General features: G+C 46.8%; 41 protein-coding genes and 1 pseudogene (1 of these 42 running past the window's edge). 31 read left to right on the top strand and 11 right to left on the bottom strand.

The features are described 5' to 3' along the window. From BHV83_RS18390 to BHV83_RS18370, 5 genes are all read left to right on the top strand, one after another. Window positions 1–1,723, top strand: the 3' portion of a protein-coding gene (locus tag BHV83_RS18390) for a RagB/SusD family nutrient uptake outer membrane protein (RefSeq protein WP_286757878.1). 119 nt of this gene lie to the left of the window's left edge; only the last 1,723 of its 1,842 coding nucleotides appear in the window; the start codon falls outside the window, past its left edge; it ends in the stop codon at window positions 1,721–1,723. 86 nt (window positions 1,724–1,809) lie between these two features. Beyond that, a complete protein-coding gene (locus BHV83_RS18385; protein WP_046452157.1) occupies window positions 1,810–2,874 on the top strand; it encodes a family 43 glycosylhydrolase in 1,065 nt (354 codons plus the stop codon). Between the two features lie 16 nt (window positions 2,875–2,890). Further along, the gene (locus tag BHV83_RS18380) at window positions 2,891–3,886 is read left to right on the top strand and encodes a glycoside hydrolase family 43 protein (protein WP_005651025.1); all 996 of its coding nucleotides are present in this window, start codon (window positions 2,891–2,893) and stop codon (window positions 3,884–3,886) included. Between the two features lie 565 nt (window positions 3,887–4,451). Continuing rightward, window positions 4,452–6,995, top strand: a complete 2,544-nt coding sequence (locus BHV83_RS18375; protein ID WP_046452156.1) for a GH116 family glycosyl-hydrolase — start codon at window positions 4,452–4,454, stop codon at window positions 6,993–6,995. Further along, window positions 6,992–7,939 (top strand): alkaline phosphatase family protein, encoded by a 948-nt coding sequence (locus tag BHV83_RS18370; protein ID WP_005636246.1) that lies wholly within the window; start codon window positions 6,992–6,994, stop codon window positions 7,937–7,939. The genes BHV83_RS18375 and BHV83_RS18370 overlap by 4 nt, the downstream gene beginning before the upstream one ends. A gap of 79 nt (window positions 7,940–8,018) precedes the next feature. On the opposite strand, the gene BHV83_RS18365 is transcribed toward BHV83_RS18370, so the two are convergent. Further along, window positions 8,019–9,512, bottom strand: coding sequence for an IMP dehydrogenase (locus tag BHV83_RS18365; RefSeq protein ID WP_005646461.1), 1,494 nt, complete (start codon window positions 9,510–9,512; stop codon window positions 8,019–8,021). A gap of 219 nt (window positions 9,513–9,731) precedes the next feature. Between BHV83_RS18365 and BHV83_RS18360 the strand changes: the two genes are divergently transcribed. The 5 genes and pseudogenes from BHV83_RS18360 to BHV83_RS18335 all read left to right on the top strand — a co-directional run bounded on the left by BHV83_RS18360 (window position 9,732) and on the right by BHV83_RS18335 (window position 19,721). Beyond that, on the top strand, window positions 9,732–10,439 hold the full coding sequence (locus BHV83_RS18360; RefSeq protein WP_286757877.1) for a pirin family protein: 708 nt from the start codon (window positions 9,732–9,734) through the stop codon (window positions 10,437–10,439). Between the two features lie 1,200 nt (window positions 10,440–11,639). Then, window positions 11,640–14,678: a SusC/RagA family TonB-linked outer membrane protein gene (locus tag BHV83_RS18355; RefSeq protein WP_005636258.1), complete on the top strand. Its 3,039-nt coding sequence runs from the start codon at window positions 11,640–11,642 to the stop codon at window positions 14,676–14,678. Window positions 14,679–14,692: 14 nt separating this feature from the next. Next, entirely contained in the window at window positions 14,693–16,414 is a 1,722-nt protein-coding gene (locus BHV83_RS18350) for a RagB/SusD family nutrient uptake outer membrane protein (RefSeq protein WP_122205788.1), read from the top strand. A gap of 125 nt (window positions 16,415–16,539) precedes the next feature. Then, window positions 16,540–18,266: pseudogene (locus tag BHV83_RS18340) on the top strand (DUF6057 family protein). A gap of 3 nt (window positions 18,267–18,269) precedes the next feature. Then, the gene (locus BHV83_RS18335) at window positions 18,270–19,721 is read left to right on the top strand and encodes a TolB family protein (RefSeq protein ID WP_005646467.1); all 1,452 of its coding nucleotides are present in this window, start codon (window positions 18,270–18,272) and stop codon (window positions 19,719–19,721) included. Between the two features lie 214 nt (window positions 19,722–19,935). Here BHV83_RS18335 and BHV83_RS18330 read toward each other — a convergent pair whose 3' ends face one another. Then, window positions 19,936–21,216 (bottom strand): M64 family metallopeptidase, encoded by a 1,281-nt coding sequence (locus tag BHV83_RS18330; RefSeq protein ID WP_286757874.1) that lies wholly within the window; start codon window positions 21,214–21,216, stop codon window positions 19,936–19,938. A gap of 191 nt (window positions 21,217–21,407) precedes the next feature. Between BHV83_RS18330 and BHV83_RS18325 the strand changes: the two genes are divergently transcribed. From BHV83_RS18325 to BHV83_RS18295, 7 genes are all read left to right on the top strand, one after another. After that, entirely contained in the window at window positions 21,408–24,071 is a 2,664-nt protein-coding gene (locus BHV83_RS18325) for a TonB-dependent receptor (RefSeq protein WP_122298137.1), read from the top strand. A 40-nt stretch (window positions 24,072–24,111) separates the two neighbouring features. Further along, window positions 24,112–25,491, top strand: a complete 1,380-nt coding sequence (locus BHV83_RS18320; protein WP_119215493.1) for a hypothetical protein — start codon at window positions 24,112–24,114, stop codon at window positions 25,489–25,491. Window positions 25,492–25,497: 6 nt separating this feature from the next. Next, window positions 25,498–26,514 (top strand): metallophosphoesterase, encoded by a 1,017-nt coding sequence (locus BHV83_RS18315; protein WP_119215492.1) that lies wholly within the window; start codon window positions 25,498–25,500, stop codon window positions 26,512–26,514. A 293-nt stretch (window positions 26,515–26,807) separates the two neighbouring features. Further along, complete coding sequence (locus BHV83_RS18310) at window positions 26,808–28,034, top strand: quaternary amine ABC transporter ATP-binding protein (RefSeq protein ID WP_286757871.1); 1,227 nt, start codon at window positions 26,808–26,810, stop codon at window positions 28,032–28,034. Next, the gene (locus BHV83_RS18305) at window positions 28,031–28,846 is read left to right on the top strand and encodes an ABC transporter permease (protein WP_122115871.1); all 816 of its coding nucleotides are present in this window, start codon (window positions 28,031–28,033) and stop codon (window positions 28,844–28,846) included. Before BHV83_RS18310 ends, BHV83_RS18305 begins: the two co-directional genes overlap by 4 nt. Window positions 28,847–28,869: 23 nt before the next feature. Continuing rightward, window positions 28,870–29,739, top strand: coding sequence for a glycine betaine ABC transporter substrate-binding protein (locus tag BHV83_RS18300; protein WP_122205784.1), 870 nt, complete (start codon window positions 28,870–28,872; stop codon window positions 29,737–29,739). Between the two features lie 69 nt (window positions 29,740–29,808). After that, window positions 29,809–30,528, top strand: coding sequence for an SGNH/GDSL hydrolase family protein (locus BHV83_RS18295; RefSeq protein WP_005636280.1), 720 nt, complete (start codon window positions 29,809–29,811; stop codon window positions 30,526–30,528). Between the two features lie 52 nt (window positions 30,529–30,580). Here BHV83_RS18295 and BHV83_RS18290 read toward each other — a convergent pair whose 3' ends face one another. After that, entirely contained in the window at window positions 30,581–31,063 is a 483-nt protein-coding gene (locus BHV83_RS18290) for a ferritin (protein ID WP_022322741.1), read from the bottom strand. Window positions 31,064–31,217: 154 nt separating this feature from the next. Then, window positions 31,218–31,646 carry an Hsp20/alpha crystallin family protein gene (locus tag BHV83_RS18285; RefSeq protein ID WP_005636284.1) on the bottom strand — a complete coding sequence of 143 codons (429 nt, stop codon included), beginning with the start codon at window positions 31,644–31,646 and terminating at the stop codon, window positions 31,218–31,220. A 338-nt stretch (window positions 31,647–31,984) separates the two neighbouring features. Between BHV83_RS18285 and BHV83_RS18280 the strand changes: the two genes are divergently transcribed. Further along, window positions 31,985–33,478 carry a DUF4153 domain-containing protein gene (locus BHV83_RS18280; RefSeq protein WP_122205783.1) on the top strand — a complete coding sequence of 498 codons (1,494 nt, stop codon included), beginning with the start codon at window positions 31,985–31,987 and terminating at the stop codon, window positions 33,476–33,478. A gap of 5 nt (window positions 33,479–33,483) precedes the next feature. After that, a complete protein-coding gene (locus BHV83_RS18275) occupies window positions 33,484–34,716 on the top strand; it encodes a sugar MFS transporter (protein ID WP_122203781.1) in 1,233 nt (410 codons plus the stop codon). A 370-nt stretch (window positions 34,717–35,086) separates the two neighbouring features. Here the strand turns inward: BHV83_RS18275 and BHV83_RS18270 are convergent, their stop codons facing one another. After that, window positions 35,087–35,923, bottom strand: a complete 837-nt coding sequence (locus tag BHV83_RS18270) for an OmpA/MotB family protein (RefSeq protein ID WP_005636289.1) — start codon at window positions 35,921–35,923, stop codon at window positions 35,087–35,089. A gap of 166 nt (window positions 35,924–36,089) precedes the next feature. On the opposite strand from BHV83_RS18270, the gene BHV83_RS18265 reads away from it, so the two are divergent. Next, window positions 36,090–37,418, top strand: coding sequence for a sigma-54-dependent transcriptional regulator (locus BHV83_RS18265; RefSeq protein ID WP_122203782.1), 1,329 nt, complete (start codon window positions 36,090–36,092; stop codon window positions 37,416–37,418). Window positions 37,419–37,638: 220 nt separating this feature from the next. Continuing rightward, entirely contained in the window at window positions 37,639–39,369 is a 1,731-nt protein-coding gene (locus tag BHV83_RS18260; protein WP_286757870.1) for a sensor histidine kinase, read from the top strand. A 31-nt stretch (window positions 39,370–39,400) separates the two neighbouring features. On the opposite strand, the gene BHV83_RS18255 is transcribed toward BHV83_RS18260, so the two are convergent. Then, window positions 39,401–40,714 (bottom strand): anaerobic C4-dicarboxylate transporter family protein, encoded by a 1,314-nt coding sequence (locus BHV83_RS18255; protein ID WP_122115876.1) that lies wholly within the window; start codon window positions 40,712–40,714, stop codon window positions 39,401–39,403. Between the two features lie 87 nt (window positions 40,715–40,801). Here BHV83_RS18255 and galB point away from each other — a divergent pair, with 87 nt between their 5' ends. Further along, window positions 40,802–43,306, top strand: a complete 2,505-nt coding sequence (gene galB / locus BHV83_RS18250) for a beta-galactosidase GalB (protein WP_022322746.1) — start codon at window positions 40,802–40,804, stop codon at window positions 43,304–43,306. A gap of 91 nt (window positions 43,307–43,397) precedes the next feature. On the opposite strand, the gene BHV83_RS18245 is transcribed toward galB, so the two are convergent. Then, a complete protein-coding gene (locus BHV83_RS18245) occupies window positions 43,398–44,246 on the bottom strand; it encodes a PepSY-like domain-containing protein (RefSeq protein ID WP_005636303.1) in 849 nt (282 codons plus the stop codon). A gap of 205 nt (window positions 44,247–44,451) precedes the next feature. Between BHV83_RS18245 and BHV83_RS18240 the strand changes: the two genes are divergently transcribed. The 6 genes from BHV83_RS18240 (at window position 44,452) to BHV83_RS18215 (ending at window position 51,747) form a co-directional block, all read left to right on the top strand. Beyond that, on the top strand, window positions 44,452–45,699 hold the full coding sequence (locus tag BHV83_RS18240; protein ID WP_005651030.1) for an efflux RND transporter periplasmic adaptor subunit: 1,248 nt from the start codon (window positions 44,452–44,454) through the stop codon (window positions 45,697–45,699). Window positions 45,700–45,717: 18 nt separating this feature from the next. After that, complete coding sequence (locus tag BHV83_RS18235; protein WP_022322749.1) at window positions 45,718–46,977, top strand: ABC transporter permease; 1,260 nt, start codon at window positions 45,718–45,720, stop codon at window positions 46,975–46,977. A gap of 24 nt (window positions 46,978–47,001) precedes the next feature. Beyond that, window positions 47,002–48,270, top strand: a complete 1,269-nt coding sequence (locus tag BHV83_RS18230; protein WP_286757869.1) for an ABC transporter permease — start codon at window positions 47,002–47,004, stop codon at window positions 48,268–48,270. Between the two features lie 73 nt (window positions 48,271–48,343). After that, the gene (locus BHV83_RS18225) at window positions 48,344–49,606 is read left to right on the top strand and encodes an ABC transporter permease (RefSeq protein WP_005646494.1); all 1,263 of its coding nucleotides are present in this window, start codon (window positions 48,344–48,346) and stop codon (window positions 49,604–49,606) included. A gap of 10 nt (window positions 49,607–49,616) precedes the next feature. Continuing rightward, window positions 49,617–50,978 (top strand): ABC transporter permease, encoded by a 1,362-nt coding sequence (locus BHV83_RS18220; protein WP_286757868.1) that lies wholly within the window; start codon window positions 49,617–49,619, stop codon window positions 50,976–50,978. A gap of 103 nt (window positions 50,979–51,081) precedes the next feature. Further along, the gene (locus BHV83_RS18215) at window positions 51,082–51,747 is read left to right on the top strand and encodes an ABC transporter ATP-binding protein (protein ID WP_005636316.1); all 666 of its coding nucleotides are present in this window, start codon (window positions 51,082–51,084) and stop codon (window positions 51,745–51,747) included. A gap of 187 nt (window positions 51,748–51,934) precedes the next feature. Here BHV83_RS18215 and BHV83_RS18210 read toward each other — a convergent pair whose 3' ends face one another. The 4 genes from BHV83_RS18210 to BHV83_RS18195 form a co-directional block, all read right to left on the bottom strand. Next, on the bottom strand, window positions 51,935–52,717 hold the full coding sequence (locus BHV83_RS18210; RefSeq protein WP_005636317.1) for a DNA-binding domain-containing protein: 783 nt from the start codon (window positions 52,715–52,717) through the stop codon (window positions 51,935–51,937). Window positions 52,718–52,813: 96 nt separating this feature from the next. Beyond that, window positions 52,814–53,371, bottom strand: coding sequence for a phosphatase PAP2 family protein (locus BHV83_RS18205; RefSeq protein WP_005636323.1), 558 nt, complete (start codon window positions 53,369–53,371; stop codon window positions 52,814–52,816). 62 nt (window positions 53,372–53,433) lie between these two features. Next, the gene (locus tag BHV83_RS18200; RefSeq protein ID WP_286757867.1) at window positions 53,434–53,604 is read right to left on the bottom strand and encodes a hypothetical protein; all 171 of its coding nucleotides are present in this window, start codon (window positions 53,602–53,604) and stop codon (window positions 53,434–53,436) included. A 96-nt stretch (window positions 53,605–53,700) separates the two neighbouring features. Continuing rightward, entirely contained in the window at window positions 53,701–54,072 is a 372-nt protein-coding gene (locus BHV83_RS18195) for a diacylglycerol kinase family protein (protein WP_005636326.1), read from the bottom strand. 164 nt (window positions 54,073–54,236) lie between these two features. Here BHV83_RS18195 and BHV83_RS18190 point away from each other — a divergent pair, with 164 nt between their 5' ends. From BHV83_RS18190 to BHV83_RS18180, 3 genes are all read left to right on the top strand, one after another. Then, entirely contained in the window at window positions 54,237–55,718 is a 1,482-nt protein-coding gene (locus BHV83_RS18190; RefSeq protein ID WP_005636328.1) for a TolC family protein, read from the top strand. A 78-nt stretch (window positions 55,719–55,796) separates the two neighbouring features. Beyond that, on the top strand, window positions 55,797–57,170 hold the full coding sequence (locus tag BHV83_RS18185) for a sigma-54-dependent transcriptional regulator (protein ID WP_022322754.1): 1,374 nt from the start codon (window positions 55,797–55,799) through the stop codon (window positions 57,168–57,170). 13 nt (window positions 57,171–57,183) lie between these two features. Next, a partial coding sequence (locus BHV83_RS18180) for a PAS domain-containing protein (RefSeq protein WP_286757866.1) occupies window positions 57,184–57,671 on the top strand: 488 nt, incomplete at its 3' end.

Genomic DNA, 57,671 nt, shown 5'->3' with positions numbered 1-57,671 from the left:
GAGTGAAGGAGAGGTATGGGCAGATGCCACGATGGCTGAACAGACTGTTACCGGCTTATACAATGGATTGAACCATTTGTATAATGATAACTATAATATGTGGTTCGATTGCTTTTCGGCAGTGATGGATCGCGATGCGAACTGGCGTAACTTTGGTATGCTGTTTGGCAACCAGACGACATCAGGAGATGGTCCGAGTTGGATTTGGCATGACAACTATAAGTTTATCATCCGTTGCAATGATGTGATTGCTAATATGCCGGATGTGGTAGGGCTTCCGGAAGCGAAGAAAGCACGTTTGATTGCTGAAGCCAAATTTCTCCGTAGCTATTGGTATTATGAATTGAACTTGCTGTTTGGTGGTGTTCCTTATTATACAGAGCCAATCAAGAACATCGAAGAAGCGAAGGGTAGCCGTCTTTCTATGACGGATCTCTGGAATGAGTTGATTAAGGATTTGACTGATTGCATCAACGAGCCAAATTTGCCGGATAAATACAACAGCGGCGACAATGATTATGGTCACATTACGAAAGGTGCAGCGTATGCGCTCAGAGGCAAGATATACCTGTGGTTGGAGAACTGGGGGGCTGCTGAAGCTGACTTCAAAAAGGTCGGTGATTGTGGTTATCGCCTGTTTACTTCCGGTGCGAATGCCTATAAGATGTTGTTCAAGGAGGTCAATGAGCAGTGTGATGAGATGATCTTCTCTGTCCAGTGCATCGAAGAGGATGGTTATTGGAATTCTAAGAACCGGGGATTTGGTAATCGTTGTACTTATGGTTCCATGTGGAATAACTATTTGGTCAATCCGGATTTCGTTGATACCTATGAGTGTGCGGATGGAAGCAAGTTCGACTGGGCGAAGATCATTCCCGAGTATTATAAGTTGACGGTCAATGAACGCCGTGTCTTTTTCTTGCGTGATAACTTGACGGAATCAGAAATCGCAAATGCGAAAGAGCAGGGGGCCAATATGGATTATTATCTGCCGAGTGGCAATGAAGCTCGTATTCGCAAGGCCTACGAACAGCGTGATCCGCGTTTAGAAATGAGTGTCATTACGCCGTATGCCACCTATTTAGGAGGTGACGGAGGTGCTGATAATTACTTTACAAACCGCTATCCGTTCCGTAGCCAGTGGATAGAAACACAAAATGCGGATGGTACGATTACGCGTGAAGCGAGTGATTTGCGTACTGATACGCAGGCGATGTTTTATTATCTGAACCGTAAATTCGTGACGGAAGGAGTCGGTGAAGGTAGCCAAAAAGGTACTGGTATTGATATGCCGAAAATCCGGTATGCTGATGTTCTGTTGAACCTTGCTGAGGCATTGAACGAACAGGGCAAGATAGACGAAGCGGTTACTGTTGTCAATCAGGTACGTGCTCGTGCCGGTGCCCAATTGCTCAACTCCAATGTCCCAACGACCGTGATGGGCCAAGCTGATATGCGTGAACGTATCCGGAACGAACGGTATTGGGAATTGCTTGGTGAAGACCTGATTTACTTTGACGAACTTCGTTGGAAGACTTGGAAGGACAAAAAGTTTGCCACATATGACGACAACGGCAAACAGGTGGTGAACGGTCTGCGACAGGTTTGGGGACAGGCAACTTATCATTATGCGTGGGGGGGAGACCATTATTGGTTATATCCGATTCCGTATAACGAAACGCAGATGAACCCGAATATGGAACAGAATCCGGGTTGGAAGTAATGATTTTGTAAAGAAGAAGCTGTTGCAAAAGTTTATATTTTTGATATGTACTATTGTAATAGCTTCTTCATAAAAATAGATAGAAAATGAAGAATGTAAAAAAATTTTTCTTGTTGTCTTGTGCTATTTATTGCACTGCTTGTAGTGGAAATGGTAATACTGGAAATTCGGATGGGCAGGATATTCCGAAAGTTGATGATTCACAACTAGCTTATCATAATCCGGTGATACGGATTGCTGCACCTGATCCGACTGCCATGCGAGCAAAAGATGGTTATTTTTATTTATATGCGACTGAAGATATCCGTAACTTGCCGATTTTTCGATCAAGAGATATGGTGGAATGGGAAGAGATAGGAACTGCCTTCACTGATGAGACTCGTCCAGACTTCTTGCCCGACAACAAGGATGTCAAAGAACGTGCTCATCTTTGGGCCCCGGAGATTCGCTATGTGAAAGGCAAATATGTTCTTTTCTATTCTTTGGCGCAATGGGGTAATCATTGGGTTAGCACCGTTGGTTATGCCGTTTCCGATTCTCCCGAAGGTCCGTTCACACCGAAAGGCAAAGTATTTGACAGCCGTGAAGTGAATGTAGAGAACTCCATCGACCAGTATTTCTATGAGGAAGACGGCAAGTATTATATGCTTTGGGGGAGCTTCTTCGGAATTTATATCATGGAACTGGATGTGACAGATGATGTGATGATCACGCCTAAACTTGACACCAAGCGCCAGATCGCTGGCAACGCTTACGAAGGAATCAACCTGTGGAAACGCGACGGGTACTACTACCTCATCGGCTCTATCGGCTCTTGTTGCGAAGGACAGAAAAGCACCTACACCACAGTTGTGGCGCGTTCGAAAGACCTTTTCGGCCCGTATGTCGATAAACAGGGAGGACAAATGTTGGATAACAAGCATGAAGTAATCCTGCATAAGAATGACCGCTTTGTTGGGACCGGCCACAATTCCACCCTTCTCGAAGATGACGAAAAGAACACGTGGATGCTTTACCATGCTTTTGAACTGGAACGTTTGGATGCGCAACGGCAAGTTTTGTTGGACCGCATTTTGTGGGATGAAGACGGCTGGCCTTACGTTGATAAATTGGAGCCTTCTTACGGTGCGTTTCGTCCTGTTATTAAATAATTAAACTGATGATTTTATGAATAAGAAATGGATTACTTTATTGTTTTCGTTCTCCCTTTGTTTTTGCATGAGTTGTTCGGATTCCGAATCCGATAAAAAGGAAGAAGGAAAAGTAGAAGAAGAAAAGCCGGTAACTGTCTTGTCCAAGACGGTCCCTCTGGCTGATCCTTACATCTTGGTACATGACAGCCTCTACTATATTTACGGGACGAATGTCGGAACCGGTTTTGACGTCTATTACTCCAAAGACCTCGAATACTGGGAACGTGCCTCGGCTTTGTCGCTTAGCCATGCGAACTCGTACGGCGAATCGATGTTCTGGGCGCCGGAAGTCTATTATGTTGAAAAAGATAAGAAGTTCTACATGTTCTATTCGACGGAAGAGCATATTTGTGTTGCTACGGCAGATTCTCCTTTGGGTCCGTTCAAGCAGGACGAGCATAAGCCGATCCGCGAGGAAAAGAGCATCGATACTTCCGTCTTTTTTGACGAAGACGGAAAAGCCTATCTATATTTCGTTCGTTTCAACGACGGCAATGTCATCTGGTGCGCAGAGCTGAAAGAGAACCTGAAAGAGATCAAGGAAGAAACATTGACACAATGTTTCAAGGCCGAAGAACCGTGGGAATTGGTTCTTCCCAAAGTAGTGGAAGGTCCTTCCGTCTTTAAACAGAATGGCGTCTATTATCTGATTTATTCGGCAAACGGCTATACAAGCCAGGACTATGCGGTAGGCTTTGCCACATCGGATTCGCCTTTCGGCCCGTGGAAAAAGTACGAAGGCAATCCCGTGTTGCATAAGTGCGATGGGCTAGTTGGCGTCGGTCACGGTGCTCCTTTTGTTGATATGGAAGGTAAGATGCGCTATGTTTTCCATGCGCACAAAAGTGAGTCTGAGATACATCCTCGCAATTCGTTTGTCGTAGATATGTTTGTCAAGGATAGTATTGTTTCGTTAGGAGGAAATATTGTTCGTCCGATGGTGGTAGACAGGCTGCCATCCGGTAAATAAGGTATAGAAAGTAAGGCATCGCTTTACAAGTGCTAACCCTATGAGTTACGATGGCTAATGCATAAGGTTAGCCATCGTAATGCAATTGATACAAAATCCGGGTTATAATTCCCTTCTTATCCTGATCTGGGAAGGGAGTTATTGTATAACATTGTTTCATTAACAACAAAACACATTCGTTTACTATAGGCAATTCTCCGGGAGTTCAGCTTTTCCACAATGTCAGGTTATTCTGTTTTTTGAGCATAAAGGGATTTTGTTTTTCGATTTCCTGCCGTGCTCGTTTTGCTGGTTGCTTATTAATTTGGGTATAAAAGAGAAAAATGTCAGACACGGATTGCTTGGGGTTTCAATCCAAACAGTAAAACGTCCCAATAAGGGTTGTTGTTTGTTTTGCTAACATAGCTTATCCTCTTTGGCAAGCTTTTGAACCTTTCAAGATTATAACTCTCCGATGTAATAATGGGTATATCGGATATCTTTTCCGTTAAAAAAGGCCGAAATGGATAATATTTAAGTATATTAGCCCTTTGAGCATTGTATGCCTTGAACTAATTTTGGAGTTATGAATAGATTAAAGCTGTTAACGATTTGTATGTTTGTTTCCGGAGCCGTCTTTTCCCAAGAATGGAAGCCGCAAACATGGCCGGTTTTGAAACAATATGACCGGGAACATCTTTACCAGGTGGCATTGCCTTTGGGAGGAATCGGGACTGGAACGGTCTCTTTGGGAGGCCGGGGAGAGTTGCGGGATTGGGAGATTATGAATGTCCCTGGTAAGAAATATAGTACGGTGACGACCGGCAATAATGCACCTTTTTTTGCAATTTATGCAAAACCGCAGACGGGAGAGGCTATGACTACCCTGCTTGCAGGCCCTTTATATCCGCAGGAGTATTTGCATTATGAGGGGCGGCCGGTGAACCATCACGGTATGCCGCGTTTTGCCGATGCTACTTTCGAGGCGGCTTATCCGTTCGGACAAGTGCATCTTTCCGACCGGCAATTGCCGGTGAAAGTGACGGTCAAAGGATTCAATCCGTTGGTACCGGGAGACGCAGATGCCAGTGGCATGCCGATTGCCGTGTTGGCTTATGAGGTGACAAATACGACCGACCGTCCTTTGGAGGTAGCCGTTTGTGGTTCGATGCGCAATTTTATCGGGAAGGACGGCAGTAAGTTCAGGACTGACTGGAAAGGAGATTACATTCCGACAGGCGCGAAAGACAATAAAAACCAGTTTCGTAAAAAGAACGGCTTGCAAGGCCTCTACCTATATTCGGACGGGGTAGATAAGAATGATCCGGCTTATGGAACGGTGGCCTTGACCACTCAGGCAGTAGAAGGGGTCACCTACCGGACTTCTTCGCGGGCGGATAATTGGAATAATGGTATTCTTAACTTTTGGGATGATTTTAGTGCTGATGGCGAACTGACGGAGCGGGACAGACAGGAGGATGAAGACCCGATGGCTTCGCTGGCGGTAAAGAAGACAGTGGGACCTGGCAGTACGGAAACGTTTACTTTCTACCTGACTTGGAATTTCCCGAACCGGAAAGCTTGGTCGGAAACAATTGTCGGGAACTATTACAGCACTCGGTTCCCGGATGCCTGGGAAGCGGCCGAGGCAATCGTACCTCAGATTCCGGAAATGGAAAGGCAGACGCTCTCTTTTGTGCATGCCTTCCTGAAATCGACTTATCCTGATGTTGTCAAAGAGGCTGCTTTGTTTAATCTGGCAACATTGCGTTCGCAAACGGTCTTTCGTTTACCTAGCGGACATTTGATGGGATGGGAAGGCGTGATGGATCGTTTCGGTTCTTGTGCCGGCAGCTGCACGCATGTTTGGAACTACGAGGTGGCGACACCGTTTCTTTTCGGTGAATTGGCAAAGACGATGCGTGATGTGGAATTCAACTATGCGACGAAAGAAAACGGGCTGATGAATTTCCGGGCTTCCTTGCCTTTATCGGAAGCAGCGAAAGGTAATTCGGCTGCGGCGGACGGCCAGATGGGATGTGTCATGAAGATTTACCGGGATTGGCAGTTGTCGGGAGACGATGAGTTCCTGCAAAAGAATTGGGGGCAAGTAAAGAAAGTGCTTGCTTATGCCTGGACCGACAAAGGTTGGGATGGCAATCAGGACGGCATCATGGAAGGTTCGCAGCATAACACGATGGATGTGAACTATTTCGGTCCGAATCCTCAAATGGGCTTCTGGTATATGGGAGCCTTAAAGGCGGCTGAGAAAATGGCTTTAGCCATGAAGGATAAGACGTTTGCCAAGAAATGCAATACTTTGTTCCGGCAGGGAAGCATCTGGATGGATGCCAATCTGTTTAACGGGGAATATTATGAACATAAGATAACCGATCCCGAAACATTTGAATATCTGGATATGCGGAATCCGGACGTGAAGGTTCCGCCGTTTCAATTGGGAAAAGGTTGCCTGGTCGATCAGTTGGTCGGACAGTATATGGCCCATATATGCGGTTTGGGATATCTGGGAGATAAGGAGCATATCCGTACGACATTGGGAAGTATCATGAAATATAATTATGTGAAGGATTTCAGCCGTTACTTTAATAATATGCGTTCGTATGTGATGGGAGATGAGTCCGGTCTGCTGATGGCCTCCTGGCCGAAAGGACGACTGGAAGTCCCTTTCCCTTACTTTGCCGAAGTGATGACCGGTTTCGAATATTGTGCCGCTGTCGGCATGATATACGAAAGTATGGAAAAGGAGGCCTTGACTTGCATCCGTGCGATTCGTGACCGTCATGACGGGGCGAAGCGGAATCCGTTCAGCGAGGCGGAGTGCGGACATCACTATGCCCGTTCGATGGCAAGTTGGGCAGCAGTAATCGCGTTGAGCGATTTCCAATATTCAGGAGTGGATCGACGGATGCATTTCACGGACCGGCCGGGATGTTATTTCTGGAGCAACGGTTATGCCTGGGGTACTTGTACCGTTACAGATGATACTGCTACGATCGAAGTCCTGAAAGGTTCTTTACAGTTGGACAAGTTGGTTATTGGAGATAAAGAGAAGCGGTTGAAGAATTTCAGACTTGCTTCAGGGGAAAATCGTATAATAAAATTATCATGAAAAATTCAAGAAGAACATTTTTCAAGCAAGGGCTTGCAGGTGCGTTGGCTTTAGGTTCGGCATCTCTTCCCGTTTCTGCTGCTGCTATGACGGATGGGGTTGGCAAAGCGAAAGCCAAGCGTGTAGTCCTGATATCTCTCGATGGTATCTGTGTGGAAGGATTTCTGAAAGCAAGAACTCCGAATTTGGAAGCCTTGCTGGCTGATGGTTCCCTTTCGCTTGATACGCGGGTGGTTATGCCTTCGGTGACTTTGCCCAATTGGACAAGCCATTTGACGGGAAGTGGTCCGGAACAGCATGGAGTTGTTGACAACAGTTGGGAAATATCCAAATTCAAGCTGCCTGCCATCCATACGGACAGTGATGGTTATTATCCATCGGTATTTAAAATCCTTAAGGATGCAGTTCCGCAGATGAAGACGGCTTTTTATTATAACTGGATAAATCTGTTCTATCCGTATAACAAGAAGTATTTGGATGAAGTCAGCTATTTGGAACAGGATGCTTATGTCCCGAATTATGAAAAGGCATTTTCTTTTCTGAAGGCTAATGAAGGTAATCCCACTTTGGTATTCCTTTATTCCGTGCATACCGATCATGCCGGGCATAAACATAAATGGATGTCTCCGGAATATATCAAGTCTATTGAAGAAGCGGATGTCGAGATCGGGAAATTTCTTGAAAAGATGAAACGGGACGGCTTGTATAAAGACACTCATTTTATGTTCCTGACGGATCACGGAGGTATTGAATACGGACATGGCGGAGTCAGCACGAATGAGATGATTGTTCCCTGGGGGATCACCGGTCCCGGAATACGCAAAGGGTTCAAGATCACGGAACCCAATAATACTGTGAATACGGCAGCTACGATCCTCCGTTTGTTTGATGTGGAGAAACCTTTACCTTGGACAGGGGAGGTATTAAGCTCTATATTCAAGTAAGTTGTATCTGTAAGTAAACCTAAATAAAAAAGAGTATCCGACTTTCCCGGATACTCTTTTTTTATGAATAGTCTGTCTCTTAGTTCTGTTCCTTCAAGATCACGTCATGCGCTCCGCCTTCCACGATACTGGTTGAGGAAACCAATGTGATTTTGGCGTTCTTCTGCAAATCGGGAATGGTGATAGCTCCGCAGCTGCACATCGTGGCGATTATTTTGCCCAATGTGAGGTTGAGGTTGTCTTTCATCTTTCCAGCGTATGGCACATAGCTGTCGACACCTTCTTCGAACTTAAGTGCTTCGCTGCCGCCCATGTCGTAACGCTGCCAGTTCTTGGCGCGGTTCGAACCTTCGCCCCAGTATTCCTTTACGAAATTGTTACCGATTTTCATCTTCTTCGTCGGAGATTCGTCGAAGCGGGCGAAATAACGTCCCATCATCAGGAAGTCCGCACCCATCGCCAAAGCAAGAACCATGTGATAGTCATGCACCAGACCGCCGTCGCTGCAAATGGGCACATAGATACCTGTCTTTTTCATATATTCGTCGCGTGCCTGTGCCACGTCGATCAATGCGGTAGCCTGTCCGCGGCCGATACCTTTCTGTTCACGGGTGATACAGATGGAACCGCCACCGATACCCACCTTGATGAAATCGGCTCCGGCTTCGACCAGGTAGTCGAAACCTTCCTTATCGACAACATTTCCGGCACCGACCAGCACTTTGTCACCATACGTTTTCTTGATCCATTGCAGTGTTGCCTGCTGCCATTCGGAATAGCCGTCGGACGAGTCGATACACAATACGTCGACACCCGCTTCAACCAGCGCAGGAACACGTTCCATATAGTCGCGTGTGTTGATCCCCGCGCCTACGAGCAGTTTCTTATCGCTGCCGGACAACTCTTTCGGATTGTCGCGGTGGCTGTCGTAGTCTTTGCGGAAGACGAAATATTGCAAGTTCTGTTCCTTGTCGATGATCGGCAACGTGTTCAGTTTGTGATCCCAGATGATTTGGTTGGCTTCACTCAATGTCATGCCCAGTTCGCCGACGATCAGTTTGGAGAACGGAGTCATGAATTCTTTCACCTTCTTGTCGGGAGAATCCTTTTCGGCACGATAGTCGCGACTGGTCACCATACCCAGCAATTTACCGTTAGGAGTACCGTCGTCCGTCACACCGATCGTAGAGTGTTCGGTGCGCTGTACCAGAGCGATTACATCTGCCAACGTATTTTCAGGCGTCAGATTGGAGTCGCTGATTACAAAACCGGCTTTGAACTTCTTTACTTTCCGGACCATTTCGGCTTGGCTGTCGATAGGTTGTGAACCGAAGATGAAAGACAGTCCTCCGTTGCGGGCCAGTTCGATGGCCAACTTGGGACCGGACACGGATTGCATGATCGCTGAAACAAAAGGAATGTTTAGTTCGATCGCAGGCTTTTCGCCCACTTTGTGTTTCACAAGCGGAGTTTTCAGCGAAACGTTGGTTGGCACACATTGTTTGGTTGTTAAACCTGGAATAAGCAAGTATTCGCCGAATGTTCTTGATACATCGTTTAAGTAAACTGCCATAGTGTTTATATTTACGGGATGATTTTATTAGGGTACAAAAGTACTCAATTCTCTTGTATCATGTATTGTCGAGACTAAAGAAAATTATGTTTTTGCCTATTTTCTCTCTTTCGTGTATGGGGAAGCCAAGAATATCCGGACATCGGTGCCAGCCCGTATCAGCAACTTTTCCATAATCCGGAGTGTTATATGGATGAAATTAACAAAGGAGGATTATTTATGAAAACAGTAGTGGATAAAGCCAATACTCGCGGGTATGCAAATCATGGATGGCTGAAGACCCATCACACTTTTGGTTTTGCCAATTACTACAACCCGAAGCGAGTACATTTTGGCATGCTTCGGGTCCTGAATGACGACTCTGTCGCTCCGGGGGAAGGGTTCGATACACATCCACACAAGAATATGGAAGTCATCTCTATTCCGTTGAAAGGATATTTGCGTCACGGCGACAGTATCCGGAACAGCGAAGTGATTACTCCGGGCGATATCCAAGTGATGAGTGCAGGTACGGGGATTTTCCATAGCGAGTTCAATGATAGCGGTGAAGAGCAGCTGGATTTCCTCCAGATCTGGGTGTTCCCGCGCGAGGAGAATACAGCACCTCATTATAAAAGCTATGATATCCGCCCCGTTTTGAAGAAGAATGAGTTGGGAGTGATGATTGCGCCGGACGGCTCCGCCCCGGCTTCCATCAACCAGGATGCCTGGTTCTCGATGGGTACGTTGGATGCGGGACTGGTGAAGGAATACAAACTGCATGGCAAGAAGAACGGCGTTTACCTGTTCGTGATCGAAGGCGAAGTGGAGGTTGCCAACACAGTCCTTTCCAAACGTGACGGCGCCGGTTTCTGGGACACCGACAGCATTGCCATAGAGGTATTGAAACATGCGACCGTACTTTTGATGGAAGTTCCGATGGAATGATCTTTGTCAAAATGACAAAACGTCAAACAGGCTCCGGTTTCTATTGGCTGTAGCCGGGATAAGGATCGGACGGCTGTGTTTATCGTATTCTCGCGGAGATAAGGATTTCCGTTCTGCCACCGGAATGGAGTCATATGAATCTTTTTGTCTGCTGAAAGGATGCCGATCAGCTTATGTCTGCCGGCCGTGATAGAAATAGTCGAGGATAGCAGGCAAAATGATTATCCGGAACCGTCCGTCCGACGGATGCTTCCAGACAAAATAGAACGTTTCCGGCAATGTTTTTTCTCAAAATAGGGGACCGGATCTTATAAAAGTGCCGACTTTCTTGCATGAAGGTCGGCACTTTTGTCGTAAAAGGTCCTTATCTTTCTGTCTGTATGTGCCTATGTATGCTCGAATACATGCTTATGAAACCTGGAACATATGCCTATGGAGCAGGGAATACATGCAAATGTAGCTTGATTTACCTTGCGGGAGAGTCTGTAAGGGCGGACTTGCTATATTGAAGTGTCAGCCTAATTGTTTGATCGGTAATAAAATGTCCGGTAAGATAGAGACGGGGTGTTATTTTGATTTATCAGAATACTTGTGCTGGCAGAAGTACAGAAAAGCCTTTTCATCCCTTTATAAAAAATCAATCGGGGAAACTTCTTGTTGGAAAGAAAAGAACTACAGTCTTAATAGAACTACGGTATTTTTACAAACCTACCGTGTATTGTAATTGAAAATTCATTAAAAACACATTACCAAACTCTTACCTCGGATATGTTTTAACAATACCATTCAGTTGGGCGTAAAATTAAACAAAAATATCCAAATAAAAAGATTGATTTCCAAAAAGTTTCAAAGGAAGAGACATTGGAAAGTTCTCAAACTGCTTATAATGTACTACTGCAGATATACTTATTTATTTGAAAAACTTCGTTTGAGGGGATGAAAAGTAAGACCTATATCCGCTTCTGTTAATATTCAAACCATATCATAAAATCCGAAAACAAATACCGTAGTTCTATTAAGACTATAGTCATTTTAACTGCCTGTATTAATTAAAAATAGTTTATATGGACAACTTAAATATATAGGCCTATGAGATAGGAATAGAGAAAACTGACAGAAAGACTTTAAGTCTTGTTTAGAGTGTGATAAGCCTCAGGCTTAGATCGATTTATTATTAACCTTTTTATAATAATACAGAAAATGCAACAAAAACAGAATTGTGGCCATCCTCTAAGAAGGAAAGGTTCAATATCTCGAGTATCGAAAGTCACTTGCGGACTGCTCTTTTGTCTGACGACAGGAGTATTTGCGGCTGGTGAGAATGTTGAATTGTTAACCTCGGATCGGATAGAGAATGCAGTGCCTGATCAAGTAGGAAAGACCGTGACGATTATGGTTCAGGATGAAATGGGACCGGTAGCGGGAGCTAATGTTGTTGTGAAAGGAACTACGAACGGAAATATCTCGGATATGGACGGAAAGGTCGTTTTGCAGAATGTTCCCAACAACTCGACTTTAGTGATTTCCTTTATCGGTTATACAACTCAGGAAGTGAAGGTCAGCAACCAGGCAACCATCCATGTGAAGCTGGTTGAAGATGCCAAAGCATTGGAAGAAGTTGTGGTGATCGGCTATGGTTCTTTGGACAAGAAGCAGGTGACCAGCGCCATCACCTCGTTGAAGGCCGATGACCTGATGGTCGGTGTGAGCGGGGCGGATATCTCGGCGTCCTTGCAAGGCAAGATCGGCGGTTTGGTGATGAACAACTTGGGAAGTGCCAATTCCGGTACGACATTCCAGCTTCGCGGTATGACTTCCATCAATTCAGGAAAGGCTCCTCTTATCGTGATAGATGGTTTTCCTGGTGGCGATATCCGTTCGTTGACGCAGGATGATATCAAGTCTATCGATGTGTTGAAAGATGCTTCTGCCGGTGCTATCTACGGAACACGTGCAGCCGCCGGTGTGATCCTGATTACGACCAAGAGCGGCTCGGATACGAACGGGAAAGTGAGACTCACGTACAGCAACGAGTTTACGAAAAAACAAAACTACAATGCTCCCGAAATGTTGTCCGGCCGTGAATATGCCGAACATAATATCGGTACGGATTACGGTTCCGATACAAACTGGTGGGATGAGTTGATTAATAAGGGCAACTTCTCCCAAAAACACCATCTTGCATTGGAAATGGGTACGGAAAAGGCACAGGTTTATACTTCTTTCTTCTATGAAAAGAACCAGGGTATCGCGTTGCAGGACGAACGTCAGGATTATGGCGGACGTGTGAACGCATCTTTCAAGTTGTTCGATGATTGGCTGGAAGTCCGTCCGGCCGTGGATTATCGCCAGGCTGCCCGTAACAACCACTATCCGAATTTCCAGCAAGCCATGCGTAACAACCCGACCCGCTCGCCGTACGATCCGGATAGCGAAACAGGCTATAACGTATGGATCAACGAATCGTTGGACTATAACGTCGTTGCGGATGCCATGCTGGAAGATTACTACGGATTGGATAAATGGTTCAAGCCGGAAGTAAACCTGAAGTTGAATATCAAGCCTATTCCGGGTTTGAATTACCAGCAGGTTGTCGGGTATGAAAACCGTCAATGGGAATTGCACCAATATTGGCCCAGCACACACCGAAGCGAAATTGACAATTCGCGTAAGGGGCATGCCCACCTGGCTTTCAGCAAGACGGAAAACCTGACTTCGGAAGGATATTTCTCCTATGTAAAAGACTTTAAAGGAGGACATAATCTGAATGCAACGGCCGGTTATTCTTATTTTGAGGTCAACGGGGAAAACTTCGGTATGGACAACTATAATTTCTCGGTCGATGGCATCAAGTACTGGGATATAGGCCAGGGCAGCTACCTGACGGATGGCAAGGCCGGCATGAGCTCCGGCAAATCGGTTACGGAACGTCTGTTCTCTTTCTTTGCCCGTGCCAATTATTCCTACCAGGATAAATATATGCTTTCCGCATCTATCCGGCATGAGGGCTCTTCCAAGTTTGCGGCCGACAACCGTTGGGCGAACTTCTGGTCTGCAACGGCAGGATGGCGTATCTCGAACGAAGAGTTCATGAAAGACTTTGACTGGCTGGACGACTTGAAGATCCGTTTCGGTTACGGTGTGACCGGTAATAATGACTTTAGTGCGACTTATATGGCCAATATGTTAGGCTCGGACACGAACTGGATGATGCCGAACGGAACATGGGCGTACTCATACGGTAAATCGCAAAATGTCAATCCTAATTTGGGATGGGAAGAAAAGAAGGAGTGGAACTTGGGTGTCGATTACTCTTTCTTTGAAGGACGCTTGTATGGTAAGTTCGACTACTATCGGCGTGAGGTGGATAACCTTCTGTTCAGTGTGAAGGTCCCGCAACCACCTTATACGCAGGGCAGCCAGATGCAGAATATCGGTAGTATGGAAAGTAAAGGTTGGGAGTTCGAAGTCGGTGGCGACATTATTCGTACAAAAGACTTCACTTGGTCTTCCAGCATGAACCTGAGCCATAATACCGGAAAGATCCTGACGTTGGAGGGTGACAACTCCTATCATAACGGTAATGGTTTCGTGGCTCCGGGAACTCCGGGCGATGCAGCCCGTATGGAAGCCGGTTCGACAATCGGTTCTTTCTATATGTGGAAGTTCGCAGGGTTCGATGACGAGGGCAGTTTCTTGCTGTATAACAAGGATGGCGAGGTGATCCCGGCTGCACAGAAAACGGAGAACGACAAACAGTATATAGGCAACTATACTCCGAAACTGATTATCGGGTGGAGCCATACCTTGACTTATAAGAACTTCGATTTAGGCATCAACCTGCGTAGCTGGATCGATTTCGACGTGTATAATACGATCAATATGTATTACGGCATCCAGGGACAGGGCAACCTGAATGTTTTGAAAGACGCTTACGGCAAGTTCAACCACATCAAGGGCGAAAAGCAGATTTGCGACTATTTCCTGGAAGACGGTACATTCCTGAAAATCGATGCGATCACGCTGGGTTATACGCTTCCGATGAAGAAGTACACGAACAACCTGATCGACCGGATTCGTATTTATGGTACGGTGGGTAACGTTTGCACGATCACCGGCTATAGCGGCATGAACCCGGAGGTGGATATCACGGGCTGGGATAAAGGAACGGAAAAGTTCTGGAGCGATTTTTATCCGGTCGTCCGTACTTGGACATTAGGTATGCAGTTTAACTTCTAATACAAGATTGTAAGATGAAAAAGAAAAATATATTCCAATTGTTTTTATCCGGAGTGATCTGCCTGCTGTGCACTACTTCCTGTAGTGTCGAACCTGATTTTTATTCGCAGGTGGTTCCGGAGACTTTTTATAGCTCACAAGATGCCGTATGGCAACGTTTCAACCGGCCGTTTACTCACTGGCGCTGGTACATTGCCCATGACAGTCCGCGTTGGTTGTTGCAGGAACTGGGGACGGATGAGTTCTGTCTGCCTACGCGTGGTAGCGACTGGTATGACGGGGCCGTCTATCAGAAATTCCATCATCATGAGTATACGGAAGACATGACGCGTGTCGAGACGGGCTGGACCAACTTTGCGATGGGAGTCGCTTTGGCTTGGGATGCATTGGAAGATTTGGAAAATGTCGATTTCGATGCATTGGGCTTTGAAGAGGGTACGCGCGAATCCATGTTGAACCAGCAACGTACGCTGGCGGCTTCCTTCTATTTGGACGGTTTGGACTTCTTCGGAGGGGTGCCTTTGTACACGACGACCCAGAGCGAAGTGAAAGGACGTTCGACGGATGTCGAGACATTTAACTTCATCGATTCCTTGTTGAAAATAGCCGTTCCGAATCTTCCGATCAAGGAAGAACTGGGCGGGATGGAAACCGGTTCGATCCATCGTGCAGCCGGTGCAGCCTTGCAGGCTCGTTTGTATTTCAATGCCAAGTCTTATATCGGCAAGGAGATGTTTACCGAAGCCGCCCAGATCTGCCAGGACATTATCGACGGTAAGTACGGACAGTATGCATTGGAAACGGATTGGACGAACATATTCGGATTTGACAACGAACGTTGTCCTGAGCTGATCTGGTCCGTACCCAGCCAGAATGCAAAGACCGAGACGGATGCCATGTATTGGGGTATGATGGTTCCTTACAACTATAAGAACTACCTGGGTGGACTGGAAGGTTCCGGTTCGGACAATGCTCTCGGACTGGTGCCGAGTCTCGATCCTACGGGTAAGCGTTATCCATATAAGCTGGGTGGAGCGTACGCGAAGTTCAATGATAAGGATATCCGTAAGCAACCTTATGTATATGAAGGCAATGGCAAATATCGCGGTATGTTTATCGTTGGCGAATTGGTGAATCCGCTGAATCCGGAATGGGTTTGTACGGGTACGCGCGAGTATGCCGGAGAGGTGATCACGGTTGTCGACCAGATCGCTCATTTTGCCAAGGTAGGAAAAGATCCGCTTTATCCGGATGTGGCTTCGTTACCTTCGACGGTTGCGACGGCAGAAGAAAACTCCGGGGTACGTGTGACGAAACGCAGTCCGCGTCCGACTCAGGAAGAGTTCAAGCGGAAAGGCGATCCGGACGTACCTGTGATCCGTTTGGCCGAGATCTATTATATGCTGGCCGAATGCAAGATGCGTGCCGGTGACAAACAGGGGGCTGCCGATCTGATCAATACAGTCCGCAAGCGTTATTTCGAAGACGGAGTGGATCCAGATCCGGTAACGGCTGCTAATCTGGACAAATACCGTATGCTGGACGAATGGCAATTGGAATTCTTGGCCGAAGGACGCCGCCGTACGGACTTGATCCGTTGGGATGCCTATGTGACGGAAGACTGGTGGGATCATAAGGCGACGAACAATCCGAACCTGAATCGTTTCCCGATCCACTACAGTCTGATCGGTGCTAATAACCTGCTGAAACAGAACCCTGGTTACGGCAGTAAGTAGAATGTGAAAGACTACGAAGTATAATTTTACTCTTTAGACCGGGGGAGAGAGGAACAGTCGTCAAAAGGCGACTTCCTCTCTTCTTTTGTTTCATTTCATTTCCTTTTAACGAAAACGATGGGATTATGACTGGGAGGACGCTTGTATTTTGGCTGTTCGTATTTATCGGACTTTGGTTTTTCTTTTGGTCGTTCGGGACTTCCACGTTCCAACGGCAGGAAGAGGTGCAGTTGTTTATTCCCGAATGGGTGGTTATCCGGGATATGCTGTCTGTCCCCGGTGGCTTTTGTACGGTGGTCGGGCAGGCTTTGGTTCAATATTATACTGCTTCCCTGTTTGTCTTGTGTGTTAACAGTATTTTCTTGTGTGTGGCCGGTTTCTTGTGTTATCTGCTTTTGCAGGAAATCGCACCGCGCGGATATAATTTGTTGCTTGCCCTGTTTCCTGTTTTAGGATTGCTGAAGGCCCATACGAGCTCTTTTTACGTGTTGGACGGGACGGTCGGGCTGATCCTGCTTCTGCTATTCTCTTATGTTTTTATCCGTATACGGAGAATGAAGGTGCAGTTGTTTTATGGTGTGGTGAGTGTGTTTCTCGTCTATGGTTTGACTGGCCAGTTGGCGGCACTTTACGGTCTGGTCGTGGTTTTGTGTTTTTGGCTGGGGTGTTGTTGGCTTATATCGGTATTCGTTTGGCTATCGGTATTCCGTTGACAGACGGGATTTATTCGGAAAGGTATCAGGAGTCTCAGTTGCAGCCGGATTCTTATGTCTATTTTATCTGGATCCGTTTTGTCATCTTGCTTCTGATTCTGTTTGCAACGGCTTATACGATGAAGGTTCTTCCCAAAGGAAAGCGTTCGGTGAAAGTATTTGTTGCGGGAAGCTTGTTGGTCGTCCTGTTTTGCTTTTCCGCATTTTGTCTGCCCGGACCGTATGAAGTCCGGAACAACCGGATGAACGAGTTGTCCGTTTGGGAGCAAAGGAATGACTGGGACACGATTATCCGCGAACATCCGGAGAAGGAGGTGACGGATTATGTCAGCCTTAACTATTTGAATATGGCATTGGCTCAAAAGGGCGCTTTGGGCGACCGGTTGTTCCATTATGACCAGAAAGGGCCGCAAAGCCTTCTGGCTTCCTGGGACCGGACTTATTATATGAGTTGCCTGTTGAGTGATATCCATTATATGATCGGGGATATCAGCCTTTCGGAAGGATATGCGATGGAAGGCCTGACACTTGCCAAGCGGGGAGGAAGCCCTCGTATGCTTCAACGATTGGTGAAGATTAGCTTGATACGGAGAGATTTTGCTTTGGCGGATAAGTATCTGGGTATACTCGGCCGGTTGCCGGGATATCGGCGTTGGGCGGAAAAATATACCGGCTATGTTCGTCATCCCGAAAGGATCGGGCAGGATGGAGAGCTTGCCGCGAAGACAATACCGGCCTTCCAGCCGGACAATTTGCTTTGCCTGACCGGCATCGACAGCCTTTGGGTTGGACATCTTTCGGAACCAGGCGTAAACCGGGTTGCATGGGAATATTTAGGTTGTTCCTATCTGCTGGCGAAGGAAATGGAGAAGTTCAAGATATTCCTGTCCCATGCCGGTAGATTTTTGCCGGGACAGTCCCTTCCTGTTCATTTTCAGGAGGCGGCATTGGTTTTGGCGACTGAGGACCTTTCTGTCCTTGACTGGGTTTCCATCCGGCCTGAGATAGTGCAACGCTATAAACAATTCCAGAAAGATATTCTGAAGATCAAAAATGGCGCAGACGGGCTGCCTTGGCTTTACCGGCAATATGGAGACACTTTTTGGTTTTATTATTATTGTAAGAATTTGAATGGATAGTCTATGAAGTATTTATATTCTCTGTTGTGGCTTTGTACGGTTTTCTTTTTCTCTTGCAATGGTGGATTGCCCGATGCGGAGGAAACGGAAGGTGAAATAGAAATCTTTCCCGATTATAAAGGGGTCGCAGTCCCTTGTAATATCGCTCCGCTGAACTTCAAACTGAAAGAACCTTGCGAAGCAATCGCCTTATTCTCCGGCAAAGATCAGCAAATACGGGTGGATTCGGATAACGGTTCTTTCCAAATCCCGGAGAAGAAGTGGCGCCGGCTGTTGGACGCATCGGTTGGAGGGAACCTTACGGTCGGGATCTATATATGCAAAGATGACAGATGGTTTCGATATCCTCCTTTTTCCATTCAAGTAATCAAAGATAAAATCGATCCCTATTTGGTCTATCGCCGTATCGCACCAGGCTACCGGATGTGGAACAGGATGGGGATTTACCAGCGTTGCCTGGAGGATTTTACGGAAGAAACCTTTCTCGACAATAAGCAGACGAATAATAATTGTATGAACTGCCATTCCTTCTGTATGCAGAATCCGGATCGGATGCTTTTCCACCAACGTGCGCTACATGCCGGGACCTACATACTGACGGATGGTGATATCGAGAAGCTGGATACGAAGACCGAACGGACTATTTCCGCTTTGGTCTATCCCGCCTGGCATCCGTCCGGGCGATATGTTGCATTCTCGACGAATGATACGAAACAGGATTTTCACCTTTCGGATGCGAACCGGGTGGAAGTGTTCGACAATCGATCGGATGTCGTGGTCTATGATGTGGAGAAACATGAAATCGTAACAGCTCCCCATTTATCTTCGGAGGAGAATATGGAGACTTTTCCGGCATTCTCTTCGGATGGCAGACGGTTGTATTTCTGTTCCGCACCGGCGTGCCGGATGCCTGAGTCATATCGGGAAATCCGCTACAACCTGCAAAGCATAGCTTTCGATCCGGAAAAACGGAGTTTCGGCCAGACGATAGATACGCTTTACAACGCTAATGAGGAAGGACGGAGCGCGAAGCTGCCGAGAGTATCTCCCGATGGCCGTTTTCTGATGTACACGGTTTCGGATTATGGCAACTTCTCGATCTGGCACAAGGATGCGGATTTGCGACTATTGGACATGTTGACAGGTAAAACAGATTCCCTTCTCCAAGTGAACAGCAACGATGTCGAAAGCTATCATTCCTGGAGCAGCAACAGCCGGTGGTTCGTTTTCAGCAGTCGTCGGGATGACGGGCTGTATACACGGCCTTACATTTGTTATCTGGGTGCAAATGGTGTTCCCGGCAAACCTTTCCTGTTGCCTCAGAAAGAGACGGACTATTATGAACGTTCTCTCTTCTCTTTCAATATTCCCGAACTCATTCGCGGTAAAATCAAGGTAGATACTTATAAATTGATCGATATTAGCAAATATGGGGAAGCGGTACGGTTAAAATAATTATATCTTATAATGAATTTTCCCGTAGCAGACATTTCGTCTCCTCGGTGAAAGATGACAGATAATCAATCATGGCGTTTTTCAACACTCCCGTTCGAAAAGACATTCGACACGAGAAAAGACCACCATAAAGCTATGCTTTGGCATCCGTAACCCATAGCTTTACAGAGGCTAAAGCTATGGGTTACGGTTTGCTGGGCGCCTATAGATTTTATTACTTGTCTGTCAAGAAATCGACCATCTGAAGAATGGCTCGTGAGCAAGCCGGGCAGAATGGGGCGTAGTCGCGCATCATACAGTGATCCATCGGGCGATAAATGCCTTTCGACAGGTAACCGCCTCCTTCGAACACGCCGGCTTTGTCCTTATGTCCGGCATCGAGTGGGGTAGGAATAGGAGTGTCTGCGGGCAATAAGTCTTTCCATTTGCTGCCGAAATCGACTAAAGTTGTGATATTCGGTTCCCACGGTTCGTATTTCAGGTTATAGAAATCCTGGTAGGCGACTTCCGAAGAAAAATATTCGTCTGCCAGGCCGGCGAAGCTATGTCCGAACTCATGTGTAAAGACGACAGGTGTCCGTGGGTTGTCGGCTGTCCCGCAGGCATAGAAGTTGTACATGCCGCCACCGCCGTACATATCTGTGTTTATCAGCAGGAATATTGCATCACATGGTACGTTCCAGACGGCATCGCGGATCGATTTCATATCCGGTGTTGTCAGATAACGGTCTACCCCGAATGTATAATAACCGGAATTGAGGGCTGTGTTCTTGAAGATACCTTTACCCGAAACATCCGTGCCCGATTCTTCCGATACCAGGCAGACAGCCCATACGTTGAAGTCGTTTCGACGTGTCGTGAAAGGAGGAGTCGCGAACAAGGCTTCTGTAAACCTGTTTGCATCTGCTACGAATTTCTCCTGTTCATCCGCCGTGTATCCTTCAGCAATAAAAACAAGGTCCACTTTTTCTGTCGAATCGCCGCTTTTCTGTATCTGATGCACTTTATTGGCTTTCAGTTTTCCCTGGTCGATGAAGATACTTTTGGGATCGACCTCTTGTTTCAGCAACGGATGGAATTGCATGTCGGCCTTGTCGCGTGCCGTGATCTCGACATAGACAGGTACTTTCGGGAAAGGAACGGAAGCGCTGTTTGTCCACGATTGTGTTTCTGTCTTGGCCTGTTCTGTCGAGCGCCATTCTTCGAACAACGTATTGAAGCCGCGTGAGTAAATCAGCTTATTCGTAGCTTTGTCATAGACATTAATATAATAACCTCCGTAATTGAACTTATCGATCAGGTTCTTGACCGGACCTCCCCATACCGGTTCTTCACGCAACCCCTGGATAGCAGCCGATTGTGACTTTAGATTACCGCTCAAGGCAAAATCCACCCGGAGACTTTTCTTTTCGAAATATTTGTCGAAGTCACTCTGGGCAAATACGGAGATGTTGCATAGAATGGCAAGAAGTAAAAGTGAAATCTTTGTTTTCATATTAGTATGTGTTATTATGTGTAATTCTTACTCGCAAATATAAGACTTTTTGTAGATTAACCGGTCGATATCGTTTAAATATGTAGCTTTTTTGTTCCTTCTGTTTTCTGCCTGTAACGTAATTGTAAAAAGAATGAAGTGTTGCTGTTATCCGCACCTTCTACTTTTGCGGCGGAAAAGAAAAACAAATAATGAAGCAATTACTACTCGTTTTATTTCTGACTTTGACTCCGGCTGCTTATCTGACCGCTGCGACAGTTAAAGGTTGGGTTAAGGATGCGCAGACCGGCGAAGAACTGATCGGTGCTGCTGTGTATGTGAAAGAAAATCCGGCGATGGGAACGACAGCCGGGCTGGACGGGACATTCGTCCTGAAAGATGTGCCGGAAGGAAAAAACATCACGTTGGTTTGCAGTTATATCAGCTATGAGACACAGGAACAGAACGTAAACACGCTGTCCGGCCGGGATGTACTGTTTAACATGAAGCCTTCGGCCATGAACCTGGAAGGTGTCACGATCATAGCCACCAATCCGGGACGTACCGAAGCCGGTGCCCGCGGGATTGAGAAGCAGGCGATGAATGTGGTCAACGTCATGAGTGCGAAAGCGATCGAGCTGTCACCGGATATTACGGTTGCCAATGTGATCCAGCGTATGTCCGGCGTGACGGTCGAGCGTAACAGTAGCGGAGAAGGTCAGTATGCCATTTTACGGGGTATGGACAAACGGTATAACTATACGTTGGTGAACGGTGTGAAGATTCCGAGTCCCGATAATAAGAACCGCTTTGTGCCGCTGGATATCTTCCCCTCCGAGATGCTGGACCGTCTGGAGGTGACCAAATCCTTGACGGCGAATATGGAGGGAGACGGCATTGGTGGCGCTGTCAATCTGATCATGAAAGATGCTCCTTCCGAACGCCAATTTACGGCCAACTTGTCTACCGGTTATAACGCGATGTATTTCGGTCGTGACTTCCAATCGTTCAACCGGGGCGGTATCGTAAAGAAATCTCCTTACGAAGCGTTGGGGAAACCGGAAGATTACAAAGTGACGATGGAAGACTTTACGACTTCGAACCTACGGATGAAATGGAAGAAACCGCTGCCGGACCTGACTGCCGGACTTTCGTATGGCGACCGCTTTTTTGATGATAAATTGGGCGTCATGTTGGCGGGGAGTTTTCTGAGTACCAGCCGGGGAAAGGAAAGTCGGCTCTATTATCAACCGGGAACGAGCCATAATGGGATAGAATACCGTAATTATTCATCGGAACAGACACGTATCGGTGTGCATGCCAAACTGGATTACTCCTTGAACGACAACCATAAGCTGACTTGGTATAACGGTTATATGGATATGAGCGAAGCCGAAGTGCGCGATGGGGAAGATGAAAAGGAACGGGCTGTCCGTATGCGTTGGAACCACCAGTATATCATCAATTCGACCTTAAAAGGCGAACATTTGTTTCTGTCTGGCGGAGCGTTGCGGTTGAACTGGTCGGCTGTCTTGTCCAAAGCATTCAGCGAAACGCCCGATAATGCGGAAATATATCTGTTGGGTTCCCACGTGTCTACTACGGATGCAGCCAAACGTCGTTGGGAACATAACTCGGATAAGGACAAAGCCGGATATGTCGATCTGGCATATAAGTTGAAATTGGATGGCGGGGCGGTCCTGGATTTCTCGGCCGGAGGTATGTACCGGGATAAGAAGCGTGACAGTTTCTTTAATGAATATACGTTCAACTCGGCTACCGGTTCCAAGAATCCGCAATATATCAATAAGGACTGGTTTAATTTTGACGAGATACAGTTCGTCCCCCGTCCTTATGGCAACATAGGGGATCCTCTGAATTACGATGCAACGGAAAAGATCGGTGCCGGATATGGAATGGTGAAGTATACCTTGAAGGAATGGGAATTGATCGCCGGGGTGCGTGTCGAGCATACGAATCAGGGATATGTACTGAAATTTCCCCGTGATGTTGATCCGGAAGGGAACCAGGACTATACGGATGTATTGCCGAGTTTCCATGCCAAATACGGTATCCATCGAAATGCCAACCTGCGTTTCTCGTATGCGCGTGCCATCAATCGTCCGAGCTTTTTCGAGATCGTGCCTTACAGCATCATTAATGAAGATTATAAGGAAAAGGGAAATCCGGACTTGAAGCATACGGTTGCCGACAATATCGATTTACGTTATGAATTTTTTCCAAAGTCTTCCGAGCAGTTTATGGTCGGCCTGTTCTATAAGAATATCCAGGACCCGATCGAATACGGGTTGTTGAACGAAGGCCAGGATACCTATTATAAACCGATGAACTTCGGTGACGCCAAGAATCTGGGGATGGAAGTCGATGTGATGAAATACTTCAACTGGTTCGGTATTAAGGCAAACTATACCTATACACATTCGAAGGTCACGACAGACAAGCGTATCATGGAAGGATCGGAAGTGAAGTCGGTGCGCCAGTCCCGTCCACTGTTCGGACAGGCGGCCCATGTGGCAAATCTCTCCCTGCTTTTCAAAGAGACCAGACACGGCTGGGAGGGCCAGGTGTCTGCCAGCTATACGGGAAAACGTCTGAGCGACATTTCGAACTGGTATGAAGATGATATATGGGAGGACGGCTACACCCAGCTGGATGCTTCGATAGAAAAAAGTTTCAAGAACGGCATCAGTATCTTTGGCAAGGCCTCCAACCTGTTGGATATCCCGCTCTTGCGCTACATTCAGAAAGGACCGCATACGGAGAGTGTGGATTCAGACCGGCATAATGGGAATGTGATCGAACGGAAAGAATGGCACGGTCAGTCATTTATGCTCGGCATCCGGTATAAACTTTAACATAGCAATTATATTAATATTTACATTAAGCATTTATTTTATGAAATTCAATGCATTATTAGTGAGTGCAGCCATGATGGTCATGACTTTGGCTGCTTGTGGTGACGATGATCCTGTTAATCCGGATAATAATCAGGGTGGAAATGAAGATACGGAGACTGTGGAGGGGGATGTCGAGGGGACTTGGAAAGCCAATACCATCATATTGGTATCAGGCCATATCACAGTACCGGCCGGTAAATCCCTGACAATAGAGGAAGGTGTGCAGGTTATCTTTGATGACAAAGGTGTCGGAGCCAACCATGTCCCTGTTGAATTTACGGTAGACGGCAATCTTTACTGTAAGGGAACAGCTGAAAATCCGGTCCTTTTCTCCGTAGCTGAGGAAAATCGCACGAAAGAGAATACGTTTGCCGGCTTATGGGGTGGTATCGTCGCTTCGAACAGTTGCGAGGAAATGTTGATCGACCATACCGTTATCGAATATACGGGTGGCCAGGTGGTGGAAGGTTCTCCGGCTGCGGCCAACGGTGTATATACGGCCGGTGACGACGCTTATCCGCAGATCACGACTAACAATATCAAGGGGAAATATGTCATCACTAATTCTGTTCTTCGTAATGGCTGGTCTGACGGTATTTATTTGATGGGCGGACAGGCAATCATAGCTGGCAATACGTTTGCCGCCAACGGATATGACGGGGCGGAAGCTGTCAATGTAAAAGCCGGATGTACGGTGGATGTCGCCGGTAATATCATGTTCAGCCCGAACACTAACGGATTGAAACTGTCCAGTTCAGGCCAGAGCGAAACGCGCGGCCAGGCTAAGGTTCAGGCCTACAATAATACAATCGTCAATGCCGGTTGGCGTCGCGACGGTGAGAAGGGTGGTTGTGTATATGCTGAAAAGAATGTGTTGGCGAATGTTTTCAACAACTTGATGGTAAATTGCAAGTTCCGTGCCATGACCCCGAGCTTCAAGAACCCGAACGACCCTGAAGAGGGTTATAGCGACCAGTCTGTGATCGATTATAATTTTTATGCTTCCGGCAGCCAGAAAAGTGATATTGTATATGAAGAGGAAAGCGGTGTCGCCTATGCATGGGCCGGTTATAACTACGAACATAAGAATTACAACTCCGGAGTAGTGGATGTGCATAGTATTATCGCTACTGAAAATGATTTGAAGGACCCGCTGTTCGAAAACTTTGCCGTTAACGAAGTCGCTTTGACCGAATATGTATATGATGAAGGATGGGATTTCCATGTCAAATCCGGTTCTCCGGTATTGGCAGGCGCTAATAGCGGAACTGATGCCAACTTGGTTCCCTACTTTTCGACAAACGGGCTTTCCGTAAATGGTGTCATTTACCATTCGCCGGCGGTGAAAGCACAATTCGGAGCTTTCGGTTTAAAATAAAAGAACATGATGAATAGAAGAAATTATTTACAGACCTTATCGGCTTTGTTCGCAGTCTCCGCTTTTGGGGGCTGCACTTCTGCCGGTAAGCAGAAAGATGCGTCGAATTCGGAAACGGATATTGCCGGTCCTGCTTTAGCAGGGGAGGCATTCGACGTTCCGGCCGTATCGGAAGAAAGCAAAAATTTTTATCTGGTCAGCGACTTGGGACGGAACGGTTATTATGAACAAAAGACGATTGCCGAGTTGATGGGAAACCTGGCGGAAAAGATAGACATCGAATTTATTGTCACGGCCGGGGATACTCATCATTTCGAGGGAGTAGCCAGCGTCGACGATCCGTTGTGGATGACAAACTACGAGCTTGTTTACAGCCATCCTGAGCTGATGCTGGAGTGGTTTGCCGTCAACGGGAACCATGAGTATCGCGGTAATACGCAAGCGGTATTGGATTACGGCAAGAAAAGCCGTCGTTGGATCGTCCCTTCCCGTTATTACTCAAAAGTCGTGGAGGCGGGTGAAAATGAGAAAGCCTTGTTGGTATTTATAGATACTTCGCCTCTGATTGACAAATACCGTGAAGATACGGAGAAATATCCCGATGCCGGCAGACAGGATATGGAAGAGCAGCTTCAATGGATCGAAAAAACGCTTGCCTCTTCTGTTGAGAAATGGAAGATCGTAATCGGCCATCATCCTGTCTATGCCGATACGCCGAAAGAGGAAAGTGAACGTGCCGATATGCGTAAACGTTTGGAGCCTCTGTTGGACAGGTATGGTGTCGATATGTATTTTTGTGGTCATATTCATAACTTCCAGCACATCCAGCCTGCTGACAGCAAGGTTGACTATCTGGTAAATACATCCGGTTCACTTTCTCGTAAGGTAAAGACTGTCGAGGGTACGAAGTTCTGTAATCCGGAAGCCGGGTTCACTGTAGTCAGCATGGAAGATAGTAAGTTATCCTTTTATCTGATGAATGGAAAAGGGAAAATACTGTACGAGTACAGCCGAACAAGATAATACCATCGAAAAAGAACATATTTATTCCTTGTTAGTCCGGAAATCTCCTTGTATTTCATATGCGAGGCGATTCCGGACATTTCCTTTTGGTCGAAAATATGAATGATTGATTCTTTTGATTTTGTTATTTTATTGTCTGATTATAAGTGATTTATTATACTAATAAAGACGAGTGAAGACCGAACTTATTGTCTTTTTTAAACTAAACGCGTTTTTCCCTGTTTATTAAATAGACACCACATGCCCGGTCCTGGGAATTACTTCTAAACATGACCAAATATAATTTTTAAAATATGACGAAAATAGAAATAAAAGACTTATCGATTCTTTTCGGACCTGAGAAGGCCAAAGCGAAAAAGATGGTTAAGCAAGGTAAGAGCAAACAGGAAATTTTAAAAGAAACAGGCTGTACCATAGCTGTCCGTAATGCCAATCTGGAAATAAAGGAAGGAGAGATGTTCGTGATAATGGGGCTCTCCGGTAGTGGTAAGTCGACGTTGGTGCGTTGTATTAACCGGCTGAACGAACCCTCTATGGGAGAGATATGGCTGAGCGGTAGGTACATCACATCTCTGTCGGATAAGGAACTGTTGCAAATACGCCGTAAGGAGATGGCGATGGTATTCCAGCATTTTGGCCTGTTGCCTCACCGGACTGTATTGAGCAATATAGCTTTCGGGCTTGAATTGCAGGGAGTGCCTAAAGAAGAGCGCGAAAAGAAAGCATATGAAAGCATAGCCGTTGTAGGATTGAAAGGATATGAGAACCAGCGTGTGGACGAACTCTCCGGAGGTATGCAGCAGCGCGTCGGACTGGCACGTGCTTTGGCGAACGACCCGGAAGTCCTGTTGATGGACGAGGCTTTTTCTGCCCTTGACCCGCTTATCCGCGAACAGATGCAGGACGAGTTGCTGGACTTGCAGGAGAAGATGAAACGTACCATTGTCTTTATCACACATGATCTGGACGAGGCCATCAAATTAGGCGACCGTATTGCCATTATGAAGGATGGCGAAGTCGTACAGGTCGGGACGCCCGAAGAGATATTGACCGATCCGGCGAACGACTATGTCACCCGTTTTACCGAGAGTGTGGATCGTGGGCGTGTCGTTACGGCCTCTTCCATCATGCTGACTCAACCGATCGTTGTCCGTATCCGCAAAGATGGTCCGGAGGCCATAATCCGCAAGATGAGGGAAAAACGTTTGTATGCATTGCCCGTGATCGGTGCGGACGAGCAGTTCCTTGGTGAAATACGGTTGAAAGATGTGCTGCGGTTGCGTAAGGAAGGGGTGCGGGATATCAGTTCGATTGTCATGAAAGAGGTCCCTTCCGTATTGGAGAGTATGACAGTCGAAGATATGTTGCCCCTCTTGCCGAAAGTCCAGCAGGCTTTGCCGGTGGTCGATGAGAATAACCGTTTGAAAGGTGTCGTATCGACCTCAGCCATCATTATCGAGATGACCGGAAAAGATCAGAAAGAAATAGAAGAAATCATTCAAAACGCAATAGATTTATGATAAATATCGGAAAATATATAGAAATGGCCATTAATTGGCTGACAGAAAACTTTGCTGGCCTTTTTGATGTAATCAACCACATCGTAGGCGGCTTTATCGACGGCTTCCAGGGAATACTGATGTGGGTCCCGTTCTACCTGATGATTGCGGGAATAGCAGCTTTGGCTTGGTGGAAAGCCGGAAAGGGAACCGCTGTCCTGACCTTGCTCGGTTTACTTTTGATTTTGGGGATGGGGTTTTGGGTACAGACCATGCAGACTGTGGCGCTTGTCTTGTCGTCGACGATCATCGCCTTGCTGTTCGGTGTCCCGCTAGGAATCTGGACCGGGCGAAACGATAAGGCGGCTAAGGTGATCCGTCCGGTTTTGGATCTGATGCAGACGATGCCCGCTTTTGTCTATTTGATTCCGGCTGTTCTGTTTTTCGGACTGGGACCTGTTCCGGGTGCTTTTGCCACCGTGATATTTGCCATGCCTCCGGTTGTCCGTCTTACCGGCTTGGGAATCCGTCAGGTTCCGGAAGATATTGTAGAGGCGACCCGTTCGTTCGGGGCCACTTCGGGACAACTTCTTTTTAAAGTACAGCTCCCGTTGGCTTTACCTACCATTATGGCAGGAGTGAACCAGACAATCATGATGGCTCTCTCTATGGTTGTGATTGCGGCCATGATCTCGGCTGGCGGATTAGGTGAGATCGTATTGAAAGGAATCACACAAATGAAAATCGGACTTGGTTTTGAAGGCGGCATAGCCGTCGTGATTCTAGCGATCGTTTTGGATCGTATTACACAGGGCTTTGTGCGTAGAAAGTAAAACAGATAAAAAGAAAAGTATTTATGAGAAGATTGATTATCATTATAAATTTATCCCTTATTGTAGCCTTCATGATGATGTTCGCTGATTGCAGCGATTCCTCGAATGGCAGGAAACAGGTTTCGATCGGTTATGTAAACTGGTCGGAAGGCATAGCCATGAGCTATCTGGCGAAAGTCATGCTTGAGAGCAAGGGGTATGATGTGATGCTGCGAAATGCGGATATTGCACCGGTCTTTGTCTCGATGGCGGCCGGTAAAGTCGATGTTTTTATGGATGCATGGCTTCCGGCTACACATGCCGATTATATAAGGAAATATGGCGATAACTTGGAAGCGTTAGGAGTAGCCTATAAAAATGCCAGGATGGGGCTGGTAGTCCCTTCGTATGTCACGATCCGTTCCATAGAAGAATTGAATGAGCATAAAGAGAAGTTCCGCAACGAGATCATCGGTATCGATGTCGGGGCCGGCTTGATGAATGAGACTGAGCGTGTCATCCGGGAATATCCGGTCGAGCTGACGTTAAAACCTTCGAGCGGTGCGACAATGGTCGCATTTCTCCAGAAATCGATCGAGAACAAAGAGTGGATCGTGGTAACCGGCTGGACTCCCCACTGGATGTTCTCCCGCTACGACCTTAAATTTCTAGATGATCCGCAAAAACAGTACGGCGATGCCGAACAGATTCAGATTATGGCAACCAAAGGCTTTTCTGACAAAGATCCGTATGCAGCCGCTTTTTTCCGGAACTTTTCTCTCGATAATGACCAATTGAGCGAATTGATGGATTTGGTGGAGGCTTATCCGATGTACGAGGAAGAGGGAGCTAAAATTTGGTTATCGGAACATCCGGAAGTGAATGAATTTTTTCCTACATTCGCAGAAAAGTAGAAAAATTGAATTATGAAGGATATCCGGAAAGTTATAGGTTTATTGTTGTGTATGACAATCTGTTGTTATATGACGGGCGAGGAAAAGAAAAATCTGAATATAGTATTTATCGGAAACAGCATAACGCAAGGCGCTTTGTTGGAAAATCCGAGACATGAGGCTCCCCCTGTGAAGGCCGCTTTGTATCTGCGCAGGCAGCCGTCTGTCGGAACTGTCCGCTATTCCAACCAGGGGGTAAGTGGAAGTACGACTTTTGATTTTCTGCCTCAAACCGATTTGCTATTCCCGAAGGTGGTCCGGGTCGCCGACCAGTTCAAAGATGAAACTTGGGCGACTTTGATCTTTTCTATTATGCTTGGGACGAACGACAGCGCTATTACAGGACCGAACGGAGCTCCGGCCTCGCCTGCCAAGTATTATGAAAATATGAAAACGATTATCGATAAGTTGCTGGCACTCTATCCGGAATGCAAGATCGTATTACACCGGCCGGTATGGTACAGCCCGAATACATACAACGGAGCCAAATACCTGGAAGAGGGATTGAATCGTCTGCAAAGTTATTATCCTGAATTACAGGCGTTGGTTCTCGATTATTCCAAACATTTTCCCGGACAGGTCTTTATGGGAGATACGGATGGTTTCGATTATTTCAAGACGCATTATAAAAACGAACTCTTCCCCGAAAAGGGAAATGCAGGAACTTTCTATCTACATCCTAACCGGAAAGGGGCTTCTGCTTTGGGAGAGCTGTGGGGGAAAGCGATACTTGGGGCAATTGACAATTAATAAGAATGTGTCAACTAATTGTCAATTGTCCATTATCAATTGTCCATTGTTTTTATCTTTTGCCCAATCTGTGGTCAAGGATACCAACATGGCATTCGCCATAATTCTTCAACTGTTCTACGATTTCTTTAGCTGTAGATTCTTCTTCAACCTGCTCGCGAACGAACCCAAAGAGGAAGTCTCTTGATGCATGGTCTTTATCTTCTTCTGCGATATCGACCATTTTGTCGATCAGTTCGGAAACGTAGCATTCGTGTTTGTAAACATGTTCGAATAATTCTGTGACGCTGCCCCATGCAGTAGGAACGACATTGATCTGCCCGATTGTGATATCACCACCGCGGTCGATAGTGAAGTCGATCATTTTGTGGGCATGCCCCATTTCTTCTTCTGCTTGCTTTTTCATCCAGTGGGCGAAACCGTTTAATCCCAGTTTCTGGAAGTGCACGGACATGGACAGATACAAGTTGGATGACCACATTTCTGCATTAACTTGTGCGTTAAATGCTTCGGATAATTTCTTGCTTAAAATCATAATTTTATTTCCTTTCTTTCAATTAGATTTATAATACGATACAATGTTTATATAGGCAAAGATATAGATAAAAAGATAATGGTTTGCTTTAACCGGATAATATTTTTCCAATAAAACAAACCATTAGAGCCTTTAGTTTATATGAGACAACAGATTATTTGATTTCGATAATCTTTTCAGCTTTCTTGGCTGCTTCCTCGCTCATTTTCGGGATGATGATGTTCAACACGCCATTCTCGACTTTTGCTTCGATCTTTTCTTTCTCTGCGTTTTCGGGAAGAACCATTGTCTGCTGGAATTTGCTATAGGAGAATTCGCGTCTCAGATAGCGTCCTTCTTTTTTGTCTTCATTCTTTTCTTCTTTTTTCTCCATCGATACGACCAGATTGTCGTTCTCGTCGATGCGGATGTTGAAATCGTCTTTTGTCATACCAGGAGCAGCAACTTCTACCCGATAGTCCTTTTCCGATTCAATCACGTTGATGGCGGGAGCTGTAGAGTTCGCTTTAATCATCCAGTCGTTGTCAAATAAATCATTGAATACATACGGTAACCAATTTTGACTTCTTCTCATCGGTGTCATAATACAGTCCTCCAATTATTTAGTTAAACATTTATATTCTTTTCCGCTCTCGTTTCTTCTAACCCGAAAGCACTATATCAACTTCAAAAGACATGCCAGAACAATATGTCCGGCGTTAATATGAATAAAGGATGATAAACGAAGTTGAAAATCCTTTCCGGAGGCCATGATTTTAGGTAAACAGGCTTACTCGTATGGATATATGTGTTTGAAAATGGGATTGTTAATGGAGAGTGTCTGTAGGAAAATTTGGCAGAAAAGGAACCATTTTGGCATGTAAATAGTGGCAGAAAAGCAATAACGCTTATCTTTATGGCCTAATTATAAATATTGAAGGTATGAAAAAGAAAATAGAGGCTCTTCTCAAACGTTTACAGATAGCAGTGCAGCACAATCCGGCAGAGGTAGTTCTGTCTGTTTTATTTTGCTGTTTCGGTTGCGCGCTGTATGAAACATCTTGGGCAAGACTGGCTGTTGTCGTTTATTACTTCCCGGTCTTATTCCTGATTACCTGTACATTGAATTCGATGACGGAAGGATCGCGCTGGCGTTTTGCCTATTATCTGTCTGTGTTGTTCTTTATTCCGTTTTTCTGGAAGGAGAAAGATCTCTGGTCTGTTTTCTATTGGGTGACGCTCGTAGTAGTGCAACTGCTGTATCTGGTGTGCGACTGGAGACGGGATAACGATAGGTTTGTCAGGAAAGGGCTTTGTTACCTTCGGGCGATGCTTTCTGCCGGATTGCTGGCCGGGATTGCCTGGCTGCTTTCTATCTCCATCTATTATTCGATCCAGTATATTTTTGAGATATGGCAATATGGGGAACGGCGGTTTATGGCCTATTCGTCCAGTATCGCATTTGCAGGGATATTGCCGTTGTTGTTCCTTTTGTTTAACCGGGAGAAAGAGGAGGAGGAAGGCGTGAACAAACTGTTCGATGTATTGCTGAATTACGTCCTTTCGCCGGCCTTGCTGATATATGCGGTTATCTTGTATCTCTATTTTGTCAAAGTGGCCGTTTTGTGGTCCTTGCCCAAAGGTGCGGTTGCTTATATTGTCGTTAGTTTTATTTCGGCTACATTCATTCTGAAAAGTTGCCAGCCGTTCCTGGAGAGAAGATATTATGATTGGTTTTACCGCTATTCCGGTTGGGCTGTACTTCCGGCGTTGGTCATGTATTGGGTGGGAACTTTCTACCGGATCAACCAGTACGGATATACGGAAGCGCGGGTGTATCTGGTGGTGGTAGGCGCTATCCTGACGGGGACTGTCCTGCTGTTCTTTTTCCGACGGACCGCACATTATTTGTATGCGGTTGTGCTTGCCGTCGTTTTGTTGTCCTTTGTCACGTATATACCGTGCATAACAGCGAGGGACATAGAACGGATCTCGCAGGAAAAGCGCGACAATTATCCGATTCCGGCAAATCCGGGCAATTATTATGAATATGTAACCATTACCGATTATTCACCTTTGGATATTACGGGATATGAAACGCTCCAGGCTGTCGGCCGCTATGACGAAGGCCCGATAAACAGCATGATACAGATGGACACCTTCTATTTATGCGATAAAAACTCACTAATTCTTTTTGAAGCAGAAAGAGATTCTTTGCTTTTCCGCCAGATGGAGAAGGTTGGGTTGGCTCCGTCCGATTCGATCCCGGATGATTTATATCCGGATATTCTCCGGCTGGATCTGGATTCGGCTCTGTATGTGTTCGGCGAAATTTCTGTCTACCGCAGTTCGCCGGATTCGGCTTATACGGTCTCTTATATGGGAGGAGGGTATTATCTGAAAAAAAGAGTATCTTTGCCGACTCGTAATAAATAGCAAGCATGAAAAAGAATAATCAGAAAACTTTGTTTTCCGCTCCCGGAGGGAAGTCTTATCTTGTCCCGTTTATATTGATCACCAGCCTGTTCTTGTTGTGGGGTTTTGCTCATGGTCTGTTGGACGTATTGAATAAGCATTTTCAAGGTGTCTTTACGATGACGAAGGCAGAGAGCGGCCTTGTGCAGTTCTCCACTTATATCGCTTATTTCCTGATGGCGCTCCCTGCCGGTATGTTCATGAAGCGGTTCGGGTATAAGAAAGGGATTATTTTAGGGTTATGCCTGTTTGCTGTTGGTGCGTTCGCTTTTATTCCGGCGGCTTATCTGCATTCGGCATCTCCATTCCTGGTCGCCCTTTTTGTGATTGCCTGTGGGCTTTGTATTCTGGAAACGGCAGCCAACCCTTATTCCACGATTTTAGGGCCGGAGGAATCGGGGGCGCAACGCCTGAATTTGTCTCAATCGTTTAACGGGTTAGGTTGGATTTTAGGCCCGCTGGTCGGTGGCATGCTGATATTCGGTGGCGAGGAGAGCGATCCGTTTACGCTGACGAAACCATATATCCTGGTTGGCTCGGTTGTTTTACTGGTAGCCATTCTTTTCATCTTTACCAAACTACCCGAAGTACAGGTGGAAGAAGATACGGATGCGGAAGAAAAAGAATATGTACCCGCATCCGGTACTGCCTCCATGTGGAGACATCCGCAGTTTGTCCGGGCTATTATTGCACAGTTTTGCTATTGTGCTGCCCAGACGGGAATTTTCAGTTTCTTCATTAATTATGTGACGGAAGTCGATACTTCGATGACGAATATTGAGGCTTCGCGTATCTTGGCTTTCGGAGGAATGGCTTTGTTTATGATCGGCCGTCTATCCGGCAGTTTTACGATGAAGTGGATGTCTCCGGCCCGTCTCCTGACATGGTTCGCTTTGGCGGATGCTGTCTGTATGGCGTTGGTCGTCGTGTCTGTCGGTACGGTTTCTTTGTATGCGCTCTATCTTTCTTTTTTCTTCATGTCCATTATGTTCCCGACAATCTTTGCACTCGGCCTGGAAGGTATGGGTTCTTCTACAAAGAAAGCATCATCCTATATCGTTATGGGAGTAGCAGGCGGAGCCTTTGCCCCAATGCTGATGGGATATATCGGGGCCGATAACATGGCGATTGGGTTTGTGATTCCGTTGTTGTCTTTCCTGTATATCCTGTATTTTGCTTTGCGGTGCAAGAAGAAATAACATAAAAAAAATCTCTATTTATACTGTCATACTATCATACTTTGCCTTCTGCCGATTGAATATTAAGGTGTACAAAAAATGATAGGAGGCATGATGGTTGTTTTTCCACTATCATATTATCATAAAGACAAGCACATTTTTTATCAAAGCATATAGCTTATTTTTAAGTAACTACCTATCTATTCTTTTTGAGACCCGGATCTCGGTTCCTCTGATACCTGGGTCTCGATACCGTGCAGATGGGGGTCGGAATCCTGCTGGAATAAGGGTTTTCACGAGAAAACTTGCTTGCTTTTTGTTAAATTTGTCCGTTACTTTTGAAAGAAACAAAGGTAACGGACAAATCGCGGTAGCTGCCTTCCTATGAGTGCTATTGGTTCAACATTTGATATAACTTATCCAGCTTTGGAGCCATGATGATTTCGGTACGGCGGTTTTTAGCACGGCCGTCGGCTGTCTCATTGTCGGCAACAGGCATGAATTCGCCGCGGCCGCAAGGTTGTATCTGCAAAGGTTTGACACCGTAGTCCTTTGTCAGGATGCGGACGACCGAAGTGGCGCGGATGACACTGAGATCCCAGTTGTCTTTAAACTGGGCGGTGTTGATCGGCTTGCTATCGGTATGCCCTTCGATATAAACGTCGATGTCGGATTGTTTGTTAAGGACTTCGGCGAGTTTGGCCAAAGCCTCCTTGCCACGCTTGTCGACACGGGCGCTTCCCGATTCGAAAAGAAGTTTGTCTGACATGGCAACGTAGACTTTTCCGTCTTTTTCGCGGACGGTCAGTTCGTCGCTACTGAAACCCAGGAGGGCATCCTTTACACTGTTGAGCAAGTTCTGTACCCGTTCAGTCTGTGCATTGATCATATCCTGTAGTTCGTTGATCGTCCGTTCGCGTTCATCCAGTTCGTTCATCTTCTGGCTCAGGAGTGAATTCAATTTTTCCTGCTCCGTCATGTTGGTGTTGAGCATGCTTTGATAGTTGCGGATGTTCTTGCCCATGCGGGTGGTATCCCGTTCAAGTGAAGCAAGACGTGAAGTGAGGCCGTCGTTGTTGTCACGGCAGTTTACAAGCTGATTCTGCAGGTCGTCTCCCCGGGCAATGGCTTCCAGGCGTCCGTTTTCGGCTAGCAGATACTTTTTTTTCGTTACACAAGAAGTGCAGACAAGCAGTACGGAGACTGCAACTAATAGAACTTTTTTCATTTTGTAGACAATTTTAGCGAATGTAATATTTATTACACATAACTAGTACTGGGTTTAGAATATTTGCAAATAATTAAACTATAATTAAGGTAGTATGAAAGTAGGGGAAATAATGGACACCTCTGAATAATATGCTATATTTGCTTCCTCATAGCAGAATAAGAAGATGGGAAAAGTATTGATTATCGATGATGAGAAGCAAATTTTAAGCCTCCTGTCCCGTATTATCGGGCTGGAAGGTTATGAAGTGTTCCAAGCAACCAACTGCAAAGTAGGTATCAAGCAGCTCGAACAGAACGATCCCGAAGTGGTGCTCTGTGATGTTTGCCTGCCAGACGGGAGCGGTGTGGAGCTTGTCTCTGAACTGAAACGCCTGCGTCCCCTTTCGGAAGTGATCTTGCTTACGGCCCACGGTAATATCCCCGACGGAGTACAAGCTATCAAGAACGGTGCGTTTGACTATATCACCAAAGGTGACGACAACAATAAAATCCTTCCCTTGATTGCAAAGGCGATGGAAAAGGCTACCGTTGCCTACAGCCAGCAGAAGGCTGTAGGCAAACAGTATTCGTTTGCCACTGTCATCGGCCGTTCGCCTGCTATAGAGGAGGCTGTTTCTTTGGCACGCAAGGTTGCCGCCACGGATGTTCCCGTCTTGCTCACCGGAGAGACCGGGACTGGCAAAGAAGTGTTTGCACAGTCCATCCACCAGCACAGTTCCCGCAGTGATAAAGCCTTTGTCGCTATCAACTGCTCCTCTTTCAGTCGCGACCTGTTGGAAAGCGAGATGTTCGGGCATAAGGCGGGAGCTTTCACCGGTGCACTCAAAGAGACGAAAGGACTGTTTGAGGAAGCAGACAACGGCACGATCTTTCTCGACGAGATCGGTGAGATGGCGTTCGATCTTCAGGCCAAGTTACTCCGTATTCTCGAAACCGGTGAATTCCTCAAGATTGGAGACACGAAACCTGTCAAAGTGAATGTGCGTGTGATAGCCGCCACCAACCGTGACTTAGCAAAAGAAATTGCCGACGGCCATTTTCGTGAGGACTTGTTTTACAGGCTTTCTGTTTTCCATATTCACCTGCCGCCGCTCCGCGAACGGGTGGACGATATTCCTCTGCATGTCGAGGCGTTTGTTTCCGCACTGTCTTCCAAGATAGGAAAGACCATCCGCACGATCTCGCCGGACTATGTCCGTATCTTGAAACGGTATCCTTGGAAAGGGAATGTCCGTGAACTGCGCAATGTCGTGGAGCGCAGCCTCATTATCTCCGATGGAGACACCTTGACTGCAGACACCTTGCCGCTCACAATACAGAATCCTCAAAATAATACCGACAGCAGCTATTCCGGCTTCGACCTTGACGGCGTAGAGAAGATGCATATTCAAAAGGTATTGAAGTATACCAACGGCAACAAGACGGAAACCTCCCGCCTGTTAGGTATCGGCTTGACGACCCTCTACAGGAAGATCGAAGAATATGGCCTTTGATTGTGAAATAGAATTGGCGGTAGGGCGAAAAGGCGCTGGTGTGTTGAGAGTGTCGAATGCATTTTGGAATCCCCGGTTGGAAGATGCACATTTAAAGTCTGCATCGGTATGACTGCCGGTGTAGACGAGTCGTACCGGGTGCTGTCGGTTTTCCGATACAGGACATTGCTGGACAGTTTGTTGCAGTTGAATATTGACCAGATAATAATAGCATAAGCGTATGGATAAGTTCTTAAGACTGAAAATAAAAACGAAACTGACCTTCGGGATCGGCCTTTTGTTTACGATGATCGTTCTGCTGGGCGGGTTGGCTGTGCAGAATATTACGGATATGTCTTCCGACACGCAGAATATCTTGGCGGATAATTATAATTCGCTTCTTTATTCTCGCCGGATGCTGGATGCCCTCGAACGGATCAAGAACGATCCGCAGGCACGTGCGGAGTTTGAAAAGAACCTGGATTTGCAGCAGAAGAATATCACGGAGATCGACGAGAATGTGGCGACGGCGCATCTGGTCGCACAATACGAGGCGATGCACCGGGACCTGAACGATACGACTATACAGCGTGTCAGGATGGCACTCAACGATATCATGAGTCTGAATATGGCGACGATCTACCGGAAAAGCAAGGTAGCCGAGCGTACGGCGGACCAAGCATTGTTATGGATTTGCATTATCGCGGTGGCTTGTGTCCTGATTGCTTTTGCTTTCCTGATCCGCTTGCCCCGTTCCATTACGTCGCCGATCCGTAAACTGACCGACGGGATCTTGGAGATTGCCAACCACAATTACGAAAAGAGACTCGACTTGGGCGATAACCAGGAGTTTGCCGAAGTTGCCTCCTCGTTCAACCGGATGGCGGAACGCTTGACGGAATATAGGAAGAGCACGTTGGCTGACATTATCCAGGTCAAAAAATATATTGAAGCGATTGTCAACAGCATCACTGAACCGATAATCGGGCTCGATCGGGACCGTTCCATTCTTTTTGCTAATGATGAGGCGCTCACCATCCTGAATCTGAAACGTGAGAACGTGATGGGAAAGTCTGCTACCGAACTGGCGTTGAAAAACGACTTGCTGCGCCGGCTGGTACGCGAACTGATACAGCACGACAAGAAAAAGGAGCCCTTAAAGATCTATGCAGATGATAAGGAAAGCTATTTTCAGGCCAAATATATCCCGATCCATGTGATGGATGGCGATGGACGTGAGACAGAGTATGCGGGCGATGTGATCCTCCTGAAAAATATTACCGAGTTCAAAGAGTTAGACTCTGCCAAGACGACTTTTATCTCTACTATTTCCCATGAATTGAAAACCCCGATCTCTGCTATTCTTATGAGTCTCAAATTGCTGGAGGATAAACGTATAGGAGATATGAACGATGAGCAGATCGCGCTTGCCGGAAGTATTCGAGAAAGCAGCGACCGCCTGCTCGAAATTACCGGTGAATTGTTGAAAATGACACAGGTGGAGGCAGGCAAGTTGCAACTGAATCCGAAGATCACGAAGCCGATTGAACTGATCGATTATGCAATCAAGGCGAACCGTGTGCAGGCGGAGCGCTTCAATTGCCATATCGAAGTGGAGTATCCTGAAAAAATATCCAAGCTCTTTGTAGACAGTGAGAAGATCGCCTGGGTACTCACGAATCTCCTTTCCAACGCCATCCACTACACGCCGGAGAATGGCCGTATCGTTATCGGTGCGCATCAGGTGGACAAGAAAGTGGAAATATTCGTGCAGGACTTTGGGAAAGGAATTGACCCGCGTTACCATCAGAGTATCTTTGACCGTTATTTCCGCGTACCCGGCACGAAAGTACAGGGAAGCGGCCTCGGTCTTGCCATCAGTAAAGACTTTGTCGAAGCCCATGGCGGCACGATTCGTGTGGACAGCGAAGTCGGCAAGGGAAGTACTTTTGTCATAACCTTTGATGTTTGATATCGCTTGGAAGTAACAAAAGATCTCTACATTAAAACAACTGGATCATCAACAGTCCCAACGCCACCGACACTCCGGTGGCGACCAATCCCGGCATCATGAACGAATGGTTCAGGACATATTTGCCGATATGCGTCGTTCCGGTACGGTCGAAGTTGATGGCGGCGACCACGGTCGGATAGTTGGGAATGAAGAAGTAGCCATTGACTGCCGGGAAAAGGGCGATTAGCATATAAGGAGAGATTCCGAGGGCGATTCCTAACGGCAACATGGCACGGATGGTTGCTGCCTGGCTGAACAAAAGTATGGACATCACGAACAGGGCCAGACCGAAAAGCCATGGCATTTCTGTTACGATATGTTCGATTGAGCCTTTCAGTTCCGCCATGTTCCCACCGATAAAGGTATCACCCATCCAGGCGATACCGAAAATCGCGACGACCGCTTGCATACCGGCGGAGAAGACGGAACCTTGTACGGCTTTTATCCCGTCTGTCCGGGTGACGAGCAGGATAAGGGCGGCAGCCGAGAGCATCAGAATCTCGATGATATGCGCCATCTGCATTTGTCGGAGACTGCCATCGGGCAGGCTGAACCAAGGGCGCAGTTCTGTCATCGAGCCGAACAAGACGATACCGATTGTCGCTGCTATGAATATAATCACCGACAGGAGGGCTGCATGATGGTTTTCGACTCCTTTCGCCCTATATTTGTCACTTGTGAATTCCTCGTTTGCGACACGGCGCAGGTATTCGGGGTCTTCCGCCAGTTCCTTTCCGACATGTAGCGAGCAGAATGCTCCTACCAGGACACCGATCAACGTGCAGGGAACGGAGATCATCAGAATGTCCATCAATGATATATTATGTCCCGACAACATACTGAGCAATGCTACGGTTGCCGCCGAGATCGGGCTGGCCGTAATTGCCTGCTGAGACGCGATCACAGCAATCCCCAACGGCCGTTCGGGACGTATCTTTGTTTCCGTTGCCACTTCCGCTATCACGGGAAGGACCGAATAAGCCACATGTCCCGTTCCCGCAATAAATGTGAAGATATAAGTAACCAACGGGCTTAGAAGCGTAATCTTGGAGGGATTCTTGCGCAGCAATTTTTCCGCCCACTTCACCATCAGGTCCAGTCCGCCGGCTGCCTGCATGCAACTGGCAGCGGCGATGACGGCAACGATCATCAGCATTACATCGATGGGAGGGGAAGTCGGTTCCAAGCCGAATACGAAAGTGAGGATGGCCAGTCCTAAGCCACCTAATACTCCTAAACCGATACCGCCGAGACGGGCTCCGATGATAATTGCAATTAAAACGAATAGTAATTGTAACAACATGTCTTGTAAAATGCAGATTTAGTTTGTAAAGGTTGCAAATTTAATTATTTTTGTTGCGCTAAGTACTACAAAAAACAATTAATACGAATGAAAAGAATCTATTTTGCAGCTTTGGTAGGCTTGTTTGGGTGCGTGTCGGCATTGTCGGCACAAGGACGGAGTGAGCTTCTGTTGGAAAAAAACTGGAAGTTCACTCGCGAAGACAACAATGAGTTTATAAAGCCAGCTTTCGATGACAGTAAGTGGCAGTCCGTGACTGTCCCCCATGATTGGGCGATCTACGGCCCTTTCAGTTCCCTGAACGACAAACAGGAGGTCGCTATCTCGCAGGACGGCCAGAAGGAAGCGATGGAGCATGCAGGACGTACCGGCGGGTTGCCGTTTGTCGGTGTGGGTTGGTATCGCACCGAGTTCGACGTTCCGCAGTTTCAGGCAGGCAAGCGGGCAACGATCCTGTTTGACGGGGCGATGAGCCATGCCAATGTCTATATCAATGGACAAAAGGTCGGTTATTGGCCGTATGGTTACAACTCCTTCCACTTCGATATCACGAAATATCTGAAGCCGGGCGAGAAGAACACGTTGGCTGTACGTTTGGAAAACCTGCCGGAATCTTCCCGCTGGTATCCAGGTGCCGGACTTTACCGGAATGTTCACCTGATCATTACCGAAGACGCCTATATTCCGGTTTGGGGTACCTATATCACGACTCCTTCGGTAAATGAGAAGTTTGCTAAAGTGAACGTGCGCACCAAAGTGGTGCTTCCCGAAGGCGCCGATCCCGCCAAATATAGCGTGGAAACCAGCGTGTGGAATCCGAACAAGCAGAAGCTGACGGCTGTCCGCACTTCTCTTGCGCAGATGAAATATAACAACAATCAGGCAGAGCAGGAGTTTGTCATCCAAGCCCCGTCTTTATGGTCTCCTGAAATGCCGGCTTTGTATTCAGCGGAAACCCGTCTGTATGAAGGCGACAAGCTGAAGGATATTTATACAACTCCTTTCGGTATCCGCTCGATTGAGATAATCCCGGACAAAGGTTTCTTCCTAAATGGTAAGCGTACTGTCTTTAAGGGCGTTTGCAATCACCACGATCTCGGTCCGTTGGGGGCGGCCGTCAACGATGCTGCTATCCGTCGCCAGATACGGATCCTGAAAGACATGGGGTGTAATGCGATCCGTACTTCCCACAATATGCCTGCTCCTGAATTGATAAGGGCTTGTGACGAAATGGGTATGATGATCATGGCGGAGAGTTTTGACGAATGGAATGTGGCTAAATGCAAGAACGGTTATAATCTGCTCTTCGATGAATGGGCGGAGAAAGACCTTGTGAACCTGCTTCATAATTTCCGCAACAACCCGAGCGTTGTCATGTGGTGTATCGGTAACGAAGTGCCCAACCAGTGGAACGAAGGGGATTGCAAGATTGCCAAATGGTTGCAGGATATCTGCCATCGTGAAGATCCGACACGTCCGGTAACTCAGGGAATGGATGCTCCGGATGCCGTGGTTAACAATAATTTTGCAGCCGTGATGGATGTGGCCGGTTTCAACTATCGTCCTTTCAAGTACAAGATAAACTATAAGAAGTTGCCGCAGCGGATCGTTTTAGGCAGCGAAACAGCCTCGACAGTAAGTTCCCGCGGCGTTTATAAATTCCCGGTCGAACGCAAGGCGATGGCGAAATACGATGACCACCAAGCTTCCTCTTACGACGTGGAACATTGTGGCTGGTCCAATCTCCCGGAAGATGACTTTATCCAGCATGAAGATTTACCGTATTGTATCGGTGAGTTTGTGTGGACTGGCTTCGACTATTTGGGTGAACCGACTCCTTATTATACGGATTGGCCAAGTCATAGTTCCCTGTTCGGCATCATTGACCTTGCGGGTATTCCGAAGGATCGTTTCTATCTGTATCGTAGCCATTGGAACAAAACGGCACGTACGTTGCATATCCTGCCTCATTGGACCTGGCCGGGACGTGAAGGGGAGGTGACGCCTGTATTTGTGTACACGAATTACCCTTCTGCCGAGCTGTTTATCAACGGTAAGAGTCAAGGAAAACGTACGAAAGATCTGAGTGTTGAATTGGACAGCAGCTATACGGAGGCCGCCCAAAAGAGCTTCGAGCGCCAGAAACGTTACCGCCTGATGTGGATGGATACGAAATACGAGCCGGGAACCTTGAAAGTGGTTGCTTATGACAAGGATGGCAATGCTGTTGCCGAAGAGGAAGTTCATACAGCCGGCAAGCCTCATCATATCGAACTGACTGCTGACCGCGACCGCCTGAAAGCCGATGGCAAGGATCTCTCTTTTATCAATGTCCGTGTTGTCGACAAGAACGGTAACCTTTGTCCCGACGCCACCCACAAGGTGAAGTTCAACGTCCGCGGTTCCGGTTCTTATCGTGCGGCCGCCAACGGTGATCCTTCGTCACTCGAATCTTTCCAAGCTCCGCAGATGTCCCTTTTCAAAGGACAGCTGACGGCAGTCGTACAGACAGAAGAAACACCGGGTGTCATTGTCTTCGAAGCCTCTGCTCCGGGTGTGAAAAGTGCAAAAATAGAACTGATCAGCGAATAAGTCGAATTTCGTGATCATCCCGATAAAAGCGAATAGGCATCGGATTGGAAACGGGCAGGTATCCGTTATGAATCCGATGCCTATCTGTTTTTTATTTGTTGGTAACGATATTTCCAAACACATCGAACTCGACCGTTACGGCCTGCCCGTTGTGGATGACATTGAATTTGTGGAATGCACCGTTGGCATCGGTAAACATGTAAATGGATTCCACTTGGTCATTTCCGTATTCGGAAGCCTTGAATGCATCCATGATAACTGTCGGGACTTCCTGCTCTGAAACTTTCCAGGTCGTACTTTTCCATGTATATATCTGGGTTAATTCGACAATCTTTAAAGTCTTCCCGTCGAGGATTGCCAACTGTACACCGAAAGTCGTGTTTTCTATATCCAGCAACTCTGCTCCCTGGAAGGTCAGTTCCATCAGGTCGGCCACTTTTTCGGGGACGGAGATAGGTCGGTCAACATCATCTTTAGCATTATCGACCGCTTTGATCAGGTCGCCGTATAAAGTGTAATACAGGTCGGTCTCCTGTTCTGCCTTTTCTACTTCTACTTTATATACGGTTCCCATTCCGGCTCTGCCGATGGTATCGGCTTCCTCGATCTTCCAACCGGCATATTTGCCTTGTTTGATATCGTTCGAGATAGCCGTAGGCAACTGGTTAAGCGGCAAGTCCGTCTTAATCATGGCCCATACTCCGAGATGGTCGAACCAGGCGGTGTTATCGAGCGAGTTGTTTTCAAAGTCAATTACATAATAATCGTCATTGACTGTCCATTCTGTGTCGCGGGCATCCGGATATTTGGCATTGAAAGCGTCCAGGATGGTTTTAGGAGGTTCGATGCCGCCCGGTATGTTTTCGTCGTCTTTGCTACAGCCGGCAAAGAGCAGGGCGAACCCCACGAAGATCGTAAAGACTGAAATTTTAGTGTTCATAATTTATCGTTTTAATTTGTTACGAATAAACAACAACCGGGATGGAAAAGTTTTCTCAAAACCGAACACACTGTCCGATATTGAACACTTGTTTTGAAGTGTATTCCCATATAATCAATGATTTATGTTTTTGGCACGGAGTTTGTCCTGTGAAAGCCGTCAAGGTAGAAATGCCGGGAAAAGAAGAATTAAAGCAATATTAAATATGGACAGAGAGATTTCAAAAGAAGTACAGAGAAAGGAGCAACGTAAACAGTTTATCAGGATAGGGACAGCTGTCGGCGGTTTTATCGTCCTGATCGTAGTCGTGATCTCCATGCTTCAGACCAGCCTTAAACGGAAAGACCTCAATATTTCGACAGTCGATAAGGGAGTGATAGAAGTTTCGGTCAGTGCGTCTGGCAAAGTGATCCCCGCGTTTGAGGAAATCATCAATTCACCGATCAACTCTCGTATTGTGGAGGTGTATAAGCGAGGCGGGGATTCGGTCGATGTCGGCACGCCTATCCTGAAACTGGATTTGCAGAGCGCCGAGACGGAATATAACAAGCAGTTGGACGAGGAACAGATGAAGAGCCTGCAACTGGAACAGCAACGCGTGACGAACCACAACAAACTTTCGGAAATGGAAATGAACCTGAAAGTCTCCCGCATGGAGCTGGATCGTAAAGCGGTCGAACTCCGTAACGAACGCTATTTAGACAGCTTGGGAGCCGGTACGACCGATAAAGTCCGCCAGGTGGAACTTGATTATAATGTGAGTATCCTCAAACTGAAGGAAGACGAGCAGAAATATAAGAACGAACAGGCGCTGGCCGAAGCGGATCTGAAAGTAAAAGAGCTGGAACTGAATATCTTCCGTAAAAGCCTTGCCGAAACTCGGCGTACGTTGGAAGATGCCCAAATCCGTTCACCTCGTAAGGCGATCCTGACCTATGTGAACAACGAGATCGGCTCGCAGATAGGCCAGGGAGCGAAGGTGGCAATCGTTTCCGACTTGTCTCATTTCAAGATCGAAGGTGAGATTGCCGATACCTACGGAGACCGTATTGCTGCCGGCAGTAAAGCGGTTATCAAGATCGGCAGTGAAAAACTGGACGGGACGGTCAGCGATGTTACTCCTTTGTCGAAGAACGGCGTGATCTCTTTCACGGTCCAATTGGAGGAAGACAATCATAAGCGTCTTCGTTCCGGTTTGAAGACCGATGTCTATGTGATGAATGCTGTGAAAGACGATGTGCTCCGCATTGCCAACTCTTCTTATTATGTGGGAAAAGGAGAATACGAACTCTTTGTCGTAAACGGAAACCAGTTGTTGAAACGCAAAGTGCAGTTGGGAGACAGTAATTTCGAATATGTAGAAGTGGTTAGTGGCCTGCAGGAAGGTGACCAGGTCATTGTCTCGGACATGAACGCTTATAAAGACAAGAACAAATTGAAAATAGAAGATTAACGTGTAATAGTAAGTTTTATGATCAAGCAATATATCAAGCAATCCATTCAGATGCTGAAGGAGAATCGTCTTGTCAGTGTCATTTCCATAGCGGGTACAGCCATCTCCATTGCTATGATTATGGTGGTAGTCCTGGTGTTCCAGATACAGTTCGCCAATTTTTATCCGGAGAACAACCGCGACCGGATGATGTATGTGGATAGTGGGACGGAAGTGAAGACCAGTAATGGATGGAACCGGGGAAACATGTCTCCTGAAGCAGTGAAGGAATGTTTCTATTCATTGGAGATACCGGAAGCGGTTTCTGGTTATGCCATGCAGTTGAAGCCTTTATCCATACCAGGGAAACGGATGTATAAAGGATATCAGATCAAATATACGGACACCGGTTTCTGGAAAGTCTTTTCTTTCCGTTTTCTGACCGGTAAACCATTTACGCAAGCGGATTTTGATTCGGGGATTACACAAGCAGTCGTGTCCGAGAGTGTGGCCCGGAAATTATACGGAACGACAGACGTTGTAGGAAAAACTGTGATAATCGATTTGACAGCCTATACGGTTTGCGGTGTGGTGAAAGACGTCAGCCGTGCCGCCGATACGGCTTTCGGTGACGTGTGGGTCCCCTATACGACCGACCGTATCCTGATGACGAATACCAGTTCCGAAAATATGGCCGGCTGGTTTTCTATCTGCCTGTTGGCAAAGGACAGCCGTGATTTCGAAGCGATCCGGCATGAATTGTTGAAGCAGATAGAACGTTATAACGGGATGAAGCAGGATGCGAAGATTAATTTCTTCGAGAATCCTATTACACGTTTTGACATAGCGATCGGTTCGATCGGGCAACGTAAGGTGGATGTGAAAGATTATCTTTTGGAAACCGGTAGCCTTTTGTTGTTTCTGCTGCTTGTGCCTGCTTTGAACCTGTTGGGTGTAACACAGTCTGCCGTGCAAAAACGACGTGCGGAGATGGGAGTGCGTAAAGCATTTGGAGCGACTTACGGCGTGTTGGTTCGCCAGATATTGTACGAGAACAGTGTGATTACGTTGATCGGCGGTCTGGTTGGTCTGCTCCTTTCCCTGTTGCTTTTGCCTGTTTGCAAAGATTTTTTGCTACAAAGCCGTGATACGGCTTTAAGCGGGGATATGATTTTCCAGCCGGCTGTGTTTTTATTGGCTTTGTTTTTCAGCTTACTGCTGAATCTGCTTTCGGCAGGCATACCGGCGATGCGCATTGCCCGTCAGAAAATTGTCATATCCCTGAAAGACGGAGAATAGTTTAACTTATAAATTAAGAAGACGATGATCAAGCACATATTGAAAATAATCTGGCATCAACGGCGGAATAACGGTTGGATATTTGTGGAACTATTATTGGTTTTTGCCGTGTTATGTATTATGATGGATTCTTTGTTAGTGAATCTGTATACCTATTACAAGCCGTTGGGTTTCGATATAACGAATGTTTATAAGGTGAATATCGGCAAGATGAGCCCTGAAATACCGGGATATGTCCCGGATTCGTTGCTTACGACTACCGATGGAGAAGATCTGGTCCGTTTGGTTGACAACATCCGTCGGGCTCCGCAGGTGGATGAAATATGTTTGGCGATGAATTCTTGTCCGTATACCTGGTCGAACAGTTGGTCCCAGTTGGTACGGGCGGATGCTGATACAAGCGTAAAGGCCAATTATTACCAGATGTTTAATGTGACTGTTTCTTATTTCGATGTCTTGCGGATTAGTGACAGGGAGGGCCGTCCGATACGTCCGATCGTGGAGGAAAGTACAGGCGATATTGTCATATCGGGGGATATGGAGACTGATTTCTTCCAAGGGCAGTCCGGCAAAGGTAAGCAGGTGAAATGGGGTTCCAAGAGTACGACTTTCGAAACGGTTGCTGCCGTTACCTCTCCCATCCGTCAGAACGAATATGTGAAAAGCAAACCTTGCTTCTATTATTTGATGAGGACCGACGAAGATATTGCCAAATCAGCTTCCGATGCAAAGCCTCAAAATATGGACTGTCTGGTCCGCATGAGAAACGGGTTTCGTATGGAAGATATGGATAGTTTCCTGGAGAAAATGGGTGAACGGCTGTCAGTGAATAACCTGTATGTATCGAGTGTCATCCCGTTGGAGGAACAACGTCCGGTTATACTGAAAAGCAGTATAGACAATCTGAAGAAGAAAATAGCTCTTGTCGGTTTTATGCTGGTGAATGTCTTTTTCGGTATTGTCGGCACATTTTGGCTCCGTACGCAGTATCGCCGTGGCGAAATGGGACTTCGTTCGGCTCTTGGTGCTTCCCGTGGCACATTGAAATGTTTTTTGAACGTAGAAGGTCTTTTCTTGCTGATCTTTACGATTCCGGTGGTTTTGGTGTTTATATTCAATATGCTCTATTTCGATTTGCCGGACACAGACCGATTGGCTTACACCTGGTGGCGTTTTCTTGTCACTTTCGGAAGCAGTTGTCTGTTGCTAGCCGGTATGATCTGGCTTGGTATTTGGTTCCCGGCACGCAGGATTGCAAAGATGAATCCGGCAGAGGCTTTGCATTATGAATGAAAAGATTTATGGGATGTTCATCATTGGCCATAAGCAAGAAATCATAAATTATAAATCGTAAATATCTTTTCTCATGTTCAGACAGTATTTTAAACAAGCTATCCAGATGTTGAAGGAGAATCGCCTTACCAGTGTGATCTCGATTCTTGGAACGGCACTTTCGATTGCGATGATACTGGTGGTGATTCTCCAGTTCCAAATCAAGCTGGTCGGTTTTCGACCGGAGTCGAACCGGGACAGGATGCTTTATATCATGGGGATACGGGCAGATTCACGGGATAGTGAAACCCGGAATTCGACCGCCATGTCCGATGGTGTCGTGAAGGAATGTCTTTATCCGCTTCAAACCCCCGAAGCGGTGACGGCGATAGCGAGTGGCAAGGTGATCGTCTCGCTGTCGGACCGCCAGCTGTTCGAGGAGTATGTGATAAAGTATACCGATCCCGGTTTCTGGAAGGTCTTTGATTTCCGCTTCATTTCCGGCAAACCGTTTACGGAGGCGGATTTCATTTCCGGCTTGCCTCGTGTGGTCATTACGAATACGTTGGCCCGTAAGCTTTTCGGATCGGAAGACCCGATCGGAAAAGAGGTGTTGATGGGCTATGTGCCGTATGCCGTTACGGGAGTGGTGGAAGCTCCGACGCGGGCAGCCAACAGTGCTTATGCGGATGTTTGGGTTCCCTATACCAGCAATACGAATTATGTGAACGGTAGGTCGTGCGGTGGTGTCTGCGGTAGTTTCCAAGGGGTTATCCTAGCTTGTTCGGCAAGTGATTTCGAGGCGATCCGTGCGGAAATCAAACAAGCGGTCAGCCGTTATAATGCTGCCGGCCGTGAGTTTGTCTTAGGAATGAACTTCGTGTTTTCCCGCTTGGACGTAGCGTTGGGATCGAATGATATGGACGGAGGTATCCGGAGGGGATGGAAAGAATATCTGACGCAAACGGCTCCTTTGTTGTTGTTCCTGTTGTTGGTGCCGACATTGAACCTGACAGGTGTCGTCCAATCGTCCGTTCAAAAACGCCGCTCCGAGGTGGGGCTTCGTAAAGCGTTCGGGGCAACGAAAGGACGTCTGTTGACGCAGGTCTTATGCGAGAATCTGATTATCACTCTGATCGGGGGCTTGATCGGAATCGTCCTGTCTGTTATCTTGCTCCAACTCGGCAAGTCGTTCCTTTTGACAAAGGATACAGTGGTTACTTTCGAGATGCTTTTCAAGCCTGTCCTGTTTGCCGCCGCCCTTTTCTTCACTCTGCTGTTGAATCTGCTGAGCGCCGGCCTTCCGGCAATCCGGATCTCCCGTGAACAAATTGTGGAAGCATTGAACAATAAATAAATCCAATACAATGATCAGACATATTTTAAAGATAATGTGGAACCAGCGCCGCAGCAACGGCTGGATATTTGCAGAGTTGGCGGTGGTGGCTGCAGTGCTCTGGATGATGATAGATACGTTCTGGGTGGATTACCGGACATATCATGCTCCTTTAGGCTTCGATATCGGAAACGTATGGCGTTTTAAGTTAAGCGATTTGGATGCAAAGGCGCCGGGCTACATGCCTGATTCTCTCTATCATTCGTCCGATCCGGAAGATTTGACGCGGTTGATGACTCAGATCCGTCAGAACCCGGAAGTGGAGGATGTTTGTGTCACTTTCTATTCTTGTCCCTATTCGAACGGCAATTCCTGGAGGGAAGTCAAGCCGGTGGATGGCGACACGATCTATGCGGCCCATATGGAGTCGTTCCAAATGCGCAATGTCACACCGGAATATTTCCGCCTTTTCCGTATCCGGACGGTCGACGGGGAACCGGTCTACGACAAGGTTGCCGGACGGCATAACGTGATTGTGATCACACCGGAAATGGCGGAAGGTTTCTATCACGGTGCCCCGAATATTGTCGGTCGTCGCGTGTATCATGGCGGTCATGATCTGTCATCCGAGATCGCTGCGGTTTCCACTTCCATCCGCACGAACGAATACGAACGTCCGGAAGCCTCTTATTTCCAGTGCTTGGAAGGTGAAACTTACAATTCAACTGTCAGTAGCTTCGGTGCCAGCAGCGCAGAGTTCTGTGTTCGGATGAAACGTCCTTATACGCAGAACGAGATGAACCTGTTCCTGGACGGAATGGGAGAGAGGCTGAAGGTCAACAATCTTTATGTCTACGGCATTACCCCGATCTCCTCTTTCCGTGAACAGCAATTGAGTCAGAAAGAACGGGAGGCGAATAACAAAATCTCCTTGATGGTCTTTATGTTGGTAAATGTCTTCTTTGGTATCATCGGCACTTTCTGGCTTCGTATGCAGAACCGCAAAGGAGAGATCGGGCTCCGGATGGCTTTGGGGGCTCACCGTATCACGTTGGAACGCTATATGTATACCGAGGGACTTTGTTTGCTTGCCTTTACATTGCCCTTGATCATCTTTGCCTTTAATATGGTTTATATGGACCAGCTCGATTCTTACCGCCAACCGCTTACATTTATGCGTTTTCTCATGACTTTCGGTTTTATCATCTTTGCCTTTAATATGGTTTATATGGACCAGCTCGATTCTTACCGCCAACCGCTTACATTTATGCGTTTTCTCATGACTTTCGGTTTTACCTATCTTCTGATGGGGGTCATGATCTGTATAGGTATCTGGTTCCCGGTACGCAAGGCGGTACGGTTGGCTCCGGCGGAGGCGTTGCATTATGAGTGATTTACTCCTTTTGATACGCAATTTGCCGATTGGAAGCATATACGAAAGAATATAATAACAACGGGCAGTCTCTTAACCCTGTCCACAACAAACAATAACGATTATGATAACACTTACAAATCTTGAGAAGATCTACCGGACGAAAGAAATCGAGACGGTTGCCCTGGAGAACGTGAACCTGACGGTCAATAAGGGAGAATTCCTGAGTATCATGGGGCCTTCCGGTTGTGGTAAATCTACGTTGCTGAACATCATCGGGCTACTGGACGCTCCGACTTCCGGCACGGTCGAGATTGCCGGAATCAACACGATCAATATGAATGACAAGCAACTGGCTGAATTCCGTAACCAGAAGTTAGGTTTCGTCTTCCAGTCTTTCCATCTGATCAATTCGCTGAACGTACTCGATAATGTCGAACTGCCCCTTCTTTACCGTAAGGTCAGCGCCAAGGAACGCCGTGAAGCCGCCGTCGCCGTGCTCGAAAAGGTCGGCCTCTCGCACCGCATGCGCCACTTCCCGACGCAGCTCTCCGGCGGCCAGTGTCAGCGTGTCGCCATCGCCCGTGCCATCGTCGGCAACCCCGACATCATCCTTGCCGACGAGCCGACCGGTAACCTGGACTCCAAGATGGGAGCCGAAGTCATGGAATTGCTCCACAAATTGAACAAGGAAGACGGACGCACCATCGTCATGGTCACCCATAACGAAGAGCAGGCGCGCCAGACCTCACGCACCGTGCGCTTCTTCGATGGGCGGCAGGTGATGTAAAGAGCGCAAAGCGTTGCGCAGCTCTCTGAACACAGATATCTTGCAGGCTCGATGGTTACCTGCATCCGACATGCCTCATTGCTATGAGGTGATAAACCTCAAACCTGTGAGGTGTGTAGCCTCAAACCTATGAGGTAATAAGCCTCATAACTATGAGGCATACTCAATGCAGGTAACCATCGAGGTGTCACACAACGGTAAAGGTGAGATAGCCGTAACGTTCCTTCTTATATAAATGATAAGTAGGAGTGTACTGGCTACCAATGATCGCTTCCCATTCACCGGGCGTAAAATCGATGTCGGTGGGGAAGCAAAGGCGGTTCACCGAGTTGACGGACATCTTGCTGGAGGGATAGAAATATTCTTCATCGGTAGCGACGCACCGGAGCCTGACGCCGACGCCGGGCAGGCCGCCCATCAGCGTCAGGCGGCTGCCGTAGATCGAGATGAACGGATGGCGTCCGGCAGGAAGCTGATTGTAAGGTTCGGTGCTGTCAGCAGTGCGAGGTTCGATCTTGAGGCTGACATAGGCCGGACGCGGAGCATTGGCGAACGTTTCCTGTGTGATGTTTTCGACCGGGATGCGTGCCGTGCGCTGCTTCAGTTGAGGCGAAGGACGGAGACAAGGCGTGAGGGTATGTTTCTTGCGGTTGAACTTCTCGCCCAGGCTTTCGAAGCTACCGCTTGCAGTGATCTCCGTACGGCCGAAACCGAAGTCGACGTTAAAGCCTTCTTCGATGGCCTCATAGATTTCGTTTTTGATTATATTGAAAGCCGTGACAAGGGTTTCTTTACCGTATACGTTTCTTTTCTTGACAATACGTTCGGCGATCGTTTCAATGCCGATCGTACTGCGGAAGATGACACTGGCTTTATAGCCTTTGTAGCCAGGCAGATTACTTTTGCTGACGCGGATATACGACTTGGGAGGCTTGATGCCTAATGCTGATTCAGGTAATTCTTTATCCATAATCGTTTGGATTTCAAAAGCTCAAGGCTTAATATGGCTCACTGTTTGTATGAAAAAGCCCGGCTTTATGATCTCTGTGAAGCCGGGCTTAATTTTCTAAAATGTCATGGAAGCATATATGCCGAAGTGTTTATCACTCGCAACAGGGCTGATAGACAGGTTATGCTTCGTGGCAAACGGACGGGTAAAAATGTAAGCGCTTCCGGCTCCGAGAGCGGCTCCCGCCACAACGTCCCACCAGTCGTGCTTTTTGGCATACGTCCGGCTCCATCCGACATACGAGGCAATCGCATAGGCCGGAATTCCCCATTTCCAGCCATAACGCCGTTGGATGAATGCAGCTCCCGTAAATGAAACTGAGGTGTGCATGGAAGGAAACGAATGTTTGTCGCTACCGTCCGGTCGCTCTTTCTTGATCAGATATTTCAGGGCGTATGTCATACCTATAGTAGAAACTCCTGCCAAAGCGCCTTGCTTCAATCCTTTCCAATCCTGCAACACCAATACGGTGGTCAAACTCGCTACAGGCGTTACAAACGCCAACACGTCACCTGACGTACGGACAGCCTTGCGGCTTCCGCTTATCTCAACCTCCTGCGCCTTTCCCGATAAACAAACGAATAATATGAAAATCAGGGTAAGAATTCGTTTCATTTATAGATATGTCTTATTTGCGTTTATTTGCTTTTTTCAAGAATAAGGCGGCTGATACGTGCCTATACTTGCATTAGTGTTACAACGTCGATATTTTCAAAGTCAATGTCAATGAGTTTGATTTTGTCTTTTTTAGACATTCTGTGTGGAGAATGTCCCATTTCCTTTACTAAATCATCAATCATTTCTTTAATTTTTTCCGCTCTTTTCGGATAATTTACTGTGCGTGCCATAATCTCCTGTTTTAATGTTTAATTAATAATGGCACAAATATAGGAAAAGAGAATTGTAAAACAATGAAATAAAGGACTATTCTTTTAAATAGTCATTCAGAATCCCAGTTTAGGGAAAAAAATAATCGATCCGACTATGGCGGCTGCTATTGCCATAATTAAGACGGCTCCTGCCGCGAGGTCTTTCGTTTTTTTTATTATTTCGTTGTATTCGGGTGAGACTAAATCTGCCAATGATTCGATGGATGAATTGATTGCTTCTGCCGATAATACGGCTCCGATTACGATCACGACCGCTATCCATTCTGTCTGGGATAAACCGAAGAAAAAGCCGGCAATAACCACACAAATAGCCGCAAAACAATGTATCCACGCATTGTGCTCTTTTTGTATCAATAAACGGATGCCGTTAAAAGCATACCGGAAACTGGCTAGTCGTTTACGGAAAGTGAAGCCGCTGTTTTTCATATTATTTATTGTTTTGAGAGAACGGGACAAAGATACTAATAATACTTCGAAAACGGACACTATGTTCATTTTCGGACACTGTTGTTTGGAACATGTTGCAGATAATCAGTTATATATCTTTTTGGCATAGCTTTTGCCAATGGTGGGTCAAAACATTTATTACGATGAAAAAGATCTATATAGCCATCATTTCTCTCCTGTTATCGGATGTCGGATTGCAGGCACAGGAACAAGATACTGTCAGGCTGACCCTCAAAGAAGCGATTAACTTGGCGCAAATGCAATCGGTGGATGCTGCAGTTGCCTTAAACGAGTTGAAAACTGCCTATTGGGAATACCGTACACATGTTGCCGACCAGTTACCGGAGATAAACTTCAAAGGGACGCTTCCAGCTTATAGTAAACAGTATACCAAATACCAGCAGTCCGATGGTTCGTACACTTTTGTCCAAAATAATTCGCTCGGCTTGAACGGAGAGATTTCGATTGATCAGAATATAGCTTTGACAGGTGGTAAGATATCGTTGAACTCTTCTCTCGATTTCAACCGGCAGTTGGGGAAAGGGGCTTTCAACGAATATATGAGCGTGCCTATCGGGTTGACGCTTACGCAACCGATTTTCGGTGTGAACGATCAGAAATGGAAAAGGCGTATCGAGCCTGTACGCTATCAGGAAGCGAAAGCCGCTTATATCGAGAGTGTGGAAGGGGTGACGATCAACACGATCGGTTATTTTTTCAATTTGTTGCTGGCGAATGAGAACTTGCATATTGCCAGGCAGAACCTTGAAAATGCCGATAAATTGTACGAGATAGCTGTTGCCAAGCGTAAGATCGGTCATATCTCCGAGAGTGAACTGATGCAGCTGAAGTTGTCTGCCTTGCAGATGAAAGGGAAGTTGACTGAGGCGCAGTCCGGTCTCAATGCCAATATGTTTCAGCTCCGTGCTTTTTTGGGGTTGAGCGAACAGGAAGTGATCGAGCCGATCCTGCCGGAGTCCGCTCCTTCTCTACGGATGATTTATGAGGTTGTGTTACAGAAAGCACAGGAAAACAATTCGTTCGCCAAGAATATTCGTCGTCGTCAGCTGGAAGCCGATTACGAGGTCGCGGCTGCCAAAGGAAACCGCCGCAGTATCAACCTTTTTGCCACGATCGGTTATACCGGAAAAGACCATACGTTCGATGCTGCCTATCACCGGTTAAAAGGAAACCAGGTGGTGGAAGTCGGCATGACGATCCCGATTCTCGACTGGGGTAAGCGCCGGGGCAAAGTGAAGGTTGCCGAATCTAACCGCGATGTGACATTGTCCAAGATTCGCCAGGAGGAAATCAGTTTCAATCAGGATATTTTCCTGTTGGTGGAAAACTTTAATAACCAGGCTGCCCAATTGGAGATCGCTCAGGAAGCTGATGTGATTGCCGAGAAGCGCTACAAGACTTCTATCGAGACATTCATGATCGGAAAGATCAATATTCTGGACCTGAACGATGCGCAACAATCGAAGGATGAGGCTAAACAGAAGCATATCCAGGAATTGTACGACTATTGGAACTACTATTACAATATACGCAGTGTCACTCTTTATGATTTCATTAATGACCAGACTCTTGATGCGGAATTTGAGAAGATCGTGAGGCGATGATTGATTTAATTCTATAAATTTGCAAATCATAAATTTGAAATCATAAATTTGAAATCATAAATTTGAAATCATAAATCAATGATCTTGATAATAGACGATGATGCTGCCGTTCGTTCTTCGCTAACTTTCTTGTTGAAACGAGCCGGGTTCGAACTGGAAGCTGTTCCGGGGCCGGAAGAGGCGTTGGTTGTCGTACGCCAGACGACGTTGCAGCTTATCCTGATGGATATGAACTTTACACTGACTACGACCGGTGAAGAGGGTATACAACTACTGAAGCAGGTGAAGGTATTCCAGCCCGATGTCCCGGTTATTCTGATGACGGCATGGGGATCTATTTCGCTTGCCGTACAGGGAATGCAAGCAGGAGCTTTCGATTTTGTGACTAAACCTTGGAATAATCTCGTACTGCTGAAATCTATCCGTACGGCGATCGAACTAAGTGAACAGAAGAAGGAGCAGAAAATGCCATTGAACCGCCTGGATGCCGATAATAAATTTCATTTTGACAAGATCATAGGCCAGAGCGCTCCGTTGATGGATGTGCTGGGGACGGTTTCCCGGATTGCTCCGACCAACGCTTCAGTTCTGATAACCGGAGAGAGTGGAACAGGCAAAGAACTGATTGCCGAGGCGATTCATACGAACAGTTCACGTGCGAAGGAGCCGTTCGTAAAGGTCAACCTTGGCGGACTTTCGCAAAGCCTTTTCGAGAGTGAGATGTTCGGGCATAAGAAAGGAGCGTTTACCGATGCTTATATCGATCGTACCGGACGTTTCGAGATGGCAAATAAAGGGACGATCTTTCTCGATGAAATCGGCGATCTCGAACTGTCTTGTCAGGTGAAGTTGTTACGTGTTCTGCAAGACCAGACGTTCGAGGTTTTGGGCGATAGCCGTCCTCGCAAAGTCGATATCCGTGTGGTTAGCGCGACAAACCGTAACCTGCGTGAAATGGTGGTAGAGCGCATGTTTCGGGAAGATTTGTTTTATCGCATCAACTTGATAACCGTCCACCTACCTGCGCTTCGTGAGCGTAAAGACGATATTCCTCTGTTGGTACGCTATTTTGCCGACAAACAATCGGAGATAAACGGCTTGCCTACCGTCCGCTTTTCGTCGGAAGCCTTGACCTTCCTGCAAAAGCTGCCTTATCCTGGTAATATCCGTGAGTTGAAGAATTTGGTGGAACGGACGATATTGGTATCAGGCAAGGCTGTTTTGGAAGCCTCTGACTTCGAGAGCCAGTGCTTCCATACGATGCTGTCGGCAAAGGCTGAGGCTGCTTCTTCGCTTGAAGGCCTGACGTTGGACGAGTTGGAAAAGCAAACGATTCTCCAGGCACTGAAGACACATGCCGGTAATCTTTCACACGTTGCTACGGCGCTCGGCATCAGTCGGGCAGCCCTGTACCGTCGTCTAGAGAAATATGATATACCTGTAGACAAGTAAATCGTCCCGGCTGATGAGAATAAAAGGACTGTTTTGGATATTGACTGCATTGCTGTTGTCTGTATTGGCAATCATTACCTATCATGCTTTCTATACGGAATCGGTTTCCCTGTTCTTCTTGGTGGAAGGACTCGTACTTCTGACGGTTCTCTATTTGTCTGTGTTCTATCGCCGTATCATCAAGCCGCTTCATATCATTGGGAACGGTATGGAGCTGTTGAAGGAACAGGATTTCAGTTCCCGTCTGAGCCGTGTGGGACAGAAGGAGGCAGATCGTATTGTCGATATATTCAACAAGATGATGGAACAGTTGAAGAACGAACGACTGCATTTAAGGGAACAGAATCATTTTCTGGATCTGCTGATCAATGCTTCACCGATGGGAGTGATTATGTTGAATCTCGATAAGGAAGTCCTTTCGGTTAATCCGGCGGCTCGTAAGATGTTGGGGATCTCTTCCTTGCCGGATATTGTGGGTAAGCGTCTGTCGGAATTGGATTC

This window comes from Parabacteroides sp. merdae-related_45_40 (assembly GCF_001915675.1).
Note: the sequence above shows the minus strand (reverse complement) of the source record. Positions and strands in the feature narration are given on the sequence as shown.

Bases quoted from the DNA above. Each gene is read 5' to 3' on its own strand.
- BHV83_RS18300 (WP_122205784.1), top strand. From the start codon at position 28,870: ATGAGAAGATTGATTATCATTATAAATTTATCCCTTATTGTAGCCTTC.
- BHV83_RS18285 (WP_005636284.1), bottom strand. From the start codon at position 31,646: ATGACACCGATGAGAAGAAGTCAAAATTGGTTACCGTATGTATTCAAT.
- BHV83_RS18210 (WP_005636317.1), bottom strand. From the start codon at position 52,717: ATGGATAAAGAATTACCTGAATCAGCATTAGGCATCAAGCCTCCCAAG.
- BHV83_RS18385 (WP_046452157.1), top strand. From the start codon at position 1,810: ATGAAGAATGTAAAAAAATTTTTCTTGTTGTCTTGTGCTATTTATTGC.
- BHV83_RS18325 (WP_122298137.1), top strand. From the start codon at position 21,408: ATGAAGCAATTACTACTCGTTTTATTTCTGACTTTGACTCCGGCTGCT.
- BHV83_RS18380 (WP_005651025.1), top strand. From the start codon at position 2,891: ATGAATAAGAAATGGATTACTTTATTGTTTTCGTTCTCCCTTTGTTTT.
- BHV83_RS18330 (WP_286757874.1), bottom strand. From the start codon at position 21,216: ATGAAAACAAAGATTTCACTTTTACTTCTTGCCATTCTATGCAACATC.
- BHV83_RS18370 (WP_005636246.1), top strand. From the start codon at position 6,992: ATGAAAAATTCAAGAAGAACATTTTTCAAGCAAGGGCTTGCAGGTGCG.
- BHV83_RS18220 (WP_286757868.1), top strand. From the start codon at position 49,617: ATGATCAGACATATTTTAAAGATAATGTGGAACCAGCGCCGCAGCAAC.
- BHV83_RS18275 (WP_122203781.1), top strand. From the start codon at position 33,484: ATGAAAAAGAATAATCAGAAAACTTTGTTTTCCGCTCCCGGAGGGAAG.
- BHV83_RS18195 (WP_005636326.1), bottom strand. From the start codon at position 54,072: ATGAAAAACAGCGGCTTCACTTTCCGTAAACGACTAGCCAGTTTCCGG.
- BHV83_RS18360 (WP_286757877.1), top strand. From the start codon at position 9,732: ATGAAAACAGTAGTGGATAAAGCCAATACTCGCGGGTATGCAAATCAT.
- BHV83_RS18315 (WP_119215492.1), top strand. From the start codon at position 25,498: ATGATGAATAGAAGAAATTATTTACAGACCTTATCGGCTTTGTTCGCA.
- BHV83_RS18230 (WP_286757869.1), top strand. From the start codon at position 47,002: ATGATCAAGCACATATTGAAAATAATCTGGCATCAACGGCGGAATAAC.
- BHV83_RS18190 (WP_005636328.1), top strand. From the start codon at position 54,237: ATGAAAAAGATCTATATAGCCATCATTTCTCTCCTGTTATCGGATGTC.
- BHV83_RS18310 (WP_286757871.1), top strand. From the start codon at position 26,808: ATGACGAAAATAGAAATAAAAGACTTATCGATTCTTTTCGGACCTGAG.
- BHV83_RS18355 (WP_005636258.1), top strand. From the start codon at position 11,640: ATGCAACAAAAACAGAATTGTGGCCATCCTCTAAGAAGGAAAGGTTCA.
- BHV83_RS18205 (WP_005636323.1), bottom strand. From the start codon at position 53,371: ATGAAACGAATTCTTACCCTGATTTTCATATTATTCGTTTGTTTATCG.
- BHV83_RS18270 (WP_005636289.1), bottom strand. From the start codon at position 35,923: ATGAAAAAAGTTCTATTAGTTGCAGTCTCCGTACTGCTTGTCTGCACT.
- BHV83_RS18235 (WP_022322749.1), top strand. From the start codon at position 45,718: ATGATCAAGCAATATATCAAGCAATCCATTCAGATGCTGAAGGAGAAT.
- BHV83_RS18240 (WP_005651030.1), top strand. From the start codon at position 44,452: ATGGACAGAGAGATTTCAAAAGAAGTACAGAGAAAGGAGCAACGTAAA.
- BHV83_RS18295 (WP_005636280.1), top strand. From the start codon at position 29,809: ATGACGGGCGAGGAAAAGAAAAATCTGAATATAGTATTTATCGGAAAC.
- BHV83_RS18260 (WP_286757870.1), top strand. From the start codon at position 37,639: ATGGATAAGTTCTTAAGACTGAAAATAAAAACGAAACTGACCTTCGGG.
- BHV83_RS18320 (WP_119215493.1), top strand. From the start codon at position 24,112: ATGAAATTCAATGCATTATTAGTGAGTGCAGCCATGATGGTCATGACT.
- BHV83_RS18290 (WP_022322741.1), bottom strand. From the start codon at position 31,063: ATGATTTTAAGCAAGAAATTATCCGAAGCATTTAACGCACAAGTTAAT.
- BHV83_RS18265 (WP_122203782.1), top strand. From the start codon at position 36,090: ATGGGAAAAGTATTGATTATCGATGATGAGAAGCAAATTTTAAGCCTC.
- BHV83_RS18255 (WP_122115876.1), bottom strand. From the start codon at position 40,714: ATGTTGTTACAATTACTATTCGTTTTAATTGCAATTATCATCGGAGCC.
- BHV83_RS18335 (WP_005646467.1), top strand. From the start codon at position 18,270: ATGAAGTATTTATATTCTCTGTTGTGGCTTTGTACGGTTTTCTTTTTC.
- BHV83_RS18350 (WP_122205788.1), top strand. From the start codon at position 14,693: ATGAAAAAGAAAAATATATTCCAATTGTTTTTATCCGGAGTGATCTGC.
- BHV83_RS18280 (WP_122205783.1), top strand. From the start codon at position 31,985: ATGAAAAAGAAAATAGAGGCTCTTCTCAAACGTTTACAGATAGCAGTG.
- BHV83_RS18245 (WP_005636303.1), bottom strand. From the start codon at position 44,246: ATGAACACTAAAATTTCAGTCTTTACGATCTTCGTGGGGTTCGCCCTG.
- BHV83_RS18215 (WP_005636316.1), top strand. From the start codon at position 51,082: ATGATAACACTTACAAATCTTGAGAAGATCTACCGGACGAAAGAAATC.
- BHV83_RS18375 (WP_046452156.1), top strand. From the start codon at position 4,452: ATGAATAGATTAAAGCTGTTAACGATTTGTATGTTTGTTTCCGGAGCC.
- BHV83_RS18200 (WP_286757867.1), bottom strand. From the start codon at position 53,604: ATGGCACGCACAGTAAATTATCCGAAAAGAGCGGAAAAAATTAAAGAA.
- BHV83_RS18305 (WP_122115871.1), top strand. From the start codon at position 28,031: ATGATAAATATCGGAAAATATATAGAAATGGCCATTAATTGGCTGACA.
- BHV83_RS18365 (WP_005646461.1), bottom strand. From the start codon at position 9,512: ATGGCAGTTTACTTAAACGATGTATCAAGAACATTCGGCGAATACTTG.
- galB (WP_022322746.1), top strand. From the start codon at position 40,802: ATGAAAAGAATCTATTTTGCAGCTTTGGTAGGCTTGTTTGGGTGCGTG.
- BHV83_RS18225 (WP_005646494.1), top strand. From the start codon at position 48,344: ATGTTCAGACAGTATTTTAAACAAGCTATCCAGATGTTGAAGGAGAAT.
- BHV83_RS18185 (WP_022322754.1), top strand. From the start codon at position 55,797: ATGATCTTGATAATAGACGATGATGCTGCCGTTCGTTCTTCGCTAACT.